This window comes from Vibrio rotiferianus CAIM 577 = LMG 21460, from assembly GCF_002741985.1.
In the GTDB taxonomy this organism is placed as follows: Bacteria; Pseudomonadota; Gammaproteobacteria; order Enterobacterales; family Vibrionaceae; genus Vibrio; species Vibrio rotiferianus.
Genome location: NZ_APHW01000009.1, coordinates 1 through 57,671, shown reverse-complemented (window position 1 = coordinate 57,671; position 57,671 = coordinate 1). Strand labels below are relative to the sequence as shown.

The window sequence follows — 57,671 nt, the reverse complement described above, 5'->3', positions numbered from 1 at the left end:
GAGCCCGCTCGAATGCCGTCAGTCGCGGTTGTCGTCACCGACCAAACTCTGGATGACATCGTGGCACTAACATGCCCAATATCAGCCACTTTTAAGCCACTGCGAAGCACGCCTCTTTCGTGGGTATCCTGTACGAGCTGCCAACGAAGTGCAGTCTCTGTACTGTTGTACTTGTCTCCGTAGATCTGACAGACCTTAAACGGTTCACCTTCCGTCACGTCTAGCACTTCATCAACAGAAAACACTTCCAAATCATTACCCTGGCTTGCATCAAGATAAATTGGGTACTGCTTTTGGGTGAAGTCGATTTGCAGAGGTTCTGACACTTTGGTTTGTAGGTTCACCAATGGCGTACAAAACAGAGAAAAATGCTGTGCTTGAATGCTACGAGCTTGCACCACACTCATCTCATTCAAGAAAATCTGAATACGAAACTCTGAGCCGATTGCGTGTTGCATGATGTTGCCAAGGTCTAATTTGAATCCTTGAAATCTTTCAGGGAACATGAAGAACTCGGTCAATAACTTAAAGCCACCAAAGCTTGCTGCTTGATACGGTAAAATAGTGTCGTTCACATCGAAGCCGATTGGTTTTAGCGCAGACTTCCCTAGTGAGTAGCTCTTACCATTATTCTGGATACACACCTGACAGCGACCATGGGCGAGTACATCATACAAACGCAATGCAAAGTGGCTTTCACCTTTGAGATGCAGTTTCAACTGGTCAATATCCAGATCACGCAACTCGATACCGCTGTCGGTTGCCTTAATCGTCAGCTCCAACATCGCTTTTGCGTTTTCTGCACCCGCAGGCTTAGCCAGTTCAAATGGCGCAAACAGCACTTCAGCCGAAGCAACTTGAATTGGAAGCAGCGCTATATCTTCGGAAGTCCGAAACACCACTGGCTCACCAGATTCGCTCGCGACATCGAATTCTGTGCCTTTAGGAATACTGTGCTTTGCATTCGCTTCTTCAAAAATAGCGAAGTCCAACATGCTGTATGACGGCACTGGCCTTAGATAATGCGGGAACAACAAGTTCACCAAGCTTTCTGTCAGCTCTGGGTAAGACTCATCCAAGCGCTGTTGCAGTTTGCCGTTCATCAAGGCAACACTTTCAATTAAACGCGCGATCTGAGGATCATCAATACTGTCTTTACGCATTCCCAATGCACGAGCCGTCCCCGGATGACGTTCCGCGAACTGAGAGGCTTCATTGCGAATAAAGCGCAGTTCCTGTTCAAAATAGGAAAGCAATGAATCAGACAAAATTCGACTTCCTTACATCTAGTTTGTTGCTACTCAAATCCAAAAAAGAATCCAGTACGATCGCCTCATCACCGAGCTCTGAATGAACCACGGCGGAAAGGCGAAAACTCAATTGGTTGCTACCCAATTCCCCTTCTTGAACATCAATCTCTACCTGGCTCAGGCGAGGTTCGAAGTTTCGGATCAGCACTTCAATTTCTGCGACAATGTCACTGGTGTTGTTTTTACTTTGAGCGCGAGCCATGTTGCGCATACCGAACTCGGCAATCGTTCCTTTTTCCGATAAAAACATCTCTGAGCACAGAGGTGCTCGGCTGGAAATAAGATCACAGACGTTATCAACAATCGCATCTCGAACGCTGTCGATATCGTCATTCCAGCTTTGGGTTAACTTAGCCATTAAGCTCATGATGTCTCTCCAACCTCACTGCCAGATACCGAAGTTGTTAACACCACTTTCGCATCCATCATTTCGTATTGATATTGAGGCTGAAGCATGATCTCGCATAAGTAGCGGGTTTTATCATGAGGAGCCTCTTCAATGCGTACATAGCAAGACCGCAGCGGGTATCGGGCAAGTACGGCATCCTCACCATAATTGACGTTGCTAATGAACTGCTCTAGCCATCGCTCTAGACTGCGTCGACAACTTTCTGCGCTGTCATATCGACCAACTTGGTCACGAATTTGAACCTTGATGTAATGGGCAAATCGGCAAGCCATTAGGTTGGTTTGGAGCATACCGAGCTGACGTTGAGCTTCATCAGGCGCTTGCCAAACAGATTGATTGCTAAAGAAACCTTTATGGCCACTTAAGTAAATACTGGTTAAAGGCATGAACCCTTGAGACGACCAAAAGCCATCTTCTTCACTGTAGATGTCTACCTTGGTCTTAAGCTCTTTTGAGTCCTGAACAATAGCCCCATACGAACCTGTCTCATCGTAAGAACGCAGGAATCCAAACCAACTGATTCGGTCAAACTCTCGCATTACATTACCGAGCAAGAGGTAAGCGCTGCTGCCCCATAAGGCATATTTCTCTTGCTGGCGTTCGTTAAAAACAAACCCAGCCTGATATTGACGATATGGTTGACGAATCAAATGCTCTGGCATCACCAAATGCAAAAATCGTGATGAGCTTTTTTCTCGTAGCAGCTGCCATGAAACAAAATCTCGACTAGTCAGAATGCGATCAATTCTCGCACTGTCGTGAAGCAGCCTTCTTGGTTCATCACCAAAGAAAAACTCGTCGGTTCCGAGCACCATTGGGCAAAAAGAGAGCTCCCCCAGCTCAGAGAGCAGTTGAAGGGTGTAGAGATCGTCATACTCCTGATCATCGGCGTAATCAGCCGAGACCTTGTGGTCGACCATCACCATGCCAAATGGGCTACCACCGGCGGTATCCAGCTCATTTGAATACAGCTTTCGGTATAGGGATGACTGCTTTAGATCGAAAGAGTAATTGAGATCTGCCGAAACCATACTCCAGCTCAAGTCGAGCATTTTGATTTTGACTCGACGCTGGGATACTTGCAGCTGCGCTAACGATTTAAGCCCCGTCCAAGAGGCTTCTAACTGCTTATAGTTAGGGTGTTGGATAACGTCCGACAACTGTTCACTTATTGACGTATCAATCTCGGAGATCAAACGAACCAACAATGCTTTGAATTGAGCCACCGACTGACTTTTCGCGCACAGTAACAGCTCCTGCCAGGCAGGATTCTCAGCTAAAATGCGGTCAAATTCGGAATCTGTATACATCAGCGACTCAGTTCAAAACATTCGGGGGACGGCGCCCCCGAATAGAATTAGCCAGGAATGTTCGCAACCATTCGTAGTGAAGTGGTTAGCTCTTCCATTTGCAGCCAAGGGCGTAGGTAAGCCACTGCAGAGTAAGCACCTGGGCGTCCAGCTTGCTCTTCTACTGTCACTTTCGCTTCAACCAATGGATGTGTTGCTTTCGCATCGTTACCAATCGCATTTGGGTTAACGTATTGGTTGATCCAAGAGTTCAACTCTTTCTCAACGTCGTTTGGATCTAGGTTTGAACCAATACGATCACGGCCCATTACTTTTAGGTACTGTGCGATTCGACTGCTTGCCATTGTGTATGGAAGACGTGCTGAAATTGCCGCGTTTGCCGTTGCATCTGGGTCTGTGTACGTTTTTGGTTTATGCGCAGTCTGAGCACCCATAAACACCGCGTAGTTGGTATTTTTGTAGTGAACCAGTGGCAAGAAGCCAAGATCACTCAGCTCCTTCTCACGCTCATCCGTTAGGTTAACTTCTGTCGGACATTGCTGTAGCAAGTCACCGGCATCAGAGTAGTGAGTGAAGTTTGGCAGGTTCTCAACCTTACCGCCGTTCTCAGTACCGCGGATCGCCGTACACCAACCGTACTTGGTGTAAGCTTGAGTCATCAGAAGACCAAACTCATACGCCGCATTGCTCCATACAAAATCGCCGTCTGAAGACACAACTTGCTGACCGTTGTCGCGAGTTTGAAGCTCTTCAAATGCAAATGATTTAACTGGAACCGTTTCTGCACCATAAGGAAGGCGAGCCATCGTTTTCGGTAGAGTCAGAGCAACGTAGCGTGAATCATCGCTTTCACGGAATGCATTCCAGCTTGCGTATGCTGGCGAATCGAAGCCTGCTGCAACTGGCTTGCCTTCAGAAAAGCTACTAAATGCATTGAAGTCGAACATACTTGCATTCGCGGCAGCAACGAAAGGTGCGTGAGATGCAGAAGCAACTTCACCCATGTAACGTAGCAGAGCAACGTCTTCATCACCGTAACCAAACTCGTAGTCACCTAGCAGTGCACCGTATGGCTGACCACCAGCTGTACCAAATTCTTCTTGATAAACCATATTGAAGAAACGGCTGCGATCGATCGCTGGTGCATCTTCAAACTGCTCTAGCAATTCGTCTTTGGTGTAATCCGCCAGTTTGATTTTCAGATCTGGGCCTAGCTCGCTGTTTTTCACAAGCTTTTGCAAACCTAACCATGAGCCTTCCATTTTTTGGAACTCACCGTTTTGCATCACCGTTGACAGCTGCTCAGAGATTTTGCTGTCTAGCGCGCTGATTGCTTTTTCAATCGTCAACGTTAGGTTCTTATCCCAAGTCACTGTACCTTCCAGCGCTTGAGAAGCCATGATGCTCAATAGCTCTTTTGTCGTATCTACTGGTGTTTGTGCTGTTGCGTTGATCGCTCGGTCAAGAAAGCTCTGCGTTGCTTCTGCTTCAGTAGCACCTTGTACTGCTTGTTGTTCTACAGACATTATTCCGCTCCCTCTTTGCTCAAACCTAGTTCTTGAGCTAAACCGTTGATGGCATCTGCGCTTTGCAGAACTTCTTTCAGCAGACGCTCAAGATCTCTCGAACGATCGGCTTTGCTTAGCAGTACTTTTAGCTGGTTACGTGTTTCAACCAACTGCTTAAGCGGCTCAATTTGATCAACTAAGTTCTCTGGGTGGAAATCTTTCATCGAACGGAAGCTTAAGTTCACTTCAAACTGGCTATCATCATTAGCTAGCTTGTTATCAACCTTGTACGAAAGACGCGGGTGAATTTGACCCATCACTGTATCGAAGTTGTCTTTATCGATACCCGTGAACTCTCGCTCTTCTAAATCAACTTTTTCTGATTCTGGTTTGTGGCCTGAAAAGTCGCCAATTACGCCAACAACAAACGGCAGCTCTTTCGTCTCGACAGCGCCGTTCGTTTCAACGTCATAAGTGATGCTGACACGGTTCTTACTAACGCGCTTATGTTGTGAGTTCAATGCCATAACGGTGTCCTAAAATGAGATATTCATGAAATAGACATGCCACTTAACGTGGCATGTCTAATGAAAGAATTACTTACCAGAAGTCATTTTTCCGGTCGGTAGGTCGTAAGTCACAACACCACCGCTTTGTAGTTCACCACCTTCTTTCTCGTAGTGATGTTTCTGAGAAATAGAAGTGTAAGAAAGAGATAGGCTTTCGTACGGTTGAGAACCGTCAGTGCCGCTCACGTTGTAAGAAACTAGACGTGCTTTTTCTAGCTTAACTTGGAAGTAAACGTCTGCACCTTGGCCATCGTTAGAAGGCTTAGTAAATGCAATCTCAACTGTTTTACCTTCTTTACCTGGGTTGAATAGGTAAGACAGTAGATCTTCAGAAGCACCATCGACTTCTTTAGTTACGCTAACTTCGCTTACGCCAACCATGCCTGAATCCGCATTGGTGCCGTTACCGATGTCCATAGCAACGTTACGAACGCCACCCCAAGAGTAAGAGTTGATTGCAAACCAACCGTCATTTTTACCTTCAGCCGTTTCTAGCTGACCGATAGTCGCTGCGCCCTCAACTTGAAGACCGCTTACACGCATGTAAATACTTGCCATGATTTTTCCTTATTTTTTAAACACAATTACCAACTCAGAGCCGACGTAGCGGATGATTGTGGTTTTTCATCTTGCTTAGATTGGGTATCTACAGGGGAAGTCTGAGATACATGCTCTTCGACACTTGGCGGCTCCGAAACGGGAGGCGTCGCTTGAGGTGTCTGGGGGCTTTCAATGTCCACCGTTGGAGTACTCACCTCCGGCAGCAAAACCTGATCGAGATGATTCAATCCGGCGGCATTAAAAATCGTACTAAGAGCGTCACCGTTTTGTTCCGACATCATTTCTTGCAGCAACTCAGGTAAGGATAAATATCCCCATCGAATCGCTTTTTCTAACAAGAATGAAATTGGGCTATGCGGTTCGCTCTGGCGAAAATAATCAGAGACTTCTCTCAGCAAATGGAAAGCTAAGTCTCGGTTCATGTTGTTTAAGTTACCCAGTTCAGAGAGATTTCCTGCGTGTAAGTGTTGGCTTACGGTCTGAGCCTGCTCCGATGGCATAGGTATTGGCTCTATCTGTTTTGCATCCATATGGTTTGGCTGATCACCTTCAGAAACTGAACTTTCGGCAACCTCTTGCTCTACTGCCTTGGCCTCCGCTTTCGGGGCCAACTTAATTCCGCTTAAATGAACCAAAGCGTTTTCAACACGGGTAAGCAGTGACTTCGCAAATCCAAAGTTGGTAGTTTGACTGCCTACAGACTGACAATGAGTGCTCACTAACGCAGACAAACGCTCCAACTGGGAGATACAACGTTTGGCATTTTCCATCTTGAATTGAATCGCGGAACGCTCTTGCGCCACCGTAGTGGTAAGCGAAGATTTCAGTTGGCTGATTTCGCCTTTTCTCTCTGCACTTTGAAAATCAAAAAACGTTACGTCCCCAACTAAGGGCAGTTGCAGCATCGGTGCATAGAGAATCGAGCTTTCCTCGCTATCACCAACTAATTGGAAAAATGCTTTAACTTTCGCATCAGCTTGCTCTCTCTCTTTGCCCTTATCATCATCAGATTTGAGCTTTTCAACTGGCAGTACAGGGTTGAGGTGATCCCAGTACTTCTCACTTAAATCGGCTAACCACTCAAGGCTATTCGCAGCACTTTCTAACGTGGTATCGAGAAGGAATTGAGCGGCAACAAACCATGAGATGAGCTCGATATCTCTGGTTGTATTTGAAAACTGTTCGAACAAGCTGTCTGAAAGAGTCTTCCAGCTATTTAGACATGCCTCTTGTAACGCGTCTTTCTCGTCAGCACTGGGGTTTTGACTTAGCTTACGCAGCGCTGTTTGCGCGACATTGAATTCATTACGTAATGGGCGAAAAGCACCTTTATCCAGTTTAAGGTAAACGCCACAGATAGAATCATCACTCAGAGGTGTAGAAAGTTGCTCAATTTGATGCTTTGAAAAAGGCATAGGTTCCTGCTCTATTAGGTTAATCAGCCGACTATTCGCTTAAGTGCTAATTAAGTTCAATCGCTATTTTCTGTATTTTTAGATAAGGAAAAACGGTAGAGGTATTGAGTTAGTTCAACCTGCCAAATTCTTATTTGCGCAGCAAAAATAACATTTTACTAATATTGTTTCATACGAAGTGACACATTTATTAATTGCCAAGAGTATATCTTTGAGATGAATTATAGAAAGACCTATTCACGCCATATTTAGGTGATTTTTAGGTCATCCAACCTCTTAAAAATAACACTACAAAAAGAAATAAAATTCGATAAGTTACTGATTTAATTTAAATTAAAATAAATAAAGCACAATAAGGGTTTATATATTAACAATGTCTTAAATATCCCCTCAGAGATATAACCATCATAAAAACCTGAACGCCCAAGCGCAGCGTCTTAAAAATGAAACAAATTTGAGATTAAAAATAACCGCAAAGTAATCGATTACATCTTATTCAGATAATAATTAAATAAACAAATTACCTTGAATTAAGCTCTAACTCGAAATAGATTAAATGTACAGAGCATGAAAGTTGATACCAATACATCAAGTAATAATAATATCAATTATTATGTAATAATTTCGAATGTTCATCCAATAAACAGCCTTTTAGAACTGTTTATTTAATAGTGAATTAAGTGAATATGAGCAGTAACGAATTAAAGCACCAAACCCGCTCCCTCACCATTAAGCTTTCAGATAACAAAAGTTATATCGTCACCCAATTAATTGGGGAAGAAAGCGTATCCGGCGGTTGTCAGTTTTCCGTTTCCATCGCAGCCAACATGGAGATCGATACCAAAAACCTAGGCAAAGCCGTTTGTGTGTCTTATGAGTTTGATTCTGGAAAGCGCTTTTTTTCAGGCATATGTAGCACTCTGCAATTCACTGGATATAGCAAAGACAAGCACCAGTTTTATTATCAAGTAGAGATATTGGATCCGCTTAGCTTGCTGCAATACAAACGCAGTCGTCAGATTTTTCAAAACATGACGACGAAACAGATCATTGAAAAGCTGCTAGAACAAGCTGATCTCAAAAGCTATTTTCACTTTTCCCTTTCCGGAAACGGGAAAAAGCATGAGTATTGTGTTCAACTTGATGAAACCGACCAAGCTTTTATACAGCGCTTGTTAGCAAGCGAAGGTTGGCACTACCACGTACGCCACCAATCTAATAAGTCGACAATCTGCATTGGCGATTCGAATCAACGGTTTGAGAAAATATCTGATCCAAAGTTAAGCTATCAAATAGGTGGCAACAATCAGCAGCACGTACTAACAACGTGGAGCCAATCCCATCATGTTGGCAGCGGAAAGGTATCTGTCGCCGATCATACTCAAGATCTGGCTGAATTCTTTGATAGCGGCACCCGAAAAAGCACCGAAAGTTACGCGTCAACTTCATTGACGCAAGAACTCTTTGCATTTGGTCACGAGAATAAAAATGAAGTCCGTGACGCTGCAAAGATGCATATGGAAGCGTTAGATCTTAAGAAGTCAGCCTCTCACTCATCATCGAATTTAGCGACGCTTGCTTGTGGCTATAAATTTGAACTCACGAACCATCCTCTCGGTTCGATGAACCAAGAGTACATCGTCACTCATCTATCACACCGCATATCCAGAGAAGAATCGAACAACGACGTCGCTTATCAAAATCAGTTTTCTTGCATCCCTTCGTCACTGGTTTTTCGTCCAGAAATACTAGATAAACCGCGAGTCCATAGCTTACATACCGCAACCGTGACCGGGCCTAAGGGAGAAGAGATTTACCGAGATAAATTGGGACGAGTAAAAGTGCAATTTCACTGGGATAGAGGCGGCAAAAATGACGAAAACAGTTCATGTTGGTTGCCAGTATCGCAAGGGTTCGCCAGTAAGGGATTCGGTTCTCAGTTCACACCACGCATTGGTGATGAAGTGATCGTTCAGTACATTGATGGTGATCCCAATCGCCCTATCGTGACCGGCTCTTTATACAACAACAACAGCGCAGCGCCTTATAGCTCGGATACTCAAAACGGCATCAAAACTCGTTCAACGCCTAAGGGCAGCAGCAAGCAAGGAAACGAACTGCGTTTTGAAGATCAAAAAGACAAAGAACAAGTCTACTTACATGCTGAAAAAGATTGGCTGCTGGACGTAAATAACGACAGCCAGTCAACGATTAAAGGCATGAAAAAGACTCAAGTTGAGAAGAGTGCCACCCTAAACGTTAAAGAAGACATAAAAGTCGAAAGTGAAAAAACGCTTACCGCCAAAAGTAAAGACAACTGGACGGGTGACAGTGATAAAGATCTAAACCTCAGTGCCGCTTCCAACATCAATATTGAGGCTAAATCGACAGTCAGCGTTGATGGCAACCAAGTATCGATCTGCGGTAAATCGAAGATCGAACTCAAAGTGGGCGCGAGTAAAATCGAGATCAGCGCTAGTGGTATTAAGATCGACGCTCCTCAAGTCTCTGTTTCAGGCAAAGCAAAAGCAGAGATGAAAGCCGCAATGATAAATATTGAAGGCCAAGGTAAGGCCGATGTAAAAGCAGCGTTAGTGTCGGTTAACGGCAGTGCCATGACACAAATAAAAGCCGGGGCCATGGTGCAAATTCAAGGCGCAATTACAAAGGTAAATTGATGATGTTGATAAAGGTTCCTCACCAATCCGCGCAAGACATATTAAGTGTCTACGAGCCAAACGCCGCATTCGCAGAGTTAGCAGACGCGAACACTACGCCTATCGATTTGATTTCTGTGGCGATGGAGCAAGAGCTGTTTGCCGATGCAGTGACTTTTCTTGCACATGCTCTCCCAGTTCGTGAATCTATTTGGTGGAGCGTAACCTGCGCCTCATCTCTGCATCACTGGAAAGAAGACGAAGCCAATGCCATTCGCGCAGCAAAGGCTTGGGTTTATACACCTGATGAAACGAGCCGCCGATTTGCAGAACAAATGGCAGATAAAGCGGGATTAGAAACCGGTGCAGGCTGGGCAGCTCAAGCGGCTTTTTGGAGTGGTGGCAGTATGATTAAGCCAGAGGATCCTGCCGTTCCCCCTCCCCCATACTTGTACGCGCAAGCGGTCGCAGGAAGCATTAACCTTTCAGCCGTTTTACCTGACGGTGAAGAGGCGAAAGAACGCTATCAACAGTTTGTAGAAATGGGGCTAAACATCGCCTCTGGCGGTAACGGTCAACAATAGGGAATACACATGCTACCAGCAGCCAGAGCAACAGACATGCACATGTGTCCGATGCAAACACCAGCAGTGGTGCCAATCCCTCACGTAGGCGGGCCATTGCTCCCTCTACCAACAACAGTATTGATCGGCAACCTACCAGCCGCCACTCTAGGGCAGATATGTGTTTGTGTTGGCCCTCCAGATAGCGTAGTTAAAGGAAGTGCAACCGTACTGATTAACAATAAGCCCGCAGCGCGCATGGGCGATCTCACTGCCCATGGCGGAACCATAGTGATGGGGATGCCAACCGTGTTGATTGGTGGATAACACCAACTTTACTTGGTGATTAACTAACATTAGCCGCCAAATAAGTTGGTCCGTTATCATCGTTTGGTGGAGGCTTTGTCGCATCTGAACATCATCTCTAGTCACAACTAAGTAAAAACCTGTGTATGTACTTGTCGTCACCTCTTTTGAGTACCATTCATCTTCCCGCTCTAACCCCAACAAAGATTCCGGCAATAATGCTCAATACCGCAACAATTCCGGCGGGAGAAAGTGCTGGTAATGCAACCAACAGTTGTGAATCATTACCGCCACCAGCCATCACCGCACCTAATCCCATCAAGATCCCTGCAGCCAAATGACGCATGTGGTGTTTAATTGCAGAAGGCCTAAATTCAAAAGATTTTTTAGCGATTGCCGCTATCACCATGCCCCCGATTAATGCCGCCATTAACGCAAAACGTTCAAACTGAGGCCACTTCATCTCATTTTGATGCCAAATAGAAAGACTCATGTCTTTAAGCAGCCCACTCGGTGTCCAGTGAGGCTCATAAACAAACACCAATCCTGCCATCACACCAATTCCAAGCATCGATGCCCACAACACTTTGTCTTCTCGATTTAGTCTCCAAACGAACACAACCAACAAAATAGATAAACCAATTAAAGCGGTATATCGATACAAATGAGGAAGAGTGATCTCTCGGCCAATCACATTAGACGGAAGCAGACTAGAAAAGAACACCCAAGCGATAAACCATCCAAGTATCGTTGAGGCCATTACCAACTCGCCACGAGCAAGGCGACTTACTGTTGAAACGCCACATCCACTATTGAATGCCGCCCCAAGACCAAATAAGAAACCACCAAGGGCAGAGTAAAGCGTAGGTTGAAATGCCGTAAAGTGACGACCTTCATCAAAAAAATAAGCAAAGCCTACTGCCATCCAACATAAAGTACCGCTCAGTGTGATAGCCAGTAGAAACATCGGCTTACCAGATGAAGCTTCTTTAACCCCTCTCACCATACATAACCCTGTGGTTTGAGCTAAATAGCCTAAGATCGCAATACAAATTAAAGAGAGGAAAAACAACATAACGCCCTCCTTATTGAGTCATTTTTTAGAGGCGTGTTGGAGAATAATTGACGATTACATTATTAAAACTATAGACAGGGTTTTGTAAATCAACGCGTTTAGAGGGGGGGGAACATAGCGTCATAGCTGACGAGTTGATGGCTTGAGCGTTTGAACGCCAAGATAAGAGAATGATCTGAGGATGCTGAAAGTGTTACTTCTTTTCAAAACACGATGTGGACTTCGGTACGGGCTCTCCAGGCCAATACGACAGCCAATGTGTTAAGAGCCCTTTGTGCTCCTTCTCCAACGAGAATAGTGTCTCCTTAACTCTGTAAACTTGAACATCATAAAGGTTACTTAGATCACCATTGTAGTAGGATTTAAACCGCACATCCAAACGATCGCCTTGAGCTTTCGTCGAACACACAATCGACTCATCCAACTGAAAACCTTTTGCATCAAGAGAACAGGAATCTTTCGAAATGCTCAGTTCGTATTCCGCCCATGTACTCTGACCTGCTGCATTCTCCCCTAAGTTTAACTCACATCGGTAATTGCCATCCCAAGAAGGTGGTAACGAAGCCGATGCAGTAAAACTCAATAAAAGCGTGCTTAATAATCCGTTCATACTCAGTTACCACTCTGCAATACAAAGGCGACTTTTCACACCGCGAATCTGTAATCCCATTGCCTCAAATACATGCTCAAAGTCTTGGCAGGAAGCAGGCACATTGGGTAAAGACAGCGCTGCTTCTGTAAAGAATGACTGGCTCAGTGCCTCTGACTCTCCCCACGCCAACTCCCACCAATCCAAAATACGTTGTTTCGACGCATTCAACCGATAGACCGCTGGCAGCCGATCGCGCTTGTTGAGGTTTTCAGTTTTAGATGTTGGCAACAGATTCCATTTATCGTTGTTCGGCCAGTAGGCGAACGGCAAGCAATGGTCAACATGGTACTCGTTGCGAAGCTTTCTCCCACTCCAAACACTGATGATCTCTGAGTGATTCGAACGCAACTGCTCTACCCGCTTACGTACCGCGCGAGTGTCGTGATCTTTATCAATCCAAACCAAACAGTCGTGGTATGTTTGCAGGGCAATTGCTCGTTGTTGGTTTGAGCTAAACCGCTGCATCTCAAGAATCCATTGATTGACCACCAGCGGCTCAATCCACGAATGATAAAGCCTAAAGCAGTCCCACAAGCTCTCATCCAGAATAAATTGGCCATAGCTTTCAAGGAATGCACCATCAACAACAATAGTACCTTTATGCTTTTTCGATGAACGTACCATTTCAAAATATGGATTCGATTTGTCACCTTGGTATGTGTAGGTAACTGGGCCATCTTTGATGGTTTTCAAACTGTCTTTAATCGCTTTATCTAAAGCAGCCGCATCATCACCAACAAACATGGTACCAATTGCTAAATCATCCGGGCTTAAATGAGATAGCTTGTCCCAACCATCAGGCTTGATGAATCCGAGGCCCTTTGATGCATTAGAATTCTGTTGGATGTTTTCTTTATCGATGAGGCGTTTGAACTGACGAATCCAATACAGGCCAACTAAACCAAGAGGGATCGCGACTTTCCCGTCTGTACGATCAATAACGGCTCCAGAATGTGCATCTGCAATTCGTAGTAAGGTTCGTAGCAATGCCAGTTTATAAGTAGCCGATTTAGAGTCGTTTACGATGATATGGCGAACCTTGTTGAGATCACCGGAGCCATCATCGGGAAGTGACATGACAACTGTCTGCCAATGAACATCATCACGCTTAAGCTGATCGTCGCTTTCAGAAACATGCCTAACCATAAGCGCACTGTTCTTTGCCAGCTGTTCTAACTCTTGAACGGAGACAGGATAAGCAGTGCGACCATCAGTGAACTCTCCATAGCGAAGACTTATGACCAATCGACCATTAGGCGCAAGCAGATTAGAGAGCTTACGGAAAGCACGCTCACGATGAGAAGTAGCAAGATGCATCCAAACCGCACTCACTAATATCAGATCAAAACGAAGCCCTAAATTGGTAGTTTTCTCAAGTGCAGGCAAGGCATCATCAAGCCAAGTAACCAAATCACCCGTCTTAACTTTACCAAGCTCTAGTAGAGATACAGCAGGCTCAAGAGCAATTACCTCACAGCCTTGTTCCATCATCCATTTTGCATCTCGCCCAGACCCCGCTCCCACATCCAATACCCGATCGCCAGCATGAGGCCAAAAAGCCTGCCAGCTCGCATGAACGTTCTCAAACGTCGTCGAGTTGTATTGCTCCGCTAATGAGCTCGCATTTTGGTTATAGAAATTAGAAGTTGAGGACATAAAGATAAGGCTGCAATTGAAGTGAACACATAGTAAGTGCTATTGATTGCAAAGACTAGCAGGTAGTGCAGAAGTTGTAGGAGACGTTGCATTAGAAATTCTGAAGTCCAAAACGACAAAACCCCGATAACTCGAGGAGCTATCGGGGTTTCTAAATAAATGGCACGCCCTATAGGATTCGAACCTATGACCACATCCTTAGAAGGGACGTGCTCTATCCAGCTGAGCTAAGGGCGCGCTACAGGGACAGGATTATACGAGTTCAAACGCTTAAATCAACGGGTTTTCATAACATTCTGATCTGAGTGCCTAAAAAAAGGGCATTAAAATGAGAAATGTTCAAAAACACCACAGAGCAAACGTTTGCGTATGGATGTCTCACAGTTTTTCTGCGACAATGCGCAGCGATTAATTTGCCTTCTCAATTTATTAAGGAAAGTCATGACTGCTCAAAATATTGATGGAACCCTTATCTCCCAAACTGTTCGTTCGGAAGTTGCGGCTCGAGTGAAAGCTCGCAAAGAAGCAGGACTACGTGCGCCAGGATTGGCAGTGGTTTTAGTTGGCGAAGACCCAGCATCTCAGGTATACGTTGGCAGTAAGCGCCGTGCGTGTGAAGAAGTTGGCTTTGTATCTAAGTCTTTTGACCTTCCTGCAACCTCTTCAGAAGAAGAGTTGTTGGCTCTGATTGATGAGTTGAACAACGATGCAGAAATCGACGGTATTCTTGTTCAGTTGCCACTTCCTGCTGGCATCGATGCAACACACGTTCTTGAGCGTATTCACCCAGAAAAAGACGTAGATGGTTTCCACCCTTACAATGTGGGCCGTCTAGCGCAGCGCATTCCTAAGCTTCGCTCTTGTACACCAAAAGGCATCATCACTCTTCTTGACCGTTACAACATTGAGCTACGTGGTAAGCACGCGGTTGTGGTTGGCGCATCGAACATCGTTGGCCGCCCAATGACGCTTGAGCTGCTTCTTGCTGGCTGTACAACAACGACTTGTCACCGCTTCACAAAAGACCTAGAAGGCCATGTCCGCCAAGCTGACCTAGTTGTGGTTGCAGTTGGTAAACCAAACTTCATTCCTGGTGAGTGGATTAAGAAAGGTGCGGTTGTGGTCGATGTGGGTATCAACCGTCTTGAATCTGGCAAACTAGTGGGTGACGTGGAATACGATAAAGCACGGGAGAACGCGAGCTTCATTACACCAGTACCGGGCGGTGTTGGCCCGATGACGGTAGCAAGCCTAATTGAGAACACGATGCTGGCTTGCGAGCAGTTCCATACGAAGAAATAAAGAATTACCGATACTGAAAGGGCTCCGCAAGGAGCCCTTTTTGTTTGGAGCAGCAACCCCCTCTAACTCCCCCTTGAAAATGGGGAGGACCGGAAAGAGATCGATTCAACTAATGCAATCGCCACAGAAATTGTATTAACTGTCGATTAACGCTTCACAATCAGCGCACTCGGGCCGAGTTCCCTCCCCTTTCTAAGGGGGGGGTTAGGGAGGGGTTCTGTTACAAACTCAAAATCACGCCAGCGATTGATGCACTCATAAGGTTAGCCATCACACCAGCAATAATTGCTCGGAAACCGTGTTTAGATACGAAAGCGCGCTTCTCAGGAACAAGTGAACCTAGGCCACCAATTAGCATTGCCATGCTTGAGATGTTAGCAAAGCCACACAGAGCAAAAGTCACAATCGCTTGTGAATGGGCACTCAGTTGAGACTTCACGTCAGCCAATTGAATGAACGCGACAAACTCATTCACTACGATTTTGTTACCGATTAATGAGCCTGCCGTGATCGCCTCATTCCAAGGGATACCAAGCACCCAAGCAACAGGAGCAAACACGTAACCAAGGACTAGTTCAAAACTCAGTTGAACACCAAACCAATCACCAACCCAGCCTAGCACACCGTTAAGCAGTGCAATCACACTGATGAATGCCAGCAAAGTACCACCAACAGAGATAGCAATACTGACACCCGCCATGGCACCATCCGCCAAAGCTTCTACCACGTTGGTTGCACGCGGGATCTCTACTTGGCTGATATCGATATCTGGTGCTTTTACCTCATCTTCTGGCATCAGCATTTTCGCCATCAAAAGACCAGCAGGTGCAGACATAAATGCCGCAGCTATCAAGTAGTTTAAATCCACCCCTAAAGAAGCGTAACCAACCAAGGTACCACCAGCAACAGACGCCAAACCACCCGTCATTACCGCGAAGAATTGAGAATCCGTCATGTGCTTTAGGTATGGCTTCACCATTAACGGAGCTTCAATCGTGCCAACAAAAATGTTCGCGGTTGCAGAAAGCGATTCCGCACGGCCAATACCCAATAGCTTTTGGATACCACCACCAATGAAGTTAATGACTCTCGGCATTACCCCAAGATGATACAAACCAGAGATTAATGAAGAGAAGAAGACGATGATGCCAAGGACATTAATCGCAAACGTGAATCCGCCAGTAGCAAGATTACCAAAAAGAAATGCGATACCTTCTTGGCCATAGTTGATCAGTTTAGAGACGACGCCACTTACTGAACTTAACGCTTCTCTGCCTGCTGGAACATACAGCACTAGCAATGCAAACAGCACTTGAAGAGCAAACGCTAAAGATACCGTTCTGAGCTTGATATTTTTTCTGTTTGTAGAAAGCAGCCATGCTACGAATAGAATGGCTACGATACCAATAATTGAGTTCATAAAGTGGTTCCGACAAAAGGGGGATAGGAAAGGCGTCGGATTCTATAGCGAGAAGAAAAAGCTGCAAGTTGGGTATGTTAACAGTGTGAAAAGTCAGCCTGATTACTATTTAATCACAAATGTAACCAATTGAAATAATTAAACTTAAACGTTTGCCTCTTTATATTATTTCCATTTGGAAAAGATGTTTCTGAAACCAGAAAAATTTTGTGACTTAAATCACCTTCTGTAATCACTACTTTGGTAAAGAGATGTATGGTGCTAATTTCTGATCCCAGTGACAAGGCGTGCCAATCCTTTGCTTAATAAAATCGATCACTGCGGAGATCTTTTTCGGCATGTGTTGACGGCTTGGGTAGACCGCATAAAACGGCATTGATTGACTTGCTTTCCAGTCTGGTAACAGCTGAATCAACTTACCGGTTCGGAACTCATCACCAAGCAGATAAGTGGCTAAGTAGGCAATTCCCCACCCCGATATCGCAGCATCACGAACCGCTTCTGCTAAGTCAACCGAGTAGTTGCCTGATACTTTGACGTTAAGCTCTTGCTCGCCTTTAGTGAAAGCCCAACTGGTGTAGTCACGCTCCCAACTTCTATATATCAAACAATTGTGTTGAGAGAGCTCATTGGGTTCCGTGGGTGTGGTGTGCTTTAACAAATATTCTGGTGAGGCAGCTACAATAAACTGGCAATCTGTTAATCGCTGTGCAATGTAGCCTTCTGGTAGGCGCTCATTATTGGTGATCCAAAGGTCTAACCCCTCATCTAACATATCCACTTTGTAATCAAATAGGTGAACTTCTACTTGTAACTGTGGGTACTGTTCTCGCAATTCTTGAATCGCAGGAATAATATGTAAGGTACCAAATGACTGCGATAGTCCCAATCGGACGAGGCCTGCCACTTCATCTCTTTGGCTTTCCATTTCGAGCGTGGCGCTTTTCACCGCTTGTAAAACTTGCTCACAATGGTGATAAAAAGTTCGTCCAGCCTCCGTCGGGGTGAAACTACGTGTGGTGCGTTGCACAAGCTTAATGCCTAGAGAAGCCTCTAGTTGACTGAGCTGCTTACTGACGTGAGACACGGACACACCAAGGCTCTTAGCCGCGGCGGTAAAGTTCTTATGTTTGATCAACGCAGAGAAGATCACCATTTGTGCAGCACGTTCAGATAACACGCAAACCTCGATAAAATTTGAGAAAACAAAGGGCTCCGAAGAGCCCCTTTCATATTCACTGATTAATTAGAATTAAGCACTTAGAAAGTGATGCGGTCAGCTAAGTGACTTACCGCCAGTGCGAAGTAGTAAGAGCGGTTCCACTTCATCAATACGTTGTAGTTGTTGTACACCAAGTAAGTACGGCCGTTTTCATCGTCTGGCATGATTAGCCATGCTTTGATGTCTTCATCCAGTTTAGGCAGCGGACTACCATCGTACTTAGTAATGCCCAACTTGCTCCACTCTTGTAGGTACTTGCCTTTTTCAGCACCACGACCTTCAAGGTTATGATCAATACCATGCGGCACTTTTACTTGACGACCCCACGTGTATTTATCGTCCCAACCAGACTCACCTAAGTAGTTAGCGGTTGAGGCAAACACGTCTGCTTCCGATTGCCAGATGTCTTTCTTACCGTCACCATTGCCATCTGCGGCAAAACGCAAAAATGAGCTAGGCATAAACTGACATTGACCCATCGCACCAGCCCACGAGCCTTTAAAGTTTTCTAGCTCGATATGGCCTTGATCAAGAATTTGTAGCGCGGCCATGGTTTCTTTGCGGAAAAACTCTTCACGTCGACCTTCAAATGCCATGGTCGACAACGCATCGATAACACGGAAGTTGCCAGTGAACTTGCCGAAATTACTTTCCACGCCCCAAAGCGCGACAATAAAGCGAGGTTGAACACCAAACTCATCACCAATGCGTTTTAGCTCTGCGTAATGCTCTTTATATAACTGCTTCGCTTGTTTAACCTTCCACTCAGGTACTGCACGAGGGATATACTCGTCCAACGTCAGTTTTTTTTCTGGCTGGTTTCGGTCCGCTTTCACCGCGCGTGGTTTGTATTCAACATCGGCAAACGCGGCACTGATGACTTGCTCGGAGATACCTTTATCACGAGCTTCTGCTCGCAGTTTATTAAGGTATTCGTCAAACCCTTCGCTACTAGCAAAAGCCGAAGTACAAACTCCTAAGCTAAGCATCGTTGCCAGTATTTTTTTCATATTGCCCTCCTTGAGCAAGGCAGATCACTCAATAGCAAACCGACTTATTGTTCGTCTTTCTGTTGAGCTTTTTGTTCTTTGTATTTTTCTAATAAATTTTCTGGTGGTGGCGGCAACTGAAGGAAAAAGCCTTCGTTTTGTAATGAAGCTTTCACTTTCTCGACATCCACTTGCGCTAAGCTACGACCTTCTAGTTTGATCGTCATAACCGGCATAGGCTTACCGAACATCTGCATAAGTGTGTCAGGCACCTGTGAAAAATCGTCTTTTTTCGGGATGTAGAGGTAAGCGCCTTCTTTCTTGGAACTTTTATAAATAGAACAAAGCATGACAAGCCTTTTGTGCTGATTTCCGCCATTTTGGGGCGGATTTAAATAAAAACGTAAAATTCTCGCAAACTTGATAGCAAAAATGAGATTAAATCACTTATTTGCCCTTAAGATAACTTGCTGCGTCAAGGGATGAAATATAACATGACATACCTAGTTTAAGGCAACGCTCTTTCAACAGAGGCAAGAAGTCCACGATGACCCATTCACCTGACCTTAAAGGTAGCAGTTTTACATTGTCTGTTTTACACCTTTCTGACAATGAGATCGTCAAAACTGTCGAATTTTTGCAAGAAAAGGTTTCTCAAGCTCCTTCTTTTTTTGCGTCCGCCCCATTGGTGATCAATATAGCAAAAGTCGAAGGCGATATTGATTTTAACGCATTGAAGCAAGGTATTGCTGATGCCGGCTTTATTCCGGTTGGCGTAACGGGTTGCAAAGACAAACGCATACAAAACCTTGCCTCTGAAGCGGGCTTCGCCATTATGTCTGCTAGTAAATCTCCTGCAAAAGCACCAGCGAAAATGGCACCAACTAAAGTGGTGCGCACGCCCGTTCGCTCTGGCCAACAGGTATACGCCAAAGATGGCGATTTAGTCGTACTCGCGCATGTTAGCGAAGGGGCTGAAGTCATTGCCGATGGCTCTATTCATATTCACGGAACATTACGTGGCCGTGCAATCGCAGGAGCAAGCGGACAAAGCGAAGCTCGAATTATCTGCCACAATTTACAAGCTGAGCTAATCTCCATAGCGGGTGACTATTGGCTTAGTGATCAAATTGCGAGTGAGTTCTGGAAACAAAAAGTAATGATCAGTAAAGCAGAAGAATCATTACATCTTGAGACTCTCACGATTTAAGTTTTAAAAAGGAAATAAAATGGCACGCATTATTGTTGTAACGTCTGGTAAGGGTGGCGTGGGTAAAACCACTTCTAGCGCAGCCATCGCTTCTGGTCTTGCCCTCAAGGGTAAAAAGACAGCGGTGATCGATTTCGATATCGGCCTGCGTAATCTCGATTTAATCATGGGCTGCGAACGTCGCGTTGTTTATGATTTCGTTAACGTTATTAATGGTGAGGCAACGCTGAACCAAGCGTTGATCAAAGACAAACGTACCGATAACCTGTTTATTCTTCCTGCTTCTCAAACTCGAGATAAAGATGCACTGACTAGAGACGGTGTACAACGTGTGTTCAACGAGATGGGTGAGATGGGTTTCGATTTCATTATCTGTGACTCTCCAGCAGGTATCGAGCAAGGTGCCCTAATGGCGCTTTACTACGCCGATGAAGCGATCGTAACAACCAACCCTGAAGTCTCTTCAGTACGCGATTCAGACCGTATTCTTGGTATTCTTGATTCTAAATCACTTCGCGCTGAGCAAGGTTTAGAGCCAGTGAAGCAGCACCTTCTACTAACTCGCTACAACCCTGGCCGTGTAAACCAAGGTGAAATGCTGAGCGTTCAAGATGTAGAAGAGATCCTGCATATTTCCCTACTTGGTGTTATTCCTGAAAGCCAAGCTGTATTGAATGCATCAAACAAAGGTGTTCCTGTTATTTTTGATGAGAATACAGATGCTGGTATGGCGTACTCAGATACCGTTGACCGCCTACTGGGTGAGCAAGTTGAATTTCGTTTCCTTACTGAGGAGAAGAAAGGACTCTTTAAACGACTATTTGGAGGCTAATAATGTCACTATTGGAATTTTTCCGACCTCAGAAGAAAGCATCAGCAAGCCTAGCGAAAGAGCGTTTACAAATCATCGTGGCGGAACGTCGTAGCAAGATGATCCTGCGCCTTCATACCTACCGCAACTTAAGGAAGACATCCTTAAAGTGATCAGTAAGTACGTGGCGATTGACCCGAACATGGTTGACCTGACGTTTGAGCACAAAGACGATGATATTTCCGTTCTTGAGCTCAACGTGAAGTTGCCAGAAGACGAGAAGTAATTACTTTTCGACTTTGCCTGAGTACCCTCCTCTTCGTCATTCTGAACAGCGAGGAACGAGCGTGATTCAGAATCTGTTACCAGGGCGATCGGATTGTTGAGATATGGCTTTGGCTTGAAAGCGAGCGAGCTGTGAGTAGACTCCTAGTCTCATTTAGATTCTTGCAGTTCGCTAGATTCTCTGGAACGACTCGATGGCTTAGCGTCGTAAGATGAGAACTTCAGGCAAAATACAAATGCGTGTTACAAAAAAAGGTTGGCCTATTTGCCAACCTTTTTCGTTTATCTTGTTTTGAGTAGTGCTTACTTGAGAATCTTATCCATCTTCTCACCGAGCAACTCTAGACGCCAACCTTGCATCACGTCCGGTAGTCTCGCTGGATCACGATCTTTCTTCCAAACCCAACTGATGATTTGGTTAATCTGCTTTTTCGACGCCAAAAACTCGGTCGCTAAGCCAGATTTTTGAGACGCTACTTTCACTACGTCCTTCATGTTCTTGAAGATTTGCTTGTAGCCAGGGTAATCCATCAAACGTTCAATAGTAGCAGGGTACTCATCGGCTGGAGTGAGCTTCGCTTGCTTGACGATAGCCGCTATACGCGCACCATGACGATTGATTGCGCGAATATCAATACCTTCTGCTTCCATCTTCTTGAAACTCGTCAGGCCAAGGCGTGCCACTGTGAGCAAGTCCCCTTCTTTGAAGATAAAGTTCAGCGCAAGATCGCGCTTTAGTGCTTCGCGGTAACGCCAAGTTGCAAGAGGCTTAAGAACGGCTAACTCACGAGGTTTTAGCTGCCAAGCACCTTTAATATCAAGGTAGGCGTTATCTGGGTTAGTATTACGAATACGTTTAGAAACCAGTAGGTCGCTTTCTTGCTGAACGGCTTCCCACCAGCCTGCTTCCGTAACCTTGTCGAACAACTTCTCATAGAGAGGCAGCAAGTAGTGAACATCCGCTGCGGCATAATCAAGCTGCTTTTGTGTTAATGGACGTGCCATCCAATCGGTGCGAGATTCACTCTTATCAAGTTCCACACCAAGGTATTCTTCGACTAGCGTTGCAAAACCAGTTGAAAGCCCGTGGCCAAGAAACGCCGCCATAAGTTGAGTGTCCACCATTGGGAATGGCGTGCAATCAAAGGCATTTTGGAATACTTCTAGATCTTCACCGCATGCGTGTAGAACTTTAAGTACTGAGGTGTCTTTAAGTAACTCAACAAATGAACTCATATCGGTAAGTTCAGTTGGGTCAATTAGGGAAAGTTGCTTGCCATCGAAAAGCTGAATCAAGCCTAGCTGCGGATAGTAAGTCCTTACACGGACAAACTCAGTATCCAACATAACGACATCTGCTTCTCGAGCTAGAGCGCAAACTTGTTCTAGGTCTTTGTTTTTAGTAATAATTTGATAATTCACACGCTTCTCGCTATAAAAAAATGCCAGCAAAACGCTGGCATTCTAACATTAATTATCAATAAATGATTGTTGCACAAAGAAATACGCTTATGCGCTCTTCTTCGCGAGCTCTGCGTCGTTTTCTTCACGCAATACACGACGAAGGATCTTGCCTACGTTGGTCTTAGGTAGATCTTCACGGAACTCAACCAACTTAGGTACTTTGTAGCCAGTTAGGTGTTGGCGACAATGTGCAATGACTTCGTCTTTAGTTAAGCTTGGATCACGTTTAACCACGTAAATCTTCACTAACTCACCAGAAACTTCGTGAGGCTGACCAATAGCAGCGACCTCAAGCACTTTACCGTGCAAAGCAACCACGTCTTCGATCTCGTTCGGGTAAACGTTGAAGCCAGACACAAGAATCATGTCTTTCTTACGGTCGACGATGTGTAGGAAGCCTTCCTCATCAAACTTAACGATATCACCGGTCGATAACCAACCATCTTCGTTGATCACTTCTTTGGTCGCTTCCGGACGCTGCCAGTAGCCCTGCATAACTTGAGGACCACGAACTTGAAGCTCACCGGTTTCAGTGTTTGGTAAACCGTTACCTTCTTCATCAACGATACGTACTTCCGTTGATGGTACAGGCAGACCGATGGAGCCGTTATATTCCACTAGGTCATGCGGGTAAGCCGCCACGAGCGGAGAACATTCTGTTAGGCCGTAACCTTCTAGTAGGTAACATCCTGTTGTTTTCTGCCAACTCTCTGCAACCGCGCGTTGTACTGCCATACCACCACCTACTGCTAGGCGAAGGTTACTGAAATCTAGCTCATGGAAATCTTCGTTGTTTACCAATGCATTAAACAGCGTGTTTACACCGGTAATAGCGGTGAACTGGTGCTTCTGCAGCTCTTTCACAAAACCTGGAATATCACGTGGGTTGGTAATCAGTAGGTTGTTGCCACCCATTTCGATGAATAGTAGACAGTTCACCGTCAGCGCGAATACGTGATAAAGCGGCAACGCCGTCACAACCAGTTCACGCCCCGGAGACAGAACGGGGCCATACGCGCCTTTCGCCTGCATTACGTTAGCGATCATGTTGCGGTGCGTCAGGATTGCGCCTTTCGCTACGCCCGTTGTACCACCAGTGTACTGAAGGAACGCAATATCATCGCCAGACATAAATGGCTTCACGTACTGAAGACGACGACCTTTGTGCAGCGCTTTGCGCATTGAGATTGCACCAGGTAGATCGTACTTAGGTACCATACCTTTCACGTACTTAACTACGAAGTCGACAAGCGTGCCTTTCGCACGTGGCAGCATTTGACCAAGGCTGGTCAGAACTACGTGCTTAACGGGCGTGTTTTCAACGATCTGCTCAAGTGTGTTCGCGAAGTTAGAAACGATAACGATCGCCGTTGCGCCAGCATCGTTTAGCTGATGCTCTAGCTCACGGGGAGTGTAAAGTGGGTTCACGTTCACCGCGATACAACCAGCACGCAAAATACCAAATAGCGCGACAGGGTATTGCAGCAGGTTTGGCATCATAAGAGCAACACGGTCACCCTTTTTCAGCTTCAGTTCGTTTTGTAGGTATGCGGCAAATGCGCGGCTACGCTCTTCCAATTTGCGGAAGGTCATGACCGAGCCCATGTTCATGAATGCCGGTTGGTCTGCGTATTTTTGTACAGACTGCTCGAACATTTCTACCAAAGACTCATATTGCTCTGGATTGATGGTTTCAGGTACGTCACTTGGATAACGTGAAAGCCATGGTTTATCCACGATGTTACTCCTCGTTTATAACTGGCTAAAAAATAGCGTCCTTTTTATTTTGAGCACTATTACAGCACAGCAAACGTGCTTGAGCACGTAACTCTCAAACACTTGTTTAAATTTTGTTAACTACACCAAGAATTCGCTTTGCGACCTCGAGCTTTTGCTCTAAATGACAATGATGCCCACCTGCGACAGAAACCACATTCGGTGGATTTTCTCCCCAATCGACTTGGTTAGACTGTAAATGCTGAAATCCTTTGTCACCTAAAATGATCAGGTGCGGACAGCAGATTTGGCTGGTGATCGCATTCGCGTGATCCTGCGCCATACGATAAAGAGACTCGCATTTTAATTTGGCATCATGTCGCCAAAACCATTGGTTATCGCGACATTCAGTTCCGCGCTCTACGATAGGCATCAACTGCTCGGCGGTCAGGTGATTCGCTTGCATGCGTAGCTTTAACGCCAGATCGAAAGAAGCGATGGCTCGCTCCGGTTTGTTACGTTGACGTTGTCGACTGAGGACACCGTTACGCAGACGTTTAACGCTATTTGAAGGGTTTTCAGCGAGTGGACCCGCCCCTTCAATTTGCACTAATGCTTCGACTTGCTCTGGAAAAACAGCACTATAGCAACTTGCGATTAATGCGCCTAGTGAATGCCCTACTAACACCAGTCTGTTTGGCGATAATTCATCCAATAGTTGGTGTAAATCAGCAATGTAGTCATGAAAAGGATAGTAATTATCGGAGGATTTATGACTGGAGAGACCATGACCAAATAGGTCAATTGCTAACAAGTGAAGCTCCGGCGCTCTCTGGTGAATAGCATTCATCAGAGCCTTAAAACTGCCCGCATTATCCATCCACCCATGAAGAAAAACGACTGAACAAGCAGTCGTTTTTTCGTTTCCGATCTCTAGGGCAGCCATGCTCCCACATGGGAGTTCAAAACGGCGCTCATTAATCACAGACTATTTAACCTTTTTGATCACCTTGCCGTCTTGCGGAAAATCATTTCGCATCATGCGGCAGTTAATGGAGTAACAAGGGTAGAAGTAAGTTGGCGTATCGTACATGCGTACACGCTCTTCAATCTTCCATAAGCGGTAGCCATCGCCTTTCACTACAGGGAAAATGTAAGGGTGCTCACCGATTTTGCCTTGCTCTTCCCCTGCACTTTTACCAACAACAGTAATCAGCCTGCCTTTGCTAAACGATACTGGTTCTAAATATCCATCCATATATACAACAAAGCGGCCAATAGGTTCTTTATCAATATTTGGTTTACCAGTTTTACTAATTGGGAGGTTCACAACTTCCAAACGGGTTTTATCTTTCAAGTTGTCGACTTGAGCAATAACGCCGCCGAGTCTTACGTCTTCCTTAACTTGACCTTGGGATTCTGCGAAGGTTTTGTAATCTGTCATGACTTGTTCTGTTGACGCAGTAAGCTCTTCTGGTAGGGAGCTACACGCGGACAAGCCAATCGTAACAAGAAGGGTAAATAAAATTCGTTTGGATAGGTTCATGTTTCCCCTTTAAAGGTTGTGTTGCAGTTTAGATGTAAATATCGACACCAAGCAATTGAGCGAGTTCCTCTTTTTTCGCTTGGTTCATTACACCCATATATTCTTCCATGGCTTTGCGAGCACGTCCTTCAGGCAAATCATATTGAATTTGAGCCCGATGTATTTGTGATTCATCAACCTGTTTGATGGAGTGCGCGACCGCATTCGCCACCTTTGATGGTTGGCCAACGGGTTGCTTTTGCTGACTTTTCTTTACCTGACTTTTTTTGTTGGTTTTCGTCGTTCGATTTGCACCGGGAACCAACGCAGGAGGTAAACCATTTATCGATGCCATAACGCTCCATCTTTATTTAGGGCGAAGTAAACTTCGCCCTAACTCAATAAGGATTATTCGCGACCTGGTAGCTTCTTCCAAGTCACATTGTCGCGCAGATAAACTGGGCTCGACTCTTCGACTGGGACGGTATTGCCTTTCTCCAGCTCCTGTTTCGCCAAAATAACAATGTCTTGCGAATCAGGGTAAAGTACCTCACCAGCAGTTAGATTCAATCGAAGTTGACCTAACTCATCTTGGTATGCATCCCAACCTGTACCCGCGGTTGTCCATGTATTATCGTCAGCTTGTACTTCTTCGGCTAAACGCGCAGGTGGAATCACGCATTCTGCATCCACTCCTACCCATTCGCCATTCTCTTGACGAGTATAACGAGCCCAATAAACTTCACTCATACGTGCATCAATTGCAACCGCAACATCAGTCGCACCGTGTCGGCGGTAGCTGCCTTGCGCCATGGCTGCAAGTGTTGAAACGCCAATCATTGGTAGGTCTGCACCAAATGCTAAGCCTTGTGCAATACCAATACCGATACGAACACCAGTAAAGCTGCCCGGACCACGACCAAACGCAAGCGCATCCAACTCTTGAAGGGTCAAACCGGCTTCTTTCAGAAGTTCATCTACCATTGGTAGCACTTTCTTGGTGTGATCGCGAGGTGCAACTTCACTACGTGAAATCACTTTATCACCCACTAATAATGCAACAGAACAATTTTCTGTTGCAGTATCGATAGCAAGAATTTTTGCGCTCATTTGACTCTCTATAACTCTGTTCTAAATGTAATTAAGGCCACTCTATGACTGGCTATCTTGTTCGGCTTTTAGGAATGTTTTGATTCGTTCTAGATCTCTTGTTCTTGGGATCGGAGGTAAACTTGCTAAAAAGATCCCACCATAATCTCGTGTGACCAAACGGTTGTCACAAATGATTAATGCACCGTGATCTTTCTGATCTCGAATCAAACGCCCTACCCCTTGTTTTAACGTGATAACGGCGTCCGGAATTTGCACTTCTGCAAATGGCTCACCACCACGTAACCGACAATCTTCAATACGTGCCTTAAGCAATGGATCATCAGGGGCTGTAAACGGTAATTTATCGATGATAACACAGCTCAGTGCATCACCTCTAACATCTATCCCTTCCCAAAATGCACCAGTGGCCACCAGCAGTGCATTACCCAGCTCCATAAACTCGGCTAGGGTCTTCTGTTTACTCATCTCACCTTGCATGAGTACTGGCAAGTCCAGCACTTCACGGAAGCGCTCTCCTAGCTCACGCATCATGCTGTGCGAAGTACATAAGAAGAAACAACGTCCGTCATTCTCTTCAATGACAGGCGCGAGCATTCGCACCAGTTTGTCGGCTAAGCCTGGGCTGTTTGGCTCAGGCAAATAACGAGGTACACATAAACGCGCTTGCTGCTCGTAATCAAACGGAGAAGGCAGGGAAAACTGTTGTTTTGGCTTCAGCCCTAAGCGTTCAGTAAAGTGCTTGAAGTCACCAGAGACAGCAAGGGTTGCTGAGGTAAAAATCCACGCACCTTGTTTGATTTCGATTTGCTCATGGAATTTATCCGCCACCGAAAGCGGTGTAATGTGCAGGGCGAAATGGCGCGGAGAAGTATCGTACCAGTAGGAATAACCGGTGATGTCTACGTCACACACTCTGTCGATCCGACCTTTGATGAGGTTGGCACGCTCAAACGCGGTATCCAGCAATTGGCTTCTACCCAACGCCAGTTTTAGTACGTCGATGGCAAGATCTAGGCTATCAATTAAACGGACCAGTTCACGCTTGATCGATTCCGATTGCAGAGCCTCACGCCAGTTGCCACGAAAACCGGGTTCACCTAATACAATGCGCATGTCCATGGCACTTTGCATCAGTTTATCCCCCACTTTTTGCAGTTGACGCATGTCTTTCGCTTCTGTGCGGTAGGCAATTTCAATGTCTTTGGCAAGCTCTTGGATCTGACGGCTGGAGATCGACTGTCCGAAGTATTCACTGGCGATATCTGGAAGCTGGTGGGCTTCGTCGAAGATGAATACATCTGCCTCAGGGATCAGTTCGCCAAAACCCGTTTCTTTTATCGCAAGATCGGCGAGGAACAGATGGTGGTTTACGACAACGATGTCCGAATCCATCGCACGTTTACGTGCTTTTAAGACGAAACAATCAGTATAGCTCGGACACTCTTTGCCTAAGCAGTTGTCGTTGGTTGAGGTAATGGTTGGGATGATCATGCTGTCTTCAGGCAGATCTTCACAATCTCCTAAATCGCCCGTTTTCGTTTCCGAAGACCAAGAGCGTACCTTGACCAATTGAGTCAGCAGTGTTGGATCTGCTTCGTTGGTGTGGCTTTCGACCATCTGTCGACTTAAGCGATCTAAACAAAGGTAGTTAGAGCGACCTTTTAACAATGCTACTTGACCATAGAATCCCAACGCATTCACCATCAACGGCAGGTCACGATGATATAGCTGCTCTTGTAAGTTCTTAGACCCGGTACTGATGATGACTTTTTTGCCACTCAATAACGCAGGCACAAGGTAAGCGAAGGTTTTACCTGTTCCCGTCCCTGCTTCAACCACCAGCTGAGTTTGGTCTTTGATCGCACTGCTGACGGCTTCTGCCATATCGATTTGGGGCTGACGAGCTTGAAAACCAGGTATAGCTTTACCTAGCGCACCATCAGAGGAAAAGGTTTTTGCGATCATCCACTTTTTGCCTGAGCGAGAAAAATTGCCGAGAGTATACCAAAGAACGGGAAAGGATCACGAGGTGACAAAAGTGCAGAAAGTGAGCCGGGGCGAGCCAATAATAAGACCCGCCCCGGAAGGTGTTTGTGAAGTTATTTACGATTTAAGTAGCGATTTAGCCAAGCTGGTCCTTGGAATGCATCGTCCGATACCATGCTTTCGCCGCTTCGGTAGGAGTGGCTTTATTTTCCCACATTTGACTGAGCACCTGCTCATCAATGCCTTGTTCTCCCACTAGTGCACTTACTCGCTCTTGGTACAGTTTGCGTGCTAGTAGTTCTTTATCCATACGCACCACCTTAGCCTTTTAATTTTGTCTTACGTCAACAAACTTGTGACTGTTTAAATTCACCTAGATAATTTGTTGAAACCATTTTGATAATAGATTATTTATGGAGGTCAAATTGCGGCATAGTTCACCCTATTAGGGCTAAACAATTTTTCGTACGCTAAAAAAAATAAAACATGGAAGTATTCTATTTATGGAAAAGAAAACACTACTTACTCATTGTTCAGACGCCCCAGGCCTGATCTCAAAAATCACCAATATTTGTTATAAGCACCAACTGAATATCGTCCACAATAATGAGTTTGTAGATAATGCCAGTGGTCACTTTTTTATGCGTACCGAGCTAGAAGGCTACTTCAATGATCAGACTTTTCTAGCAGATTTAGACCAAGCACTGCCTCAAGGTGCGAAGCGAAAGCTCATCAGTTCCCGCCGTAAGCGCATCGTTATTTTAGTCACCAAAGAAGCGCATTGTTTAGGCGATATTTTAATGAAGAACTACGACGGAAGTTTGGATGTAGAGATCGCCGCCGTTGTCGGTAACTACGACAAGCTACAAGGCCTTACTGAACGCTTCGATATCCCTTATCACCATGTTACTCACGAAGATCTGAGCCGCGAAGAGCATGAGCAAAAGATGCTCGAAGTTATCGCTCAATACGATGCGGACTTTTTAGTTCTGGCGAAGTACATGCGTGTGCTAACCCCAGCTTTTGTAGAACAGTACCATCACAAGATTATTAATATTCACCACAGTTTCTTGCCCGCTTTCATCGGTGCGAAACCGTACCAACAAGCGTTTGATCGTGGCGTGAAAATCATTGGTGCAACCGCACACTTTGTTACCAATGATCTAGATGAAGGGCCAATTATTAAGCAGGACGTAATTCCTGTCGATCACACCTTCAGCGCACAAGATATGGCACAAGCGGGTCGTGATGTAGAAAAGAACGTGTTGAGCAAAGCACTGAACAAAGTGCTCAATGACCACGTTTTTGTTTACGGTAATAAGACGGTTATTCTTTAAGTTAGCGACTGACTGTTAACTATTAAAAACGCGTAATTAGAGAAGGTATTGCCTTTTCATTACGCGTTTTTTGTATCAGTCGTCGGATGTTTTATGGCAGCGCTTGTAAGAGATTCCCGACTGCGCTCCTTCGTCGCTTTCGGGAATGACGTAATTGCGGTTGGGGCTCAAATCCATTGGGCTACACCACTTAACCAAACACAAACAACTCAAACGCGTCATTCCGACGAGCTTAAGCGAGATCAGGAATCTCATATCCGCGCACTGTCAGCTCCAGTTTGCCCACAAAGCTAACAGCGCACGTAAACCAAATTAAGCCTGCTCAGACTCCACAATACGCTTGAGTGAATGCGGGTGCAGCTTGATACAAATGCCTTGATACTTAAACGCCACGGTTGGGTTATTCAAGCGTTCGCCTTCCCCTTTCGGGCTCGACAATTTGATCTTCACACCAAGCGGTTCCAACTCATCAAAGCGTGCACCAAATGCTGGATAAGTGTGTTTCAAATCAGCTAGAAAGTCGTCTGCAGTTTCGGCATGAGATGGAATCACAAACTCCACATGCTCCCAACTTTCAGTTGGGTAGATTTTGCCTTCCGCAGGGTATGGCAACTCCAAACACTCAATCTTCCAGCCACGGCTTTCCAACGTTTTGTCGAATTCAATAACAATAATCGGGCGACCGTTGATTTTCGCTTGTGAAATCACCTTACCGTATTGATTCCATGCTTCATGCGCGGCTTTCGCTGTTTCAGTATCATTAATACGCAGCGCAATATGGTCAGCTTGAGCAAAGCTCAGATCCAGTTTTAACAGGGATGCAAGCTCTTCAATCTTCGCCATAAATGCATCCAGATCTTGGATCATCAATTCAGGCGCTAAGCGTTTTTCAACTAGTTGAGTCGTCATTGTGGCTCTCTTTTGGGGCGATTTATCTCATTACTCTGAGCGCAATAGTAAACGCAAACCAAGCCACATTTCCATTCAATCGAAAAAGTATAAATTTCCCCAATTCCTCTCTGTATGAAAAGCAATAAAGTTGTTATCATTAGCCCCATTTTTGTGAACTCCAGCAGAACTTGGCACTTACTTCGCCGAGTTCTTCGTCCTTGAATTGAAGGAAACGCGTGTGAATATCCAAGCACTTATTAATGACAAAGTATCTCAGGCTCTAGAAGCCGCTGGCGCACCTGCAGGCAGTCCTGCAGCAGTTCGCCAATCAGCAAAGCCACAATTTGGTGACTACCAAGCAAACGGCGTAATGGGCGTTGCTAAAAAACTGGGTACTAACCCACGAGAATTTGCACAGAAAGTACTGGATGTTCTAGACCTAGACGGTATTGCGAGCAAGACAGAAATCGCTGGTCCTGGTTTCATCAACATTTTCCTAAGCGAAGAGTTCCTTGCGAAGCAAGCAGAAGCAGCACTGGCTGATTCACGCCTTGGCGTTGCTGCAGACGAAGCTCAAACTATCGTTGCTGACTACTCTGCACCAAACGTAGCAAAAGAAATGCACGTTGGTCACCTACGTTCAACCATCATCGGTGATGCGGTAGTACGTACTCTTGAGTTCCTAGGTCACAAAGTGATCCGTGCGAACCACATCGGTGACTGGGGTACTCAGTTCGGTATGCTTATCGCAAACCTTGAGCGTGTACAACAAGAGTCTGGCGAAGTTTCTATGGAACTGGCTGACCTTGAAGGCTTCTACCGTGAGTCTAAGAAACTGTACGACGAAGACGAAGAATTCGCAGTGAAAGCACGTAACTACGTTGTGAAACTGCAAAGCGGCGACGAGTTCTGCGCAGAAATGTGGAAGAAGCTGGTTGACGTAACCATGATCCAAAACCAACGTAACTACGATCGTCTAAACGTATCTCTATCTCGTGATGACGTAATGGGCGAGAGCATGTACAACGACATGCTACCTAAGATCGTAGCAGACCTTAAAGCACAAGGTCTTGCGGTTGAAGATGATGGCGCACAAGTTGTGTTCCTTGAAGAATTCAAGAACAAAGACGGCGAAGCGATGGGCGTTATCGTTCAGAAGCGTGACGGCGGCTTCCTATACACAACAACAGATATCGCATGTGCGAAATACCGTTACGAAGAGCTAGGCGCAGATCGTGTGCTTTACTTCATCGACTCTCGTCAGCACCAGCACCTAATGCAAGCTTGGACTATTGTTCGTAAAGCGGGTTACATCCCAGAATCTGTTTCTCTTGAACACCACGCATTCGGCATGATGCTAGGTAAAGATGGTAAACCATTCAAGACTCGTGCTGGCGGTACGGTTCGTCTTGCAGATCTTCTTGATGAAGCAGAAGTTCGTGCAGCACAGCTGATCGAATCTAAGAACCCAGAACTAGCAGAAGACGAGAAGAAAGCGATCGCTAACACAGTTGCAATGGCAGCGGTTAAGTACGCAGACCTTTCTAAGCACCGTACCACAGACTACGTGTTCGATTGGGACAACATGCTAGCGTTCGAAGGTAACACTGCACCTTACATGCAATACGCTTACACTCGTGTAGCATCTGTATTCGCTAAAGCTGGCGTTTCTATGGATGATCTACAAGGTGAAATTAAGATCACTGACGAGAAAGAAAAAGCGCTTATCGCAAAACTTATGCAATTCGAAGAAGCGGTTCAATCTGTTGCTCGCGAAGGTCAACCGCACATCATGTGTAGCTACCTATTCGAACTAGCAGGTCAGTTCTCTAGCTTCTACGAAGCGTGCCCTATCCTAGTTGCTGAAGACGAAGCTGTGAAACAAAGCCGTCTGAAACTAGCAGCGCTAACGGCGAAGACCATCAAGCAAGGTCTATCTCTACTAGGTATCGATACTCTAGAGCGTATGTAAACGATTCGAGTCTCGAAACAAGTTAGAAAGGTTGGCGTGAAAGCGTCAGCCTTTTTTATTGCTCCGCATATCTCATTTGTGTGAAACCAAGCAATCCCCCAACTAGCGTCGGTAGAAACACGTCACTCCCTACAGTGAGGGACGAACGTGATAGGGAATCTCTCGTTTAGTATTTAAGACCTAGCCACATCCTCTCTCCAACCTTATACTCAACTAAAACAATTAATTGGAAAGAGCATGAGTTTTGAACTGCACCCTCAACTGGCAAAAGACACCACCGTTATCGGTCACTTCCCACTGTGCGTGGCACTTCTACATAAAGACAATGCCGTGCCATGGGTTATCTTGGTACCTAAACGTGCAAACCTAAAAGAGCTTCACCACTTGCCAATGCAAGAACAGCAACAGTTTTTGCTAGAGTCTCAAGCGGTAAGCCAAGCACTGGAAGCAACATTCCGTCCAGACAAGTTAAACCTTGGCGCGCTAGGTAACATGGTGCCACAACTGCACATTCACCATATTGCTCGCTTCGAAGACGATGTGGCATGGCCGGGACCAGTTTGGGGTAACACCAAAGGTGGAATTCGTACAGAAGAAGAGCAAAACGAGTTACTTGGTCGCATTAAGAACGTGCTATCACTGAGCTCTATTTTCCAAAAAGCATAAGCACTGCTAGCGAAAATAATTCATCTTTGAATACAGCTAAAATAGACAGAGAAAGATTAATACCTATTTGTAACAATCTTTCTCATTTTTCTGGGATTATCACTCAAATCAAACTTGTTTAGACTGCTCGCTCAATTAGAGAGGGTCATCATGAAACAAGTCTTCAACACATTCCGACACGTCAGCTGGATTGCCATAATCTGTTCTATGGCTGCTTCGTTCTTGCTTTTTGTTATGGGCGCAGCAAAAACCTATTCGGCATTTGCGGTCTTCATTCTTAATCAAACACCTCCAGAAGCACTCGCACATTTAGATAAAGCAGACATCGCAATCGCTTATTTGATCAAGTCTCTAGATACGTTTCTTGTCGCACTGGTTCTTTTTATCTTTGCTCACGGTATCTTTACTCTGTTTATCTCCAATAAAGTTAAAGCTAAAACACAAGACCAATCCGTTTTGCATTGGATCAGAACACCAAACATTGGTCACCTAAAAAACATCTTAGCTGAAGTCATTATTGTGATTTTGTTTGTGAAGTTCTTGGAGCTCGTACTGATCAATTTCGATAGCTTAGATTGGACAATCTTAACCCTACCAATTTCGATTTTAGTTCTAAGCCTTGGATTAAAGTTTTTAGAACTGGGCTCAACCAAGCACTCTGAAGATCGCTGATTGAATAGACAAAAAGAAAAGCCGCATCATTACTGATGCGGCTTTGTCGGTTTTACGTGAGACTTCTTGCTGCTACATGGTTACTGTTAAAGATAAACCATCTTGCTTAGTTACAGAGTAGCGCACTCGAGTCACGTCATGAGCTTTATTGGTGTCGACTAAGCGGTTAACTTTACCCTTCTTGATCCACACGCTTAACATCGCGTCGGCTCCGTCTTCACTCATCCCAAACTGCTTAGCCAGATCTGACTGGGAGACGGTTCCTTTGTCTGCAATGTATTGATAAAGCTCTTTTAAAATCATGCTACTTGCGCCTCTAATGCACCGTTTTGTTTCTTACCAACTTGTTTGAACACACGGTAGGTGCCAAAGAAGATAGCAACGATCACAGCCATCCAAATACCACTTGTTACTGGGCTATCTGCGAAATGTGTCAACTGGTTGTAGAACGTCGCACATAGATATGCCAAGCCCATTGTCCACACCGCAATAAAACGCGCAAAGTTATGGCCGAACTCACGTACGTATGCACCCATCGCTGCTACACATGGCGTGTAAAGAAGAATAAAGATTAGGTAAGCAAACGCTGCGTTACCAGAAGCAAATTGAGCTTTGATGTTACCAAAGATAGATGCATCTACTTCTTGCTCTTCTGCTACTGCACTTGAATCAGTAAGGTCACCGACTTCAATGCCCAATGGATCTGAGTAGCTCAAACCAGCAAGGTTATCAGGGATACTCATTACCGCTTCTTCTAGGCTGCCCATTAGGTCAAATTCTGCTTCTTCGCCATCACTTGGTGTGGTGTATAGGCTGTTAAGCGTACCTACCACAGCTTCTTTAGCGAAGATCCCCGTAATAATACCAACAGTTGCCGGCCAGTTGTCTTCTTGAACGCCGATTGGCGCAAACACTGGTGTCACGACTTGTGCTGCTTTAGAAAGTACAGAATTTTCACTGTCTTCGTTACCAAAGCTGCCATCTGTACCTAGTGAGTTAAAGAAACTTAGGATTGCCACAACGATTACGATGGTTTTACCCGCCCCCAATACAAAGCGCTTCAGTTTTTGCCACGTTTTGATCACGACGTTTTGTAGTGTTGGAAGCTCGTAATCTGGCATTTCCATAACCAACGTGTCACTGCTACCTGGGTAAAGCGTGTGCTTAAGGAAAAGACCAGTGAAAATCGCAGCCACAATACCAAGTAGGTAAAGTGCAAATACAATGTTCTGACCTGAGCCAGGGAAGAACGCAGCAGCAAATAGCGCGTATACAGGCAAACGAGCACCACATGACATAAATGGAGCCATTGATGCAGCTAGTTTACGTTCACGCTCTTGGTCTAAAGTACGAGTTGCCATGATTGATGGCACGTTACAGCCAAAACCAAGAACAAGTGGTACAAATGCTTTACCCGGTAGGCCGATCTTCTGCATCACTTTATCTAGTACGAATGCTGCACGAGCCATGTAGCCTGAGCTTTCAAGCACAGCTAGGAAAAGGTACAAACACGCGATAACTGGAATGAAAGTCGCGACTGTTTGGATACCACCACCGATACCATCAGCAAGAACAGTTACCAGCCAAACTGGCAAATGACCATCCAATAAGTGGTGACCACCATCAACTAGCAACGCACCAACACCGATATCGAAGAAATCGATGAACGCACTACCAATGTTGATAGAGAACATGAACATTAGGTACATCACAACGAAGAAGAATGGAATGCCCACCCACTTGTTGAGGATGAACTGGTCGAGCTTTTCAGTCACACTACGACTTAGCTTACCTTCGCTACGGCGTACTTTCTTACACTCTTCGTGAAGGTGCGTGTATTTAGTGTCGGCAACGTGCAGGTCAACATCCAGTTCAAGCTCAGTAATAGTGTTTTCAATGCTATTGCGGTCAGCATCTGACATACTGTTAAGAACAAGTGCATCTTTTTCTAGTGCACGAATCGCTAGAGCACGGTTAGAAACGGTTTGATCATTAAAAAGAGCCGAAACGTTGTTGATCGCCGCTTCCATATGCTCGCCGTAGTTCAAAGACATTTCTGTTAGTGCAACACCTTGAACCACAGATTTGTGTAGCTTCTCTTTAAACTCGGCAACTTGTGCTTTGTTTGTCGCAGATAGACTTACTACTGGGCAACCCAGTGTCTTTTCCAGTTCAGCTACATTGATGATTTGGCGTTCACGCTTAAGTGCATCCATCTTGTTCAACACAACAATCATTGGACGGCCAAGTTCACGTAGTTGAAGTGTCATATATAGGCTACGTTCAAGACTGGTTGCATCTACTACGTTGATGATCAAATCTGCTGGGTGAGTCAAAACCGCACGGGATGCGATCGACTCATCAATGCTGTTGCTGTCATTACCACTATCAAGTGAGTAAATACCAGGCAGGTCAGTCAGTGCAAAATCATCACCTGCATGTTTAAACTGACCTGTTTTCTTCTCAACGGTTACACCCGCCCAGTTACCAACCTGCTGTTTAGCACCTGTCAGGCCATTAAAAAGTGTTGTTTTACCGCTGTTTGGGTTACCTACAGTAAGAATTTGATATTGCATTATGCTCGCTCCACTTCAATGTTTTGCGCAATCGCTTCTCGCAATGCAACAGAAACACCACGAACTTCAACTTGCAGAGGGTCGCCCATAGGTGCGCGTCGAATTACTTTTACTAGAGTGTTAGGAAGTAGCCCCATTACCATGAGCTTTTTTCGAACATCTGAGGATAGACCTTCAAGTAATCGAATAGTTACCGTTTCTCCGGGTTTGATCTCTGATAGCTTCATAATGGCCCTTAAGAGTATTGCTAATGATAAATATTATTATTAAGAGTATTCAATGGGGCGATTCTACTCCCCAATACCCTCCTATTCATTGTGTGAAATCAAAGATTTCACGAATCTACCCTGTTTATTCGTCGTCAAGTTCGTTAATTAAAACTCCGTCATTTTCGTCAAAATCAATAAATAAGCCCACAGAAAACAATAACAAATCGATAACAAAAGAAATCCAAAAATCAATTAAACCTTATTTATCAGCAATTTATGGGATAAATTTCAACTTGTCGCATTTCTCACATAAAGGTGTCGTTATTTTTATAAGAAAAATAAGTAAGGTCTCGTATAGTTAACCCATCGAGAGGCAACAGCCACTCAAAAGAATTCCAGAGGTGGCATGGCAACATGTCACTCCGGCAGCAAGCGAAGGTGTCATTGACACCCGTGGTATAGTCCCCCCCCGGCTATACCACGATATTTTTTTTCTTCTCTTTCTTTATTGCTTCTTAAGTAACCTCCACTAACCTCTTAAACCTCTACTACTAGTCAATAGTCGTTGTTACCCTTATTACCTATCGCTCTTACATACCACCCCATTGATTTTGAACTAGTTAACTAAACCCCTGTGTATTGTTTTCAGGCGACATCTCGTATCTCGTATCTCGTATCTCGTATCTCGTATCTCGTAGAAATTAAAGCGGATATCCAACAAACCAACATTTAGTTTGCTTTGTTCTATAAGCAGCTCGCACGACAAGCGTAAAAAAGCCCAGCGCTACGGCTGGGCTAAGTCATATCGAATTAAGAGCTATAGGCTTGTTTGGCTCTCTTGAGTCGTTGCGAACTTGGACGGTGGCAGTCCAAAATGCAGTCTAAACTTCTGACTAAAATAAGAAGGGTCATTAAAGCCACAATTAAACGCGACCTCGCTAATTTTCTCACCAGCTAAGAGCTGCTCGCATGCTGTTTCTAAGCGAACTTCGGTAAGATAATCTTTAAAAGTACGAGATGACGCTGATTTAAAACGTCGTTGTAAGCTTCTTTCTGACATAAACAGCAATTTTGCAGCAGAGGCAGTACCAAACTCAGCGTCGGAGAAATTGTCACTCACTAGCTGATAAACTTTGTTGAGCCACTCTTGTTCTGGTGACATCTTAACTGGCTCTTGCCTAGTCGGCTCTAACACGTCATCGAAGCTATTCATCATTACATGCTCGAGTTGTTCATCCGTGAAATGAACTTTCGGCCACGTAATGTCGAACTTATTCTGCGTATCAGAGCTTATAATCGATAACTTCCCTCCACTAGCTTCAACCAACGTTGATAACTGCTCAATACTCAGATCCACTTGGTTCATTGATATTGGCTTACCAAACGTCAGTTTAGAAGGGAGTTGATTACCAAAATCCAACATGGTTAAAGTGATATGCTGCTCGTCTTCCCCGATTGAAACCCTGACGGACTGACCTCGATAGGAACGTTTAATAATATTGGCGAAAACTGTATTAAAGATCACATCAAGATTAAAGCTTTCCAGTACAACTCTGCTGTGGCTTTCAACATCCTGAAACTCTAGCTCTAAGCCTGCTTTTTTAAAGTCTTCCCGCCACACGTCAATCACTGAACTGGTAATTTGATTCAAATCATAACTCTGAGCATTCCCAGTGTTCTCTACCGGTACTACTTTTAATTCATTAAGCTGCCAATATGCTTTCTTCAAATGATCTTGTGTCGATTCATCGCAATCATCAGGAACAAACTTAGCAAAGACGTCAATACTTGTTTTTATGGAGCTTGCCACGTGATCAACGAGCAGGTTTCTCACTTGAATTTGCTTACGTAGTTGCTGATTACTAGAGAGTAATACCCGACTTTGATGACGAAGCTGGTTAGTTTTTAATGTTACCTGCGCCGCCAACTCTTTATTATGTTGAAGGACATAACGTGACCGCCAGTAACCAGCTCCAAACACGAACAGCAGCGTCATAACAAAACTAAAAATAGCAAATGACGTACGATACCAAGGTTCTAATACCGTAAATTGAAACTCAGCCCCCACCTGACCGCGTATAACTTGCTCACCGCTGCTAACTTGAAGTGTGTAGTGACCAGAACTCAGATGCTCTAAGTTCAATTGTCCGCCTTCTAGCACTTGCCACTCATCATAGGTATTGAGTCTAAAGTGAAGTACTTGGGTATTCGGTTTTGGCATCACACCGAATAAAAAGCTCACCGAAGACCCATACGGAATATAAGTGTCATTAAGCTCCCCACCGCCAACTTGAATCACACCACTTTCCGAGGACACCCGGCTAATAATCACTTTGGATTCAGGAGATTTAGACACAAGCAGGGTTGTGGAGTCAGCCTTAACCAAACCATATTTTGAGCCAAACACTAATGTTTTATGGTTACTCTCAGGATGAGAAAGCTGATTACAAACCCCTGAGGTAAATTCATTGTTGATCAACCCAGAAGCTGAAGAGTAGTGTTTGACTAATTCACCAGATAATCGGTAATAACTTAAACCTACGGATGATGAAAGCCAGACACCTTCAGAGTCAGCTAACATGCAGGCCGGACGAGCATTATCAATCCGCAACGCCATGGATACTTGTTCATTACTACGTAGCTGAGTTTTGAATACGCCATACGCCGAAGCAAACCAATATGCCCCATCGGTTGATTCGACAATATCTAGTACCTCTCCATAACTTGCCGAAAAGTGATTAAATCGTATTTTTTCGCCATCATACTGATAATAACCATGGTCAGTACCAATAATCAGTTCAGAGCTAGAAGCAAATAATCGGGTTATTTTCGCAGGAAGATATTTTGCAACGAGCCAATCATCGCCTAAGTTACGTAGCAACTGCTTACTAGGGTCGATGTAGAAAAGGCTTTTTCCACGGGCAAGCCAGATTTTTCCTTCATCTGTATTAATAATGTGCTCTATTGGCGCTCCCGCTAATGCCCTCAGATATGGAAGCTCAACCCATTGTTGTGTATATAAGTCATAAACTTGAAGGCCATCATTGGTAGCAATCCAAATCTGCTTCTCTCTTATAGCAAACTGTGTAATCTCGTTCTGAGCTTGAATGATGAGTTTGGTACTATCATTACTGCGCAGATACACATTCCGACCACTTGATAACCACAGCTGATCCTTTGGCCCTGTGTAGGTTTGCGTAATTTTGTTGAGATCAGCAATTCGATGCCCACCATCGAAAGTCATTCGCTCAAATTTTTTGCTAAACATCGAGTAATATCGAATACCACGATTTGTCGCAACCCACATACCGCCCATGTTGTCATTAAGCAATGAGTAGATTTTACTTTGACTCAAATCGAGCTCTTGGAAACTGGCAGCGGTTACCTTAGAGGTCTCACCGGATAAGAACGAATGAACGAAGAGCCCATGCTCTGTACCTATCCAATACTCTTGATTCGTTTCTGCTATTGCCAATACATGCGAATCGCCAATTCTTACAATCGGTTGCTCTGCATTTTCTAGGCTGAACACTAGCGCCCCTTTTAGGGAACCAATGACGATCTCACGCCTTGAGGCTGAATAATAAACTTTTTCAATGAAGTGCTTTTTAGAAGCGACAACATGATTAAATCGCTTCCCTTCAGATAAGTACGCCCCTGAGTTCGTTGCTAATACCCAGCGCGTTTTTACGAAAATAGCGTCATTGATGTAAACATGGCTGTTGTTGCTATGTTGATACAACTGAAGCAATGAGTACGCCTCGAGCTTATTTTGAGCGACATGGTAAGTGTAAAACTGCGAACCATCACTAACCCAGATATAGTCACCTGATGCACCAATTTTTCTAATTTGAGCACCTGGATTCAAACTAAAAATTAACTTTCGTTCTTGATTTGGCTTGGTTCTATAGACTTCGTTATTGAAAAATGTCCAAAACGCCCCATCAATATAAGCAACTTGATCTACAGAAAAATCTAGCAAACTACCTGACTTGGGCTGAAGGTTACTACCATCATAAAAAAGCACTCGGCCATGCACGTCATGAATCCACAAGCCGCCCTGCTCTCCAGAAAAAAGGTGTTGGGCAGCAATGAACGTACCCTTTATCTGAGTCGGTAATGGGTAGAAGATTGCACTGGCACTATCAAGCGCAAGTACTGGAAAGGAAAGCAAAATACCCAACCATAGCTGGGTGATAGTACGGAGCAAGTCGAAACCCTTAATAACATAATATTGCGCTTCATATGCCTTTCAACAATCCATGGTCAGGCTTAAAGTATCGTTATTTCGAAGCGCTAATTATGCTAATAATATATCAATTCCCGTGCGATAAAAGTTTCGACTCACGATTGCTGTCAAATCTTACTGCTGGATCACGTTAAAAACAGATTCGATGCAGACAAGCACAACACAATTGTTACTTTTCGCTCAAACATTGACTAAAACTGTTCGACATACTGTGAAGAAACTCAAAGTAACTCCCTGAGCTAACTTCAATATCAGTGCCTAACGGGTCAAGTACTCCCGCTTTCACATCATTGCCTCGCATGACACTTTCTATCACAGCTGGTGTAAATTGAGGTTCAGAGAAAACACACGCCACATCACCCGTGCTCAACGTCTTACGAATTTGAATCAGTGTTTTTGCGCCAGGTTTGCGATCAGGAGATACGGTAAAGTGCCCCATTTGATTCAGTGCATAACGCTCTTCGAAGTATCCGTAAGCATCATGAAATACAAAATAACCTTTGTCTTTTACTGGTGTGAGTTGCTGTTTAATTTCTGCATCAGTTGCTTTCAACTGAATTTCAAACTTGTTTAAATTTTCCGCATAAGTTGCAGCATGTTCAGGGTCAACTTCAGCTAACTTGCTAGCAATAGCTTTCGCAACCTGTTGAACAGTTTCAATGCCTAACCAGAAGTGCGGGTCATGAGTGCCATGGTTATGGCCGTCATGGTCGTGATCATGTTCACTACCAAACTCTCGCAATGACAAACCAGGAATTTGACTAATCGTTAGCTTATTTCCTTTGTCTGTGACTACCTTCTCGAGAAATGGCTCAAGGTCATGGCCAAACCAAATAACGAGATCGGAAGAAGCTACTTTCTTCACATCTGATGGACGAAGCGCATAGTCATGAGGTGACGCATTTGATTGCAGCAAAACGTCTGGCGATGTAACGCCTTCCGTCAGTTCTGTGGCGATCATTTGAATTGGCTTAATACTGGTTAACACCGTTACTGCATGAACAGGCACTGTCAATAATGTAGAAACGGCAAGAATGATGGCTCTTTTCATAGTTTTTCTTGGGGTATGGCGTGGAAAGTGAGATAATGTTACATTATAACATTATTGAATTGCAAATGAGTTTCATTCATGTCTTCACTAGTCCGTCTTGAGCAGTTATGCGTCGAATTTGACGAACGCAGAGTTCTCGATAATATCACTATGGAATTAGAAAAGGGCAAGATCACCACCCTAATTGGTCCCAATGGAGCGGGAAAATCGACGTTAGTTAAAGTCATTTTAGGTCTCCAAAAGCCAACTAGTGGCAAGCTAATTAGACAACGTAAACTGAAAATTGGCTACGTACCTCAAAAGCTGAAACTCAATGACTCGTTACCACTGACTGTTATCCGCTTCTTAAACTTAGCAGGAAAATACAGTAAGCAAGAATGTCTCGATGCATTAAAGCTTGTCGGTGCTGAACACCTCATCGCAAGCAACATGCACCGTCTTTCTGGTGGTGAGAATCAACGTGTACTGCTTGCCCGTGCGCTCCTGCAGCGCCCAGAGTTATTAGTGCTGGATGAGCCAGCTCAAGGTGTCGACGTACAAGGTCAAATCGACTTATATGATCTGATAGAGAGCATTCGCCATCGCTTTGATTGTGGCGTATTTATGGTTTCGCACGACCTGCATTTAGTCATGGCAAAAACTGATGATGTAATTTGCTTACATCACCATGTGTGCTGTTCAGGTTCACCAGCAACCATTACTCAACACCCTTCTTATATTGCGTTATTTGGTAACGCCGCTCGTGAGTCTTTAGCGTTTTACCATCACGACCATGAACACCATCATCACGACTTGGCTGGATCACCAGTGACGGGTGACGCGACATCTTGTTCAAACCATTCTCACGGACACCATCATCATGATTGAGTTTTTATTGCCTTCAATTCTGGCCGGTATTGGTATCGCTATCATCGCAGGCCCACTTGGCTCATTCGTGGTATGGCGCAAAATGGCTTACTTCGGTGATACGCTTGCACATGCGTCTTTGATGGGGTTAGCACTTGGCTTCCTACTAGATATAAATCTATACCTTGCACTGCTTGTTTGCTGTCTCGCTTTAGCGGTACTGCTAGTGACACTTCAAAAGCAACAGCTTGTCGCAACAGATACTTTGCTGGGCATCTTAGCGCACAGTGCTCTATCTATCGGTTTAGTATCGGTGAGTTTCTTAGACAACGTTCGTGTCGACCTAATGAGCTACTTGTTTGGTGACCTATTGGCGGTATCACCTCAAGATCTGATGTTCATCTATGCTGGTGTTGTCGCAGTCAGCGCTTGTTTGTATCTGTTCTGGCGCCCATTGCTATCCAGCACAGTAAGCGAAGAGCTTGCTGCTGTTGAAGGAGTGAACACCGATTTAGTGCGTCTAGTACTGATGCTTATGGTAGGTGTAGTGATTGCAGTCGGAATGAAATTTGTTGGTGCATTGATCATGACCTCGCTATTGATCATCCCAGCCGCAACTGCGCGTAAAGTTTCTTCTTCGCCAGAACAAATGGCACTGTTTGCTTCGATTATCGGTTCGATCGCTGTGCTGATGGGTCTGAGCCTGTCTTGGCATCTCGATACTCCAGCTGGCCCTTCCGTTGTGATTAGCGCGACGACCCTGTTTATGCTTAGCCAACTGATTAGGCGCAAAGCATAATCGCACTGAGTGTTAGAAAAAACCATGCTTGAGACGCGAATCAAGATGGACCAGAAATAGAAAAGCCTGCGAAATCGCAGGCTTTTTAATGCTTATACAGCGGTTTGGTTGATTACCAACCCGTCACTTCACGTAGACCTTTACCAATCTCCGCTAGAGATTTCACAGTCTTAACGCCAGCTGCTTCTAGTGCTGCGAATTTGTCTTCTGCAGTACCTTTACCACCAGAGATGATAGCACCAGCGTGACCCATACGCTTACCAGGAGGAGCAGTAACACCCGCAATGTAAGAAACCACTGGCTTCGTTACGTTTTCTTTGATGTAAGCCGCAGCTTCCTCTTCCGCAGTACCACCGATTTCGCCAATCATTACGATTGCTTCTGTTTCAGGGTCTTCTTGGAAAAGCTTCAGGATGTCGATGAAGTTTGAACCTGGGATTGGGTCGCCACCGATACCAACACACGTTGACTGGCCAAAGCCTTCGTCAGTCGTTTGCTTAACCGCTTCGTACGTTAGTGTACCTGAGCGAGAAACGATGCCCACTTTACCTTTCTTGTGGATGTGACCAGGCATGATACCGATCTTACACTCATCAGGCGTGATAACACCCGGACAGTTAGGACCGATCATGCGAACGCCAGTTTCTTCTAGCTTCACTTTTACGTCGATCATATCTGTTGTTGGGATGCCTTCAGTGATTGTTACGATAAGCTCGATACCTGCGTCGATCGCTTCTAGGATTGCATCTTTACAAAATGGTGCTGGAACGTAGATAACTGTTGCTGTTGCGCCAGTCACTTCTACTGCTTCACGTACCGTGTTGAATACAGGAAGACCAAGGTGAGTTTGACCACCTTTACCTGGAGATACACCACCAACCATTTGTGTACCGTAAGCAATTGCCTGCTCTGAGTGGAAAGTACCTTGACCACCAGTGAAGCCCTGACAGATTACTTTAGTGTCTTTGTTAATTAGTACAGACATTATTTAGCCTCCGCAGCAGCAACAACTTTCTGAGCAGCATCTGTTAGCGACTCAGCAGCAATGATATCAACATCAGAATTAGCAAGAACTTCGCGACCTAGGTCTGCGTTAGTACCTTCTAGACGAACAACAACAGGTACAGTTACACCAACTTCTTTCACTGCACCGATGATGCCTTCTGCGATCATGTCACAACGTACAATACCGCCGAAGATGTTTACTAGAACGGCTTTCACGTTGTCATCAGATAGGATGATCTTGAATGCTTCTGCTACACGCTCTTTTGTCGCGCCGCCACCTACATCTAGGAAGTTAGCAGGCTTACCACCGTGTAGGTTTACGATGTCCATTGTACCCATCGCTAGACCCGCACCGTTAACCATACAGCCAACGTTGCCATCTAGTGCTACGTAGTTCAGTTCCCACTGAGCTGCGTGTGCTTCACGCTCGTCTTCTTGTGAAGGATCGTGCATTTCACGAAGCTTAGGCTGACGGTATAGCGCGTTTGAGTCGATGTTGATCTTACCGTCAAGACACAGCAAGTTGCCTTCGCCAGTAATAACCAGTGGGTTGATCTCTAGTAGCGCTAGGTCGTACTGAGAGAACATAGTGCCAAGACCCATGAAGATCTTAACGAATTGTTTGATTTGGTCACCTTCAAGACCAAGTTTGAACGCTAGCTCGCGACCTTGGTAAGCCTGAGGCCCTACTAGTGGATCGATTGCTGCTTTGTGGATTAGCTCCGGCGTTTCTTCCGCAACTTTTTCGATTTCCACACCACCTTCAGTCGAAGCCATGAAAACGATCTTACGAGTTGCACGGTCAACAACCGCACCAAGGTAAAGTTCGTTAGCGATGTTAGACGCTTCTTCTACAAGGATTTTAGTAACAGGCTGACCATTTGCGTCTGTTTGGTAAGTAACCAAGTTCTTACCTAGCCATTTTTGTGCGAATTCTTTTACGCCATCTTTTGTATCGTGTAGCTCAACGCCGCCCGCTTTACCGCGGCCACCAGCGTGAACCTGACATTTTACAACTTTCTTTTCAGTAGTGATGCGACCTGCTGCTTCGAAAGCTTCTTGTGGCGTATCACATGCGTAGCCTTCCGGTACAGGCAAACCGAATTCTGCAAACAGCTGTTTGGCTTGGTATTCATGCAAATTCATTTTGATATTCCGTTTGTTTATCCCTCAAGGGATTTATTATTTCCATAACACCACTTCATGCGGTGCGTCTGTAGGGTCTTCTCAAATCAACTGCTTATGTATTTATCGGGCGCAGTTCAAGTGAAGGCCAGACGCTGAGCCAGTCTAGCCTTGGATATCGTGGACGTCGAGCTATCAAGGACAACTCGACGTTTTAGCGATATTAAACGTCTAATAACAGACGTGCTGGATCTTCTAGTAGCTCTTTAATGGTTACTAGGAAACCCACAGATTCACGACCATCAATCAAACGGTGATCGTAAGATAGTGCTAGATACATCATTGGCAAGATTTCTACTTTGCCGTCAACCGCCATTGGACGCTCTTGGATTTTGTGCATGCCCAAGATTGCCGATTGTGGTGGGTTGATGATTGGCGTAGACATCAATGAACCAAATACACCGCCATTGGTGATAGTGAAGTTACCGCCCATCAACTCATCAACCGTTAGCTTGCCGTCACGGCCTTTGATTGCTAGCTCTTTGATGCCTTTCTCGATATCAGCAAAACCTAGTGTGTCACAGTCTTTTAGAACTGGAGTCACTAGACCACGTGGCGTAGAAACCGCCATGCTGATGTCGAAGTAGTTGTGGTAAACGATATCATCACCATCGATAGATGCATTCACTTCTGGGTAACGTTTTAGTGCTTCAGTTACTGCTTTCACGTAAAAAGACATGAAGCCAAGACGAGTGCCGTGACGCTCTTCGAACTGGTCTTTGTATTGCTTGCGAAGGTCCATGATTGGCTTCATGTTCACTTCGTTAAACGTGGTTAGCATTGCCGTGTTGTTTTTCGCTTCTAGAAGACGGTTTGCTACTGTCTTGCGTAGACGCGTCATTGGTACACGTTTTTGGCTACGAGCTGCTGCAGGCGCTTCAACTGCTGCTGGAGCTTCTGCTTTCGGTGCCGCTTTTGCGTTTGCAAGGTGCGCTTCGATGTCTTCGCGAGTAATACGACCGCCGACACCAGAGCCTTTCACTTGACTAGCTTCTAGGCCGTGTTCAGCAAGAAGACGACGAACTGCTGGGCTTAGCGCATCGTTGCTCTCTTCTGTTAGCGTTGCTTTATGACGCTTATCAGGAGACGCTTCTTTGTCTTCTGTTGAATCTGTTGTTGGTTCGCCTGCTACTGCGCCTGGCTTAAGCTTGGCGATCAACTGCTTAGAAAGTACTGTTGCACCTTCTTCTTCAATAATAGCTTCTAATACGCCCGCTTCCGGAGCAGGTACTTCAAGCACAACTTTATCGGTTTCGATGTCAACCAGAACTTCATCACGCTCTACTGCGTCGCCTGGTTGTTTGTGCCATGTCGCTACGGTTGCGTCAGCAACTGATTCAGGTAAATCTGGAACCAGAATTTCAATTGTCATATCTGTTTCTTCCTTTAACTTCTAGTTCTTAATTCGAAGTTTTTGAGTTCACGTTCAGAGCGTCTTCAACCAACGCTTTTTGTTGTTTCAAGTGCACCGACATGTAGCCTACTGCTGGCGAAGCAGAAGCTGGGCGACCTGCGTATTTAAGATCTGCGCCTGCTGGGATAGCAGCACGGAAGTTGTGTTGGCTACAGTACCAAGCACCCTGGTTTTGAGGCTCTTCCTGACACCATACGAAATCTTCAACATTCGTGTATTGTGCAATAGCGGCTTGAACCTCATCCATCGGGAATGGATAAAGCTGCTCGATACGCACAATAGCCACATCATCTTGTTCGTTGTTGCGACGCTGTTCTAGCAAGTCGAAGTAAACCTTACCCGAACAGAACACAACACGTTTCACTTTGCTTGGCTCCAGATTATCAGTTTCTGGAATTGCTGGTTGGAATGTGCCATCAGACAACTCTTCCAACGTTGAAGTACAAAGTGGATGACGCAGTAGCGACTTAGGTGACATAACAATCAGTGGGCGACGCATAGGACGCACCACCTGACGACGGATCATGTGGTAAACCTGAGCTGGTGTAGATGGCACTACAACCTGCATGTTTTGTTCAGCACATAATTGTAGGTAACGCTCCAGACGCGCTGATGAGTGCTCTGGACCTTGACCTTCATAACCGTGTGGTAACAGCATAGTTAGGCCACACAGACGAGCCCACTTTTGCTCACCTGACGAGATGAACTGGTCAATCACCACTTGTGCACCGTTTGCGAAGTCACCGAACTGTGCTTCCCAAATGGTCAAGCCACTTGGCTCTGCTGTAGCGTAACCATATTCAAACGCCAATACCGCTTCTTCTGACAACACTGAGTCAAAGACTTGGAATGGACCTTGTTTGTCATGAATATTCGCCAGCGGGATGTAGGTGCTTGCATCGTTCTGGTTATGCAGAACTGAGTGGCGGTGGAAGAAAGTACCACGTCCAGAGTCCTGGCCTGAGATACGAATACGCTTGCCATCATCAACCAGCGTTGCGTATGCCAATGTTTCAGCCATACCCCAGTCAATCGCCTTTTCACCGCTGATCATTGCAGAACGATCATTGTAAAGCTTGTTTACACGGCTTTGCAGCTTATGGCTATCTGGGTATTGAATCAGACGTTGACCTAGCTCTTTCAAGCGAGTTGCATCAAACTTGTTGTCCCACTCTACATCCCAGTCGTGACCAAGGTATGGTGACCAGTCCACTGAGTGAAGTGCCATTGGACGCCACTCTTTTACCACAACCTCACCTTTATCAAGTGCGTCACGGTACTCATTAACTAGCTGGGTCGCCACCTCGATATCTGATTCGTTTTTGTCGATAAGAACATCAGCGTATAGCTTACGAGGCGTTGGATGTTTTTTGATTTTTTGGTACATCAACGGCTGAGTCGCATTCGGCTCGTCCGCTTCGTTGTGACCGTGACGACGGTAACAAACCAAATCAATCACAACATCACGTTTGAACTCGTTACGGTAATCCAGTGCAATGCGTGTTACGAAAGCAACCGCTTCTGGATCGTCTGCATTAACGTGGAAAATTGGTGCCTGAACCATCTTCGCGATATCAGTACAGTACATAGTCGAACGTGTATCACGAGGGTTCGACGTAGTGAAGCCAACTTGGTTGTTAACGACAATACGGACCGTACCGCCAACGCAGAAACCACGAGCAAGAGACATGTTGAACGTCTCTGCTACCACACCCTGACCTGCGATTGCAGAGTCACCATGGATAGTAATAGGCAGTACGCGGCTTCCATCAAAGTCACCTAAGCGATCTTGACGAGCACGAACCGAACCAATAACTACTGGGTTTACAATCTCAAGGTGAGATGGGTTGAAGGCTAGCGCGAGGTGAACATCACCACCTGGCGTTGCAAAGTCTGCAGAGAAACCTTGGTGGTACTTAACGTCACCCGTACCCCATGTTTCATCATGCTTACCCGCAAACTCATCAAACAAATCTTGCGGCTTCTTACCAAGAACGTTAACAAGCATGTTCAAACGTCCACGGTGAGCCATACCGATAACCACTTCACGCATGCCACTTGTACCAGCATGACGGATCAGCTCTTTTGTCATCGGAATCAGTGCATCACCACCTTCCAGAGAGAAACGCTTCGCACCTGGGAACTTCGCACCCAAGTAACGCTCAAGCCCTTCAGCAGCCGTTAGCTCCTCAAGGAATGTACGTTTTTCGTCTTTATCGAAAGATGGCTGACCAACGACAGATTCAAGACGTTGTTGGATCCAACGCTTTTGCTCTGTGTCTGTCATGTGCATGTATTCTGCACCGATAGAACCACAGTAGGTTTTCTTCAGTGCTGAGTAGATGTCTTTCAACTGCATCGTTTCTTGGCCAATGGCAAAAGAACCTACGTTGAAAGTTTCTGCGAAGTCATCTTCGGTGAGATTGTGGAATGCAGGGTCTAGCTCCGCCACAGGTGGGCGTTGCCATAAACCTAGAGGATCAAGTTCAGCAGCTTCATGACCGCGGAAGCGGTATGCGTTGATAAGCTGGAGAACTTTTACTTGCTTAGCGTCGACATCTGGATCACTAACCTGGACACTGTAATGCTTTGTTTCTTGAGCGAGTCGTCGGAAGTAGTCGCGGACACGCGAGTGCGGCTGATCAGCCACTTCTTCTGAGTTCTTAGGCAACTCATCGAATACACGTTTCCACTCCTCACTTACCAGATCGGGGTCACTTAGATACAGTTCGTAGAGGTCCTCTACATACGTTGCATTGGCGCCAGCCAAGTGTGAAGACTCGAGCCATGCCTTCATCACGCCGTTGTGCATATTTTCCCTTAACCAGTAGTTTTCACGTTTGCTTCGGTCTGCGCCGAGCTATTAAGAGCCGCTCCAAGTGGAGCGGCAATTTTTGTTGTTAATTAAATCGAACGATTCACTAGCATCGACTTGATGTGACCGATGGCTTTCGTAGGATTTAGCCCCTTAGGACAAACACTTACACAATTCATGATGCCATGGCAACGAAAAACGCTAAATGCATCATCAAGATCGGACAAACGTTCATCAGTTGCTGTATCTCGGCTATCAATTAGCCAGCGATAAGCCGCTAAAAGACCAGCAGGGCCGATAAATTTATCTGGGTTCCACCAGAATGATGGACAAGACGTTGTACAACATGCACACATGATACATTCGTACAATCCATCTAAATGGGCACGCTCATCTGGCGACTGTAAGTTTTCACGAGATGGTGGTAGAGCACCATCATCAATCAAGAAAGGCTTAACTTTCGCATAGTTATCGTAGAACTGTGTCATGTCAACGATAAGATCGCGTACTACTGGTAGACCAGGTAATGGACGGATGACAATCTGGTCGCCTTGAAGCGCTGAAAGTGGCGTAATACACGCAAGGCCATTCTTACCGTTCATGTTTAGGCCATCAGAGCCACATACACCTTCACGACATGAACGACGAAACGCAATGCTAGGATCTTGCTCTTTTAATAGAATCAAGGCATCCAGAAGCATCATGTCTGATCCTTCTTCCACTTCAAGCGTGTAGTCTTTCATGTACGGCTTTTGGTCGACATCAGGATTGTAGCGGTACAAAGAGAAATTCAGTTTCATAATATTACCCTCCTTTCCTTAGTACGTACGTGCTTTTGGTGGAAATGCTTCACGATGGATAGGCTCCATGTTTACACCACGTTTCGTCATTGCTTCCGTTTCTGGGTTGTAGATAGAGTGGCATAGCCACTGCTCATCATCACGGTCTGGGAAGTCAAAACGAGCATGCGCACCACGGCTTTCTGTGCGGTAGTTAGCCGCAACCGCCGTCGCATAAGCCGTTTCCATCAAGTTTTCTAGTTCAAGACACTCAATACGTTGTGTGTTGAACTCAGTCGACTTATCAGCAAGGTGAGCGTTTTTCAGACGTTCACGGATAGCTTTCAGCTCTACTAGACCTTTTGCCATTGCATCACCTTCACGGAATACCGAGAAGTTGTTTTGCATACACTGTTGTAGGTCTTTACGAATTTGCGCTGGGTCTTCACCGTCAGTACTATTTTCCCAACGGTTGTAACGCTCTAGTGAACGTTCAATATCAGCTTCTGTAGCAGGTTTCGCGTCAGCTTGTTTAAGCAGTGTTTCACCCAGATGAAGGCCCGTCGCACGACCAAATACCACCAAGTCAAGCAGTGAGTTACCACCTAGGCGGTTTGCACCGTGTACCGATACAGAAGCAATCTCACCACAAGCAAATAGACCTTGAACTTCAACGTCACCGCCATTCTCGTCCTGGCGAATCGCTTGGCCTGATACCTGAGTAGGAATACCACCCATCATATAGTGACAAGTAGGAATTACAGGGATTGGCTCTTTGACCGGATCAACGTGAGCAAACGTACGAGACAGCTCACAAACACCTGGTAAACGAGACTCCAGAGTCTCTTTACCCAAGTGATCAAGTTTCAGTTTAATGTGTGGACCCCAAGGGCCATCACAGCCACGACCTTCACGGATTTCAATCATCATTGAACGTGCAACCACGTCACGACCAGCAAGGTCTTTCGCGTTTGGTGCGTAACGTTCCATGAAACGTTCGCCGTCTTTATTAAGAAGGTAACCACCCTCGCCACGACAACCTTCGGTTACAAGCACACCTGCGCCAGCGATACCCGTTGGGTGGAACTGCCACATTTCCATATCTTGCATCGGAACACCCGCACGAAGTGCCATACCAACACCATCACCAGTATTGATGTGCGCGTTAGTTGTTGATGCGTAAATACGGCCTGCACCACCAGTTGCTAAGATAGTTGCTTTCGATTTGAAGTAGCACACTTCACCCGTTTCCATGCATAGCGCTGTACAGCCTAGAACAACACCATCTTCATTTTTAACGATATCAAGAGCATACCACTCAGAAAATACCGTTGTTTTGTGCTTGATGTTCTGTTGGTAAAGCGTGTGCAGAAGTGCGTGACCAGTACGGTCAGCTGCTGCCGCTGTACGTGCCGCTTGCTCGCCGCCAAAGTTCTTTGACTGACCACCAAACGGGCGTTGGTAAATAGTGCCGTTATCAAAACGAGAGAAAGGAAGACCCATTTTCTCTAGCTCGATAACAGATTCAGGACCGTTCTTACACATGTACTCGATTGCGTCTTGGTCACCGATATAGTCAGAACCTTTAACCGTATCGTACATGTGCTGTTCCCAATGGTCTTCGTGCGCGTTACCTAGCGCAACCGTAATACCACCTTGAGCAGAAACAGTGTGTGAACGAGTTGGGAATACTTTAGATAGCAAAGCACAAGAAAGGCCTTGCTCCGAAATTTGTAGTGCAGCGCGCATACCTGCACCACCAGCGCCGATTACTACGGCATCAAACTCACGAACTGGAATAGACACTTACGCACCCCACAGAATAAATAGACCAGAGAAGACATAGCCGAATAGCACGGCAATAACACCAAGTTGAAGTGCACCACGAAGTTTCGCGCACTTAATGTAATCGGTTAATACTTGCCACAAACCAATCCACGCGTGAATCAGTACTGAAACAAGTGCCAACATGGTGAAGACTTTAGTGAATGTTCCACCAAAGAATTGGGTCCAAGATGCATAAGAGATATCTGTGAAGGCACAAAAGCTAACCAGATAAATCGTGTATAAAGTCATAATGATCGCTGATGCACGAATCAATAAGAAATCGTGGACACCGTTACGACCAAATGAAGAAACGTGTTTTACCATACCAAGATCCCCGCCAATAGTGATAACACTGCAGTAGCACCAAACGCGACTTTCGCGCTCATCGCGCCGGATTCGAGTTCTTCAAAGTGGCCTAGGTCCATCAGTAGGTGACGAACACCACCAGCAATGTGGTAGGCAAGTGCAGTTAGAATGCCCCACAGAATGAATTTCACGAAGAAGCTATCGACAATGTCAGCGGCTTCCATAAAACCCATAGGGGATGACAGAGAAATGGACAGTAACCAAAGCAATATGCCCACCGCAACAAACGTAATCACTCCCGACACACGGTGTAGGATTGACGCGATTGCTGTGATGGGAAAGCGGATGGTCTGTAAATCTAAATTAACAGGTCTTGACTTTCTTTCTTTCACGGGCTTGCTCACTCAGCTCCATTGAGCATTTATTGTTATAACTAATTTCAGCTTCCAAATGTGCAAAAGTTAACATTTGATTAACAAATACTCGCAATATACCTAGAGATAATTGTAAACACTTTGTTAACAACCGGAGTCCGCAAACAAACCTCACTTTTGTTTCCAGCCCCGAATTTATAAGGATTTAACTAAAATTTTCTGTGCCAATATACGACCAGCAACATTCTAATACAATTGATGTAACAAATTATGCTACATAGAACAGATTTTTAACGATTTTCATGAGAAAAATCATAACAAGTGCACACAAAAATGGAGAAAAATTGACTTTAAGCTTTAACAACAGTACAAAAATGGCACATAAACATCCTGGACGGATTAAATAATAAACAAAGGAGATTGTTATGGCGGATAAGAAAGCTACCCTTCATGTTGAAGGTCATGCGCCGATCGAACTGCCAATTATGGACGGTACGCTAGGTACACCTGTAATTGATGTTCGTAAACTGGGAGCCAATGGTTACTTTACTTTTGACCCAGGTTTTCTTGCCACTGCATCTTGTGAATCATCAATCACATACATCGATGGCGGCAAAGGTATTCTTTTGCACCGCGGTTACCCGATTGATCAATTAGCCAATAACGCAGATTACTTGGAAGTATGTTACATCCTGCTTTATGGCGAAGCCCCTACCCGTGAGCAATACGAGCAATTCAAAACAACTGTTACTCGCCATACTATGGTGCACGAGCAAATCGCAAGCTTCTTCCATGGCTTCCGTCGCGACGCTCACCCAATGGCAGTAATGTGTGGCGTAGTTGGTGCACTAGCGGCCTTCTACCACGATTCACTAGATATCAACAACGACGAGCACCGCGAAATTGCGGCTTACCGTCTGCTATCGAAAATGCCAACATTGGCGGCGATGTGTTATAAGTACTCAATCGGCCAGCCGTTTATTTACCCTCGTAACGACCTAAACTACGCAGAAAACTTCTTACACATGATGTACGCAAACCCATGTGAAGAATACGAAGTAAACCCTGTTGTTGCGCGTGCGATGGATAAAATCTTCACACTTCACGCAGATCACGAGCAAAACGCTTCAACGTCAACGGTTCGTCTATCTGGTTCTTCTGGCGCGAACCCGTTTGCGTGTATTGCCGCAGGTATTGCTTCTCTATGGGGTCCTGCGCACGGTGGTGCAAACGAAGCGTGTCTGAAGATGCTTGAAGAGATTGGCAGCGTAGATAACATTCCTGAGTATGTAGAGCGTGCGAAAGACAAAGATGACCCATTCCGTCTGATGGGCTTCGGTCACCGCGTTTACAAGAACTACGACCCACGTGCAACAGTAATGCGTGAAACATGTCACGAAGTGCTAAAAGAGCTGAACATCAAAGATCCACTACTAGATGTAGCAATGGAACTTGAGCGTATTGCACTTTCTGACGAATACTTCGTGTCTAAGAAGCTTTACCCGAACGTAGACTTCTACTCAGGCATCATCTTAAAAGCGATCGGTATTCCTGTATCGATGTTTACGGTAATCTTCGCGATTTCTCGTACTATCGGTTGGATCGCTCACTGGAACGAAATGCACAGCGACCCACTAAACCGAATCGGTCGTCCTCGTCAGCTATACACTGGTGAAACTCAACGTGAGTTCTCTCCATTGCACGAGCGTGAGTAACGGTTAGAATCGAATAAAAATAAGGGTTGGCGTGAAAGCGTCAACCCTTTCTTTATTTAAGGAACTCAGGAACAAGCTGAAGCCCTATGGATGCGGGATAGCGCTCGTGCGGGGTCCGAGTACTTCGTCACCCTCAAGAGCGAGGGACGAGCGAGTTGGGGATCTATTCTCCCTTCAGATCCCGAAGTACAACAGTCTCTCATAGCAAAGGACAAAGCCCTGCCCTTTTATACTGGGTTATCAATATCGATAAACGTGACGTCTAAGCCATGCTCCTGCGCTAACCACTCACCCAACGCTTTAATGCCGTAACGTTCGGTTGCATGGTGGCCAGCTGAGAAATAATGAATGTCTAACTCACGAGCCGTGTAAGTGGTGCGCTCCGAGATCTCACCCGAAATAAATGCATCTAATCCATGCTGAGCAGCAAGCTCAATGAAATCCTGACCACCGCCAGTACACCAGCCAACTTTCTCAATCATTTTGTCTGCATTGTCAGGGGCAATATGCAAAGGTTCACGGTTTAGTACTTGATTGATTTTGTTCGCGAAGTCGGCACCTGTCATTGCCTGTTTCAAACGACCAAACATCGCTACCGATTGAGGATGTCCTTCTAAGCCGCCTTCCACTTCAATGTCTAGCAAACGTGCAAGTTCTGCGTTGTTACCAAGTTCAGGATGAATGTCTAACGGTAAGTGGTAGCCATATAGGTTGATATCATTTTTGATCAAGCTTCGGATACGCTTTCCTTTCATACCACGAATTGGCTCTGGCTCGCCTTTCCAAAAGTAGCCGTGGTGAACAAGCAGTGCATCAGCATCTAACTCGATGGCTCTATCGATCAGCGCTTGTGAAGCAGTGACACCTGTCACGATGCGTTTGATTTCTAATTTGCCTTCTACTTGCATACCATTAGGTGCATAGTCTTTAATCAGTTGCGGCGACAGTTTCTCGTTAAGGAGCTTTTCCAGCTGTAAATTATTCATTTTTACTTCCAATACTTGTGGCTTGAGCAAAGTGTATCTCGAACCGCAATCGAGATGCCAGTTGTGGCATCCCCAAGTCAAATAAATTTAGATACAATAAAGACGCTTTGCCCGTGACAACAAGGATAATGGATGAATTCTCTACAACGTTTCTATCAATGGATTGCTAACACCCCACCACTTTTTAAACTTCAAACGCCCTTTGTCACTGTTGAAGATATTCCGGCATTGCCGCTACCAGACAATGAAGATTACGATGGCAACCCACGACTCGGCTTTCTATACCAACATCTTTGTACCAAGTTGCTGACTTGCTCCTCCCGATATGAGTTGGTTGCCGAAGAGATTCAACTCAATGATGCTACCGGTCGCACAATTGGCGCCGTCGATTTGATCCTCGAAAATCAAGAAACCAAACAGCATGAGCATTGGGAAGTGGCCATCAAGTTTTACTTGCTGCATGAAGGCATTTGGTATGGGCCGAATGCACACGACCAACTGCATAAGAAACTCGAACGTATGCTCACCCACCAGCTAAAGATGAGCCAGAGAGAAGAGTTCCATCAGCAACTGCCTTTAGACCATATCCCGAGTGAGCACCTCCTGATGCAGGGACGTCTTTACGTTAACCCTTTTTCTGCAGAACCTATCCCAACAAGCTGTTTAGGATACGAATTGGACCCAAATCAAATATCCGGTTACTGGTGCTACCAAAGTCAATGGGAGCAAGTCGAACAGCCGCTTTACGCCCTTTCTAAACCGCTTTGGGCAATAGGCAATGAGGAGTTCTTAGAGCCAATCAATAAGCCATCCGATAGGTTCATTCACGCTCAAACTAAGAGCGGGGAATTTTGGTTTGTTGTACCAGATACTTGGCCAAACTAATACGGGAAACGGGAAACGGGAAACGGGAAACGGGAAACGGGAAACGGGAAACGGGAAACGGGAAACGGGAAACGGTWA

General features: G+C 45.3%; 50 protein-coding genes, 1 tRNA gene and 2 pseudogenes (1 of these 53 running past the window's edge). 15 read left to right on the top strand and 38 right to left on the bottom strand.

From position 1 onward, the window contains the following. From tssF to B853_RS04255, 7 genes are all read right to left on the bottom strand, one after another. Window positions 1–1,268 carry the 5' portion of a type VI secretion system baseplate subunit TssF gene (tssF, locus tag B853_RS04285; protein ID WP_038886658.1) on the bottom strand. The gene continues 514 nt to the left of window position 1, outside the view, so the window shows 1,268 of its 1,782 coding nt (coding positions 1–1,268); the start codon lies at window positions 1,266–1,268; its stop codon lies off the left edge, out of view. Next, complete coding sequence (gene tssE / locus B853_RS04280; RefSeq protein WP_010446924.1) at window positions 1,261–1,677, bottom strand: type VI secretion system baseplate subunit TssE; 417 nt, start codon at window positions 1,675–1,677, stop codon at window positions 1,261–1,263. Before tssE ends, tssF begins: the two co-directional genes overlap by 8 nt. Further along, window positions 1,674–3,029 (bottom strand): type VI secretion system contractile sheath domain-containing protein, encoded by a 1,356-nt coding sequence (locus B853_RS04275; RefSeq protein ID WP_038886657.1) that lies wholly within the window; start codon window positions 3,027–3,029, stop codon window positions 1,674–1,676. Before B853_RS04275 ends, tssE begins: the two co-directional genes overlap by 4 nt. A 47-nt stretch (window positions 3,030–3,076) precedes the next feature. Then, window positions 3,077–4,555 carry a type VI secretion system contractile sheath large subunit gene (gene tssC, locus B853_RS04270; protein WP_008219010.1) on the bottom strand — a complete coding sequence of 493 codons (1,479 nt, stop codon included), beginning with the start codon at window positions 4,553–4,555 and terminating at the stop codon, window positions 3,077–3,079. Further along, window positions 4,555–5,064 (bottom strand): type VI secretion system contractile sheath small subunit, encoded by a 510-nt coding sequence (gene tssB / locus B853_RS04265; RefSeq protein ID WP_008219012.1) that lies wholly within the window; start codon window positions 5,062–5,064, stop codon window positions 4,555–4,557. Before tssB ends, tssC begins: the two co-directional genes overlap by 1 nt. A gap of 69 nt (window positions 5,065–5,133) precedes the next feature. After that, the gene (locus tag B853_RS04260; RefSeq protein WP_008219014.1) at window positions 5,134–5,664 is read right to left on the bottom strand and encodes an Hcp family type VI secretion system effector; all 531 of its coding nucleotides are present in this window, start codon (window positions 5,662–5,664) and stop codon (window positions 5,134–5,136) included. Window positions 5,665–5,690: 26 nt separating this feature from the next. Further along, window positions 5,691–7,082 (bottom strand): type VI secretion system protein TssA, encoded by a 1,392-nt coding sequence (locus B853_RS04255; RefSeq protein WP_038886654.1) that lies wholly within the window; start codon window positions 7,080–7,082, stop codon window positions 5,691–5,693. Window positions 7,083–7,768: 686 nt separating this feature from the next. On the opposite strand from B853_RS04255, the gene B853_RS04250 reads away from it, so the two are divergent. Genes B853_RS04250 through B853_RS04240 form a run of 3 tightly spaced genes read left to right on the top strand, consistent with a single transcriptional unit; the run spans window position 7,769 to window position 10,629 of the window. Beyond that, window positions 7,769–9,760: a type VI secretion system Vgr family protein gene (locus tag B853_RS04250; protein ID WP_038884812.1), complete on the top strand. Its 1,992-nt coding sequence runs from the start codon at window positions 7,769–7,771 to the stop codon at window positions 9,758–9,760. After that, complete coding sequence (locus B853_RS04245; protein ID WP_038884814.1) at window positions 9,760–10,323, top strand: DUF6931 family protein; 564 nt, start codon at window positions 9,760–9,762, stop codon at window positions 10,321–10,323. The genes B853_RS04250 and B853_RS04245 overlap by 1 nt, the downstream gene beginning before the upstream one ends. A 9-nt stretch (window positions 10,324–10,332) precedes the next feature. Further along, the gene (locus B853_RS04240) at window positions 10,333–10,629 is read left to right on the top strand and encodes a PAAR domain-containing protein (protein WP_010446907.1); all 297 of its coding nucleotides are present in this window, start codon (window positions 10,333–10,335) and stop codon (window positions 10,627–10,629) included. Between the two features lie 157 nt (window positions 10,630–10,786). Here the strand turns inward: B853_RS04240 and B853_RS04235 are convergent, their stop codons facing one another. The 4 genes from B853_RS04235 to B853_RS04220 all read right to left on the bottom strand — a co-directional run bounded on the left by B853_RS04235 (window position 10,787) and on the right by B853_RS04220 (window position 14,228). Next, complete coding sequence (locus B853_RS04235; RefSeq protein ID WP_211285367.1) at window positions 10,787–11,575, bottom strand: YeeE/YedE thiosulfate transporter family protein; 789 nt, start codon at window positions 11,573–11,575, stop codon at window positions 10,787–10,789. A 301-nt stretch (window positions 11,576–11,876) separates the two neighbouring features. Next, window positions 11,877–12,293: a DUF5991 domain-containing protein gene (locus B853_RS04230; protein WP_050568959.1), complete on the bottom strand. Its 417-nt coding sequence runs from the start codon at window positions 12,291–12,293 to the stop codon at window positions 11,877–11,879. Window positions 12,294–12,299: 6 nt separating this feature from the next. Beyond that, on the bottom strand, window positions 12,300–13,991 hold the full coding sequence (locus tag B853_RS04225; RefSeq protein ID WP_038884818.1) for a class I SAM-dependent methyltransferase: 1,692 nt from the start codon (window positions 13,989–13,991) through the stop codon (window positions 12,300–12,302). A gap of 160 nt (window positions 13,992–14,151) precedes the next feature. Then, window positions 14,152–14,228: transfer RNA gene (locus B853_RS04220), tRNA-Arg, on the bottom strand. A gap of 204 nt (window positions 14,229–14,432) precedes the next feature. Here B853_RS04220 and folD point away from each other — a divergent pair. Then, a complete protein-coding gene (gene folD / locus B853_RS04215; RefSeq protein ID WP_010446897.1) occupies window positions 14,433–15,293 on the top strand; it encodes a bifunctional methylenetetrahydrofolate dehydrogenase/methenyltetrahydrofolate cyclohydrolase FolD in 861 nt (286 codons plus the stop codon). Window positions 15,294–15,513: 220 nt separating this feature from the next. Here folD and B853_RS04210 read toward each other — a convergent pair whose 3' ends face one another. The 4 genes from B853_RS04210 to B853_RS04195 all read right to left on the bottom strand — a co-directional run bounded on the left by B853_RS04210 (window position 15,514) and on the right by B853_RS04195 (window position 19,274). Continuing rightward, window positions 15,514–16,713 carry a NupC/NupG family nucleoside CNT transporter gene (locus B853_RS04210; protein ID WP_038884819.1) on the bottom strand — a complete coding sequence of 400 codons (1,200 nt, stop codon included), beginning with the start codon at window positions 16,711–16,713 and terminating at the stop codon, window positions 15,514–15,516. Window positions 16,714–16,948: 235 nt separating this feature from the next. Then, window positions 16,949–17,893, bottom strand: a complete 945-nt coding sequence (locus B853_RS04205; protein ID WP_010446893.1) for a LysR family transcriptional regulator — start codon at window positions 17,891–17,893, stop codon at window positions 16,949–16,951. An 80-nt stretch (window positions 17,894–17,973) separates the two neighbouring features. Then, window positions 17,974–18,945 (bottom strand): lytic murein transglycosylase, encoded by a 972-nt coding sequence (locus tag B853_RS04200; RefSeq protein WP_010446891.1) that lies wholly within the window; start codon window positions 18,943–18,945, stop codon window positions 17,974–17,976. 44 nt (window positions 18,946–18,989) lie between these two features. Then, on the bottom strand, window positions 18,990–19,274 hold the full coding sequence (locus B853_RS04195) for a YcgL domain-containing protein (protein ID WP_010446889.1): 285 nt from the start codon (window positions 19,272–19,274) through the stop codon (window positions 18,990–18,992). 197 nt (window positions 19,275–19,471) lie between these two features. On the opposite strand from B853_RS04195, the gene minC reads away from it, so the two are divergent. The 3 genes and pseudogenes from minC (at window position 19,472) to minE (ending at window position 21,231) form a co-directional block, all read left to right on the top strand. Beyond that, complete coding sequence (gene minC, locus B853_RS04190; RefSeq protein WP_038884821.1) at window positions 19,472–20,134, top strand: septum site-determining protein MinC; 663 nt, start codon at window positions 19,472–19,474, stop codon at window positions 20,132–20,134. Window positions 20,135–20,153: 19 nt separating this feature from the next. Beyond that, window positions 20,154–20,966, top strand: coding sequence for a septum site-determining protein MinD (gene minD, locus B853_RS04185; RefSeq protein WP_010446885.1), 813 nt, complete (start codon window positions 20,154–20,156; stop codon window positions 20,964–20,966). Between the two features lie 2 nt (window positions 20,967–20,968). Further along, window positions 20,969–21,231: pseudogene (minE, locus tag B853_RS04180) on the top strand (cell division topological specificity factor MinE). Window positions 21,232–21,533: 302 nt separating this feature from the next. Here the strand turns inward: minE and rnd are convergent. The 8 genes and pseudogenes from rnd to B853_RS04140 form a co-directional block, all read right to left on the bottom strand. Continuing rightward, the gene (gene rnd / locus B853_RS04175) at window positions 21,534–22,652 is read right to left on the bottom strand and encodes a ribonuclease D (protein ID WP_029560939.1); all 1,119 of its coding nucleotides are present in this window, start codon (window positions 22,650–22,652) and stop codon (window positions 21,534–21,536) included. 87 nt (window positions 22,653–22,739) lie between these two features. Further along, on the bottom strand, window positions 22,740–24,431 hold the full coding sequence (fadD, locus tag B853_RS04170; RefSeq protein ID WP_038884822.1) for a long-chain-fatty-acid--CoA ligase FadD: 1,692 nt from the start codon (window positions 24,429–24,431) through the stop codon (window positions 22,740–22,742). A 106-nt stretch (window positions 24,432–24,537) separates the two neighbouring features. After that, window positions 24,538–25,392: an alpha/beta fold hydrolase gene (locus tag B853_RS04165; RefSeq protein ID WP_038884836.1), complete on the bottom strand. Its 855-nt coding sequence runs from the start codon at window positions 25,390–25,392 to the stop codon at window positions 24,538–24,540. 6 nt (window positions 25,393–25,398) lie between these two features. Beyond that, a complete protein-coding gene (locus B853_RS04160) occupies window positions 25,399–25,956 on the bottom strand; it encodes a Slp family lipoprotein (protein ID WP_010446875.1) in 558 nt (185 codons plus the stop codon). Window positions 25,957–25,984: 28 nt separating this feature from the next. Further along, window positions 25,985–26,290, bottom strand: coding sequence for a hypothetical protein (locus B853_RS04155; RefSeq protein ID WP_010446873.1), 306 nt, complete (start codon window positions 26,288–26,290; stop codon window positions 25,985–25,987). A gap of 53 nt (window positions 26,291–26,343) precedes the next feature. Further along, entirely contained in the window at window positions 26,344–27,045 is a 702-nt protein-coding gene (gene tsaB, locus B853_RS04150) for a tRNA (adenosine(37)-N6)-threonylcarbamoyltransferase complex dimerization subunit type 1 TsaB (RefSeq protein ID WP_038884824.1), read from the bottom strand. A 42-nt stretch (window positions 27,046–27,087) separates the two neighbouring features. Beyond that, window positions 27,088–29,013, bottom strand: coding sequence for a DNA repair helicase YoaA (gene yoaA, locus B853_RS04145; RefSeq protein ID WP_038884827.1), 1,926 nt, complete (start codon window positions 29,011–29,013; stop codon window positions 27,088–27,090). A 134-nt stretch (window positions 29,014–29,147) separates the two neighbouring features. Further along, window positions 29,148–29,344: pseudogene (locus tag B853_RS04140) on the bottom strand (hypothetical protein). Between the two features lie 193 nt (window positions 29,345–29,537). Between B853_RS04140 and purU the strand changes: the two are divergent. Next, entirely contained in the window at window positions 29,538–30,371 is an 834-nt protein-coding gene (gene purU, locus B853_RS04135; protein WP_038884829.1) for a formyltetrahydrofolate deformylase, read from the top strand. A 312-nt stretch (window positions 30,372–30,683) separates the two neighbouring features. Here the strand turns inward: purU and B853_RS04125 are convergent, their stop codons facing one another. Continuing rightward, window positions 30,684–31,280, bottom strand: coding sequence for a VOC family protein (locus tag B853_RS04125; protein WP_038884830.1), 597 nt, complete (start codon window positions 31,278–31,280; stop codon window positions 30,684–30,686). 220 nt (window positions 31,281–31,500) lie between these two features. Between B853_RS04125 and argS the strand changes: the two genes are divergently transcribed. The 3 genes from argS to B853_RS04105 all read left to right on the top strand — a co-directional run bounded on the left by argS (window position 31,501) and on the right by B853_RS04105 (window position 34,572). Further along, window positions 31,501–33,234: an arginine--tRNA ligase gene (gene argS / locus B853_RS04115; RefSeq protein ID WP_010446861.1), complete on the top strand. Its 1,734-nt coding sequence runs from the start codon at window positions 31,501–31,503 to the stop codon at window positions 33,232–33,234. Between the two features lie 237 nt (window positions 33,235–33,471). Next, window positions 33,472–33,900: an HIT family protein gene (locus B853_RS04110; RefSeq protein ID WP_128826802.1), complete on the top strand. Its 429-nt coding sequence runs from the start codon at window positions 33,472–33,474 to the stop codon at window positions 33,898–33,900. A gap of 150 nt (window positions 33,901–34,050) precedes the next feature. After that, window positions 34,051–34,572, top strand: a complete 522-nt coding sequence (locus tag B853_RS04105; protein WP_038884832.1) for a YqhA family protein — start codon at window positions 34,051–34,053, stop codon at window positions 34,570–34,572. A 72-nt stretch (window positions 34,573–34,644) separates the two neighbouring features. Here B853_RS04105 and B853_RS04100 read toward each other — a convergent pair whose 3' ends face one another. The 5 genes from B853_RS04100 to znuA form a co-directional block, all read right to left on the bottom strand. Beyond that, a complete protein-coding gene (locus tag B853_RS04100) occupies window positions 34,645–34,875 on the bottom strand; it encodes a FeoC-like transcriptional regulator (protein WP_010446855.1) in 231 nt (76 codons plus the stop codon). Then, a complete protein-coding gene (gene feoB / locus B853_RS04095) occupies window positions 34,872–37,148 on the bottom strand; it encodes a Fe(2+) transporter permease subunit FeoB (protein ID WP_038884833.1) in 2,277 nt (758 codons plus the stop codon). Before feoB ends, B853_RS04100 begins: the two co-directional genes overlap by 4 nt. Further along, complete coding sequence (locus B853_RS04090) at window positions 37,148–37,375, bottom strand: FeoA family protein (protein ID WP_010446851.1); 228 nt, start codon at window positions 37,373–37,375, stop codon at window positions 37,148–37,150. Before B853_RS04090 ends, feoB begins: the two co-directional genes overlap by 1 nt. A 799-nt stretch (window positions 37,376–38,174) precedes the next feature. Beyond that, on the bottom strand, window positions 38,175–41,567 hold the full coding sequence (locus B853_RS04085) for an AraC family transcriptional regulator (protein ID WP_038885281.1): 3,393 nt from the start codon (window positions 41,565–41,567) through the stop codon (window positions 38,175–38,177). 208 nt (window positions 41,568–41,775) lie between these two features. Continuing rightward, a complete protein-coding gene (gene znuA, locus B853_RS04080) occupies window positions 41,776–42,657 on the bottom strand; it encodes a zinc ABC transporter substrate-binding protein ZnuA (protein ID WP_038885282.1) in 882 nt (293 codons plus the stop codon). 78 nt (window positions 42,658–42,735) lie between these two features. On the opposite strand from znuA, the gene znuC reads away from it, so the two are divergent. Further along, window positions 42,736–43,524, top strand: coding sequence for a zinc ABC transporter ATP-binding protein ZnuC (gene znuC / locus B853_RS04075; protein WP_010446843.1), 789 nt, complete (start codon window positions 42,736–42,738; stop codon window positions 43,522–43,524). Continuing rightward, entirely contained in the window at window positions 43,517–44,302 is a 786-nt protein-coding gene (znuB, locus tag B853_RS04070) for a zinc ABC transporter permease subunit ZnuB (protein ID WP_038885283.1), read from the top strand. Before znuC ends, znuB begins: the two co-directional genes overlap by 8 nt. Window positions 44,303–44,414: 112 nt before the next feature. Here the strand turns inward: znuB and sucD are convergent, their stop codons facing one another. The 8 genes from sucD to sdhC all read right to left on the bottom strand — a co-directional run bounded on the left by sucD (window position 44,415) and on the right by sdhC (window position 54,037). After that, window positions 44,415–45,287 carry a succinate--CoA ligase subunit alpha gene (sucD, locus tag B853_RS04065; protein ID WP_005436989.1) on the bottom strand — a complete coding sequence of 291 codons (873 nt, stop codon included), beginning with the start codon at window positions 45,285–45,287 and terminating at the stop codon, window positions 44,415–44,417. Next, on the bottom strand, window positions 45,287–46,453 hold the full coding sequence (sucC, locus tag B853_RS04060; RefSeq protein WP_005426700.1) for an ADP-forming succinate--CoA ligase subunit beta: 1,167 nt from the start codon (window positions 46,451–46,453) through the stop codon (window positions 45,287–45,289). The genes sucD and sucC overlap by 1 nt, the downstream gene beginning before the upstream one ends. Before the next feature lie 202 nt (window positions 46,454–46,655). Beyond that, entirely contained in the window at window positions 46,656–47,864 is a 1,209-nt protein-coding gene (odhB, locus tag B853_RS04055; protein WP_010446837.1) for a 2-oxoglutarate dehydrogenase complex dihydrolipoyllysine-residue succinyltransferase, read from the bottom strand. A 28-nt stretch (window positions 47,865–47,892) separates the two neighbouring features. Next, window positions 47,893–50,718, bottom strand: coding sequence for a 2-oxoglutarate dehydrogenase E1 component (sucA, locus tag B853_RS04050; RefSeq protein ID WP_010446836.1), 2,826 nt, complete (start codon window positions 50,716–50,718; stop codon window positions 47,893–47,895). A gap of 92 nt (window positions 50,719–50,810) precedes the next feature. Next, window positions 50,811–51,521, bottom strand: a complete 711-nt coding sequence (locus B853_RS04045; RefSeq protein WP_038885285.1) for a succinate dehydrogenase iron-sulfur subunit — start codon at window positions 51,519–51,521, stop codon at window positions 50,811–50,813. A gap of 18 nt (window positions 51,522–51,539) precedes the next feature. Beyond that, window positions 51,540–53,306 (bottom strand): succinate dehydrogenase flavoprotein subunit, encoded by a 1,767-nt coding sequence (gene sdhA / locus B853_RS04040; RefSeq protein ID WP_010446832.1) that lies wholly within the window; start codon window positions 53,304–53,306, stop codon window positions 51,540–51,542. Then, complete coding sequence (gene sdhD / locus B853_RS04035; protein WP_010446829.1) at window positions 53,307–53,651, bottom strand: succinate dehydrogenase, hydrophobic membrane anchor protein; 345 nt, start codon at window positions 53,649–53,651, stop codon at window positions 53,307–53,309. Next, the gene (gene sdhC / locus B853_RS04030) at window positions 53,645–54,037 is read right to left on the bottom strand and encodes a succinate dehydrogenase cytochrome b556 subunit (protein WP_005426687.1); all 393 of its coding nucleotides are present in this window, start codon (window positions 54,035–54,037) and stop codon (window positions 53,645–53,647) included. The genes sdhD and sdhC overlap by 7 nt, the downstream gene beginning before the upstream one ends. A 395-nt stretch (window positions 54,038–54,432) precedes the next feature. On the opposite strand from sdhC, the gene B853_RS04025 reads away from it, so the two are divergent. Then, entirely contained in the window at window positions 54,433–55,722 is a 1,290-nt protein-coding gene (locus B853_RS04025; protein ID WP_010446823.1) for a citrate synthase, read from the top strand. Between the two features lie 227 nt (window positions 55,723–55,949). On the opposite strand, the gene B853_RS04020 is transcribed toward B853_RS04025, so the two are convergent. Next, window positions 55,950–56,708, bottom strand: coding sequence for a Nif3-like dinuclear metal center hexameric protein (locus B853_RS04020; RefSeq protein WP_038885286.1), 759 nt, complete (start codon window positions 56,706–56,708; stop codon window positions 55,950–55,952). A 132-nt stretch (window positions 56,709–56,840) separates the two neighbouring features. Here B853_RS04020 and B853_RS04015 point away from each other — a divergent pair, with 132 nt between their 5' ends. Continuing rightward, window positions 56,841–57,593, top strand: coding sequence for a DUF1853 family protein (locus B853_RS04015; protein ID WP_038885287.1), 753 nt, complete (start codon window positions 56,841–56,843; stop codon window positions 57,591–57,593). Window positions 57,594–57,671 lie beyond the last annotated feature (78 nt).

Coding starts and splice junctions, on each gene's coding strand:
- tssE (WP_010446924.1), bottom strand. CDS start 1,677: ATGAGCTTAATGGCTAAGTTAACCCAAAGCTGGAATGACGATATCGAC.
- B853_RS04275 (WP_038886657.1), bottom strand. CDS start 3,029: ATGTATACAGATTCCGAATTTGACCGCATTTTAGCTGAGAATCCTGCC.
- tssC (WP_008219010.1), bottom strand. CDS start 4,555: ATGTCTGTAGAACAACAAGCAGTACAAGGTGCTACTGAAGCAGAAGCA.
- tssB (WP_008219012.1), bottom strand. CDS start 5,064: ATGGCATTGAACTCACAACATAAGCGCGTTAGTAAGAACCGTGTCAGC.
- B853_RS04260 (WP_008219014.1), bottom strand. CDS start 5,664: ATGGCAAGTATTTACATGCGTGTAAGCGGTCTTCAAGTTGAGGGCGCA.
- B853_RS04255 (WP_038886654.1), bottom strand. CDS start 7,082: ATGCCTTTTTCAAAGCATCAAATTGAGCAACTTTCTACACCTCTGAGT.
- B853_RS04250 (WP_038884812.1), top strand. CDS start 7,769: ATGAGCAGTAACGAATTAAAGCACCAAACCCGCTCCCTCACCATTAAG.
- B853_RS04245 (WP_038884814.1), top strand. CDS start 9,760: ATGATGTTGATAAAGGTTCCTCACCAATCCGCGCAAGACATATTAAGT.
- B853_RS04240 (WP_010446907.1), top strand. CDS start 10,333: ATGCTACCAGCAGCCAGAGCAACAGACATGCACATGTGTCCGATGCAA.
- B853_RS04235 (WP_211285367.1), bottom strand. CDS start 11,575: ATGTTTCTACTGGCTATCACACTGAGCGGTACTTTATGTTGGATGGCA.
- B853_RS04230 (WP_050568959.1), bottom strand. CDS start 12,293: ATGAACGGATTATTAAGCACGCTTTTATTGAGTTTTACTGCATCGGCT.
- B853_RS04225 (WP_038884818.1), bottom strand. CDS start 13,991: ATGTCCTCAACTTCTAATTTCTATAACCAAAATGCGAGCTCATTAGCG.
- folD (WP_010446897.1), top strand. CDS start 14,433: ATGACTGCTCAAAATATTGATGGAACCCTTATCTCCCAAACTGTTCGT.
- B853_RS04210 (WP_038884819.1), bottom strand. CDS start 16,713: ATGAACTCAATTATTGGTATCGTAGCCATTCTATTCGTAGCATGGCTG.
- B853_RS04200 (WP_010446891.1), bottom strand. CDS start 18,945: ATGAAAAAAATACTGGCAACGATGCTTAGCTTAGGAGTTTGTACTTCG.
- B853_RS04195 (WP_010446889.1), bottom strand. CDS start 19,274: ATGCTTTGTTCTATTTATAAAAGTTCCAAGAAAGAAGGCGCTTACCTC.
- minC (WP_038884821.1), top strand. CDS start 19,472: ATGACCCATTCACCTGACCTTAAAGGTAGCAGTTTTACATTGTCTGTT.
- minD (WP_010446885.1), top strand. CDS start 20,154: ATGGCACGCATTATTGTTGTAACGTCTGGTAAGGGTGGCGTGGGTAAA.
- B853_RS04160 (WP_010446875.1), bottom strand. CDS start 25,956: ATGAACCTATCCAAACGAATTTTATTTACCCTTCTTGTTACGATTGGC.
- B853_RS04155 (WP_010446873.1), bottom strand. CDS start 26,290: ATGGCATCGATAAATGGTTTACCTCCTGCGTTGGTTCCCGGTGCAAAT.
- tsaB (WP_038884824.1), bottom strand. CDS start 27,045: ATGAGCGCAAAAATTCTTGCTATCGATACTGCAACAGAAAATTGTTCT.
- yoaA (WP_038884827.1), bottom strand. CDS start 29,013: ATGATCGCAAAAACCTTTTCCTCTGATGGTGCGCTAGGTAAAGCTATA.
- purU (WP_038884829.1), top strand. CDS start 29,538: ATGGAAAAGAAAACACTACTTACTCATTGTTCAGACGCCCCAGGCCTG.
- B853_RS04125 (WP_038884830.1), bottom strand. CDS start 31,280: ATGACGACTCAACTAGTTGAAAAACGCTTAGCGCCTGAATTGATGATC.
- B853_RS04110 (WP_128826802.1), top strand. CDS start 33,472: ATGAGTTTTGAACTGCACCCTCAACTGGCAAAAGACACCACCGTTATC.
- B853_RS04105 (WP_038884832.1), top strand. CDS start 34,051: ATGAAACAAGTCTTCAACACATTCCGACACGTCAGCTGGATTGCCATA.
- B853_RS04100 (WP_010446855.1), bottom strand. CDS start 34,875: ATGATTTTAAAAGAGCTTTATCAATACATTGCAGACAAAGGAACCGTC.
- feoB (WP_038884833.1), bottom strand. CDS start 37,148: ATGCAATATCAAATTCTTACTGTAGGTAACCCAAACAGCGGTAAAACA.
- B853_RS04090 (WP_010446851.1), bottom strand. CDS start 37,375: ATGAAGCTATCAGAGATCAAACCCGGAGAAACGGTAACTATTCGATTA.
- znuA (WP_038885282.1), bottom strand. CDS start 42,657: ATGAAAAGAGCCATCATTCTTGCCGTTTCTACATTATTGACAGTGCCT.
- znuC (WP_010446843.1), top strand. CDS start 42,736: ATGTCTTCACTAGTCCGTCTTGAGCAGTTATGCGTCGAATTTGACGAA.
- znuB (WP_038885283.1), top strand. CDS start 43,517: ATGATTGAGTTTTTATTGCCTTCAATTCTGGCCGGTATTGGTATCGCT.
- sucD (WP_005436989.1), bottom strand. CDS start 45,287: ATGTCTGTACTAATTAACAAAGACACTAAAGTAATCTGTCAGGGCTTC.
- sucC (WP_005426700.1), bottom strand. CDS start 46,453: ATGAATTTGCATGAATACCAAGCCAAACAGCTGTTTGCAGAATTCGGT.
- odhB (WP_010446837.1), bottom strand. CDS start 47,864: ATGACAATTGAAATTCTGGTTCCAGATTTACCTGAATCAGTTGCTGAC.
- sucA (WP_010446836.1), bottom strand. CDS start 50,718: ATGCACAACGGCGTGATGAAGGCATGGCTCGAGTCTTCACACTTGGCT.
- B853_RS04045 (WP_038885285.1), bottom strand. CDS start 51,521: ATGAAACTGAATTTCTCTTTGTACCGCTACAATCCTGATGTCGACCAA.
- sdhD (WP_010446829.1), bottom strand. CDS start 53,651: ATGGTAAAACACGTTTCTTCATTTGGTCGTAACGGTGTCCACGATTTC.
- B853_RS04025 (WP_010446823.1), top strand. CDS start 54,433: ATGGCGGATAAGAAAGCTACCCTTCATGTTGAAGGTCATGCGCCGATC.
- B853_RS04020 (WP_038885286.1), bottom strand. CDS start 56,708: ATGAATAATTTACAGCTGGAAAAGCTCCTTAACGAGAAACTGTCGCCG.
- B853_RS04015 (WP_038885287.1), top strand. CDS start 56,841: ATGAATTCTCTACAACGTTTCTATCAATGGATTGCTAACACCCCACCA.